Below are 54,695 nucleotides of genomic sequence, written 5' to 3' on the forward strand. Positions count from 1 at the left end.
GACGATGTCGGCGAAGGCGGTCTGCCGGCGCATCAGGTAGTTCTCGTGGGCGCCGTACGACGCGCCCTTGTTGTCGGTGTTGTTCTTGTACAGCTGGATCCGGTGCGCGCCCGGGATGCTGGCCGCCCGGCGGGACGCCTCGGCCATCACCCGCTCGCCGGCCTTGTCCCACTTGACCACGTCGAGCGGGTTGGTGCACTCGGGGGTGCTGTACTCGGGGTGGGCGTGGTCGACGTAGAGCCGCGCGCCGTTGGTGAGTATCACGTTGGCGAGGCCCAGATCCTCGTCGGCCAGGGCCTCGGCCGGGTCGTACGCCGCGCCGGAGTAGGTGAACCCGCGGGCGTCGCGCAGCGGGGACTCCTCTTCGTAGTCCCAGCGCGCGCGGCCGTTGCGGTTGAGTTCGGGGCGGGCGCCGTAGGCGTTGACCACCTGGGAGGACGTGACCATCGGATTGGCACCGGGCTGACCGGGCACCGAGATGCCGTATTCGACCTCGGTCCCCATAATCCGTCGAACGCTCATGCGACCACCCTGTCCGCCACGAAGCCGAGCCTGCTCATGCATCGAGCCTAGACGCTTTCGCGTTGCTTTCCGACGCTGCGCGTGCGCGGCGCGGCACCTTCCGTGGTGCTCTTGCCCACCGACAGGCGCCGTCCGAGGGCCCGGCCGGGCAGTTCGACCCACCGATGGACCACCCAGGCGCAGGTCAGCGAGCCGGCCGTGAAGCCGAGGCCGACGGCGAGCGGGCCGTCGAGGAAGCGCGCGGCCAGGCCGAGTACCACCACATGGAGCAGATAGAGGGGATAACTCACCTCGCCCAGCCAGGTCAGCACCCGGGGGACGGCATGCCGGCGCAGGGCGTTCGCGGCTGCGAAAGTGGTGGCCACGGCGACGCTCACCGCGGTCCACCGCATGAGGTCGAGCTGGCTGCCGCCGCGGACCCAGTCCTGCAGCGACACGCCGGTGAAGACCAGCCCGAGCACGACGACGGCCGCCTCCCGGCGGATCCGGCCGTGCTGCAGGCGATGCACCACAGTCCCGGCGAACATCACCGCGAGGAGCTGGGTGGCCTGGGCCGAGGAGGCACTGACCACCCGGCCACTCGCATGTCCCGCGACCAGGGGGAGGAGGACCATGACGACGCCCAGGGCACCCGCCGGCCGATGCCACCCTTTCGCGTACGCGACCAGGGCCGCCCCGAGCAGGACCGTGAGAAGCACCGCCACCACGCGCAGGTCGGCGCCGCACCACCCGTTCGGCAGGGCCGGCCCGGCGAGCAGGGCGATCAGCGTGAGCCCCGCCGCCCACCAGGCGCTGTCCCGATGGCGGTGCCACGCGAACAGCCCGGCCACGATCAGGTAGAAGACCATCTCGAAGGAGAGCGTCCAGAACGGACGGACCAGTCCACGCTCGCCGAGGAACTCGTGGAGCATCGTGAGATGGGCGAGGGCGCCGGTGCCGCTCAGGTCCGGCGTACGGCCGAAGACGGTGAGGGAGACGCTCAGCGCGACCACGACGGTGGTGAGGTATGCCGGGTAGATCCGGAAGATCCGGCCCGTCCAGAAGCGGCGCAGGTCGCCGTGCCGCTCCAGCGACATCGGGATGACGTATCCGCTGACCAGGAAGAAGAGCAGGACGGCGTACTTGCCGGCGTCGAAGTGGCGATAGATCGCGAGGTGCCGCTCGGTGCCGATCAGAAACGGACTGGCGTGGAAGAGCGCGACGACCACCGCGGCATAACCGCGCAGGGCGTCGAGCCACGCGAGACGAGGGGCCGCCGCAGTGCCGGGCTCGGCCTCACAGACGGGCTCGGCCTCACAGACGGGCTCGGCCTCACAGACGGGCTCGGTCTCGGGACGGGGTGCTGCTGAAGTCACTCAGAGGTAACGAGAGCCGGGGCGAGGGGAAACCCCGCCCCGGCTCCACGCCGTGCTTCTCAGCGCCCCGGAGTGCGGGCGCGCGATGCCTTACAGGTACTGACCGGTGTTGCTGGCGGTCTCGATGGACCGGCCGGCCTCGGTGCCCTTGCCGCCGGAGACGAGCGTGCGGATGTAGACGATCCGCTCGCCCTTCTTGCCGGAGATGCGGGCCCAGTCGTCCGGGTTGGTGGTGTTCGGCAGGTCCTCGTTCTCCCGGAACTCGTCGACGCAGCTGTCCAGCAGGTGCTGGAGTCGCAGGCCCTTCGTACCGGAGGTGAGGAACTCCTTGATCGCCATCTTCTTGCCGCGGTCGACGATGTTCTGGATCATCGCGCCGGAGTTGAAGTCCTTGAAGTACAGGACCTCCTTGTCACCGTTGGCGTAGGTGACCTCGAGGAAGCGGTTCTCCTCGGTCTCCGTGTACATCCGCAGCACGACCGCCTCGATCATCGCGGCGACCGTGGCGGCCCGGTTTCCGTCGTGCTCCTTGAGGTCGTCCTCACTGAGCGGCAGGTCGGAGAGGATGTACTTGGCGAAGATGTCCTTCGCGGCCTCGGCGTCCGGGCGCTCGATCTTGATCTTCACGTCGAGGCGGCCGGGGCGCAGGATGGCCGGGTCGATCATGTCTTCCCGGTTCGAGGCGCCGATCACGATCACGTTCTCCAGGCCCTCGACGCCGTCGATCTCGCTGAGGAGCTGGGGGACGATGGTGTTCTCCACGTCGCTGGAGACGCCGGAGCCACGGGTCCGGAAGATCGAGTCCATCTCGTCGAAGAACACGATCACCGGGGTGCCCTCGCCGGCCTTCTCGCGAGCCCGCTGGAAGACCAGGCGGATGTGCCGCTCGGTCTCACCCACGTACTTGTTCAGGAGCTCGGGGCCCTTGATGTTGAGGAAGTAGCTGGTGTGCTTCTCCTCGCCACGCCGCTCGGCGATCTTCTTGGCCAGCGAGTTGGCCACCGCCTTGGCGATCAGGGTCTTACCGCAGCCGGGCGGGCCGTAGAGCAGGATGCCCTTCGGCGGGCGCAGCTGGTGCTCCCGGAACAGGTCGGCGTGGAGGAAGGGCAGTTCCACGGCGTCACGGATCTGCTCGATCTGCGAGTGGAGGCCGCCGATGTCGGTGTAGTCGACGTCGGGCACCTCCTCCAGGACGAGCTCCTCGACCTCACTCTTCGGGATCCGCTCGTACGCGTACGCCGAACGGGGCTCGATCATGAGCGAGTCGCCGGCGCGCAGCTTGGTGATCTCCAGTGAGTCGGCGAGGAAGACGATCCGCTCCTCGTCGGCGTGCGAGACCACCAGCGCCCTGTCGCGGGGGCCGCCGGACGGGTTGTCCAGCACCTCCTTGAGCAGGACGACCTCGCCGGTGCGCTCGAACCCGAACGCGTCGACGACGTTGAGCGCGTCGTTCAGCAGGACCTCCTGGCCCCGCTGGAGCTCGTCGGCGGCGAGGGACGGCGAGACCGCCACCCGCAGCTTGCGACCGCCGGTGAACACGTCCACCGTGCCGTCCTCGTGTGCCGACAGGAACACGCCGTAGCCGCTGGGCGGCTGGGCTAGCCGGTCAATCTCTTCCTTGAGAGTGACGATCTGGGTCCGGGCTTCCTTGAGGGTCGCCACGAGCCGCTCGTTGTTCTCGGTCACTCGGGCCAGCTGCGCCTGCGTTGCCGCGAGCCGTTCCTCAAGCTGCCGGACGTGTCGGGGGCTCTCGGTCAACTTCCGCCGAACCAGAGCGAGTTCCTCTTGCAGGAACGCGACCTGGCTGGAGAGATCGTTGGCCTCTTTCTCCCATCGTGCGGCGCGGGAGTCCGCTTCGTCGCTACGTGCCACGTCCCACCTCCCCGGGGGGCTCGAACGTCTTGGCTCAACACTAGCCGTTGCGAGGCGGTTTTCGACCCATGCAACACCCTCGTCACTGAGTCTTGATCGATTCGCCCCACCGCACCCGAGCCGGTCGGTCAGGGTTCGGGTACCGTCGGGCCCAATCAGTTGTGGGAGGTAGGAGTGTCAGCAGACACTGATGAGCTGCAGGTCTGGATCGATCAGGACCTCTGCACCGGTGACGGACTCTGCGTTCAATACGCTCCGGAAGTCTTCGAACTGGACATCGACGGACTCGCGTACGTCAAAGACGACTCGGGCGAGTTGCTGCAGGCCCCGGGCGTGCGCGCCGGCGTGCCGCGCCACCTGGTGCTCGAGGTGATCGACTCCGCCAAGGAGTGCCCCGGGGACTGCATCCACGTACTCCGCAGCGAAGACGACGTGCCGGTGGCCGGTCCCCTCGCCGAGGAGTGAACCGGAGTGAACGTCTTCTAGAGCGTGGGCCGTCCCACTAGAGACGCCACAACTCGGGAGAATTCCTCCAAACGGGCGATCTGCCCCGGCCCGCCGTCGTCGAGCGTCTTGCCGAACCGCAGCGCGTCGTGGCGCAGCGGGGCACGGCCCTCCTCCTCGGCCACGCCGGGCGGCGGCACCGCGTCGTCCACCGAGCTGAGCAGCAGGTAGACGTCGATGCTGTCGACCCGGGCCTGGCCGTTCGGCGTCCGCGTCAGGCGCCGCCGGCAGCCCACCTCGGTGACCGTGGAGAGCGGCACCACCCGGAGCGACGAGGTCATCGACCCGGCCGGGCCGTCGCCGGGAGCCACGTCCTCGCCGTGCCAGAGCACCAGCCGGCTGCCGTCGCAGACCACGACCTCCTGCCAGACCCCGTTCACCTCGTTGACGAAGCGCTCCAGAGTGAAACAGAGCACAGAGGCGCCGCGGAGCACTCCGAAGAGTGCCTCCAGAGCCACCTCGGGGTCCCGCAGATAGGCGCGGGCCGCCGAGTCCAGATCCGGGTAGGGCGACCAGTCGGGGAAAACCGCCGGCATCTCGTTGCCACCGCCGAACGGCGGAGAGCTCATCGCGCCCACCCCTTTGTTCCTCCCTCAGCCACCGTCATGGGGCCCTGTCGGAACCTACCGGACTCGGCGATCCCGGTCACTCCCCGGTGGTGTCGTCTCGCTCCGCGTGCCCGTTCCCGGCCGACCCGTTCCGCTCCGCCGCCGACCCGTCCTGCTCCGCCGCCGACCCGTTCTCGACGTGCGCGGCGGTCGCGGCGTTCACGACGGCCTCCGCCTTCGCGTCGGCCAGCGCGCGGCGCGCGGATTTCCCGGCCGGCTCGGCGATCTGCTCCTCGGCCGCCGCGGCGAGCGCCACCTGAGCCGCCTTGCGCAGCGCGTACGCCTCGGCGCCCTTGCTCGGCTTGCGGCGGCGCAGCGGGGCCGTGACGCCCGGGGCCAGCTTCCGCGAGGAGACCAGGAACGCGGTGTGCGCGATCATCCGGTGGTCGGGGCGGACCGCCAGGCCCTCGGCGTGCCAGTCGCGGATCAGCGACTCCCAGGCCCGCGGCTCGGTCCAGCAGCCCCGCTCGCGCAGCGCCTCGACGAGCTCGGAGAGCTGCGGCGTGGTGGCCACGTACCCGACGAAGACGCCACCCGGGATCAGCGAGCGCTCGACCATGTCGAGCGCCTCCCACGGGGTCAGCATGTCCAGCACGATCCGGTCGAACCCGGTGATCTCGTTGCCCGCGACGTCACCGTCGTGCAGGTGCCACGCCGGGTGCGGGCCGCCGAAGAACGCCTCGACGTTCTTGCGGGCCACGGCCGCGAAGTCCGGCCGCAGCTCGTAGCTGTGCACCTCGCCGGACTCGCCGACGGCGCGCAGCAGCGAACAGGTGAGCGCACCGGAACCGGCGCCCGCCTCGAGGACCTTCGCACCGGGGAAGACGTCACCCATCGCGACGATCTGCGCCGCGTCCTTCGGGTAGATCACCTGAGCGCCGCGCGGCATGGAGAGCACGTAGTCGCTCAGCAGCGGGCGGAGGGCGAGGTACTGCGTACCGCTGGTCGCGGTGATCACGCTGCCGTCCGGCAGGCCGATCAGCTGGTCGTGCTCCAGCGCGCCGCGGTGGGTGTGGAACGCCTTGCCGGGTTCCAGGACGATCGTGTGCATCTTCCCCTTGGGGTCGGTGAGCTGAACGCGGTCACCGACCCGGAACGGGCCGTGGTGGGCGGGCACGGAATCGTCGACGGCGGTGGCTGGGGTTGTGGTCACTACTCTTCTCTCAGTCTCAGGTCCGTTGCGGCCGCCGGGGTACGCGCTGAGGTTCCAGCACGGCGGCGACGTCGGCGACCCGCAGGACGCCGATCACATCCTCGCCTGCCGTCACCAGGTACTGCGCACCCGGGTGGGCCTGCAGGGCCCGGACCACCTGCTCACCGGTGAGCCCGACCGGCAGGCTGGTCAGCACGTCCCGCGACCAGGACACGCTCTCCACGCTCACCCAGGGCCGCCGGTCCACCGGCACCCGCTCGGCCGCGACCGGGTCGACCAGTGCGGTCAGGGTGCCCGCCGAGTCGGTCACCGCGAGCACCGCGCCCGGACGGGGGTCCTCGGAGCGGCGGCGCTGCGCCTCACCGAGCGGCGTACCGGCCGGCACGGTCAGCAACGGCCGGGCCAGCTGACTGAGATTGATCAGAGGGAACCGCCCGGTCATCCGGCCCAGCCGGATCGACTGCCCGGCGCCGTGCCAGAGCGTCATCACCACCAGCAGGACGAAGAGCATGCCGAACATGGTCAGCACGCCGACCTGGTAGAGCACGACCACGGTGGCCGCGGTGAGCAGCGCCAGCACCCGCCCGGACCAGCCGGCCACCACGGTCGCCCGGTTCCGGTCCTTGAGCAGCGCCCAGACCGCCGCGCGCAGCGCCCGCCCGCCGTCCAGCGGCAGCCCCGGCAGCACGTTGAAGACCGCCACCAGCAGGTTGCTCGCGGCCAGCTGGAACGCGATCTCGCCGGGGACCGTACGCTCCGGCAGCAGCACGGCGGCGACCGTGGCCACCCCGCCGAGCAGCATCGAGACCAGCGGACCGGCGAGCGACACCAGCGCGTCCACCCGGGGGCTCGGCGCGTCCCGCTCCATCTCGGTCCAGCCGCTCAGCAGCTCCAGCGTGATCCGCCGCACGCCGATCCCGTTCCGGCGGGCCACCACCGCGTGCCCGAGCTCGTGCAGCAGCACCGAGCCGAGCAGACAGGCCACGAAACCCAGGCCCACCAGGTACGCCCATGGCTGCACCAGAGCCAGCTCGGCGGCCGCGTAGTTGCCGTAGACCACCGTCACCAACAGGGCGAGCAGCAGCATCGACCCGTTCGCGTACACGGGGATGCCGAGCACCCGTCCCACCGGCCGTCCACCGGCGACCGGTGCCCGCCCCGGGGCCGCGCCGCTCTCCTCCATCCACTTGATGCTACGGAAACCGTTCCCCCTCCCCCACCCCGGCATTTCGCGTCACACGCAGCATCCACCCCACTCCTCCCCGCACACGCCCACCCCGCCTGCGCACCGCCCGTACCCGCTCGCGAGGCCGTGCCCACACCCGGCCGTAGCGCGCTCCCGGTCCTGGCCGGCGCTGAGGGGTGCATCGAGACCCGCGACGCACCCCTCAGCGCCAGCCGACCGGTGGCGCGCGGTGGCGGGTGGGCGACATTCCGGACCCTCCGCGGCGGATTTCGTCGTACCTCTGCCCTAGCCTGGCTGGCATGACGGCACAGACGGTCTCCCCCTCTCCGCAGCCCGGCCCGGGCGACTCGGCCCAGGCCACGGCGTCCGCCGTGCCCGCCGGCCGGGGACGGCGCTCCGAGACCCCGCCCGGCCCCTCCCTCTCCCCGTCCCGCGCCGCCGACTTCAAGACGTGCCCGCTGCTGTTCCGCTTCCGCACCATCGACAAGCTGCCCGAACAGCCCTCCGCCGACCAGGTCCGCGGCACCCTGGTGCACGCCGTCCTGGAGCGCCTCTTCGACCTGCCGGCCGTGGAGCGCACCCTGGAGGCGGCCGCCGATCTGGTCACCCCGGAGTGGGAGAGGCTGCTCGCCGCCGAACCCGCGCTGTCGTCCCTGTTCAGCGCGCCGCCACCGGTCCGGCAGCCGGCACCCTCGCGGGCGATCCCCCGGCCCGCCGCCCAGAGTCCACTTCCGGACACTGCGGCCTCCCCAGCCGGCGCGGCCGTCCACGACTCCGGCTCCCCCGCCGGCGCGGACCCGTCGCCCGGCGCCGCCGGCGCGGCCGGTGGATCCACCGTGGAGGGTTCCGGGGCCCCTCCGCTGCGGGATCCGGCGGCGGTCGCGGCGGAGGCCGACGCGACCGGGCAGCTCGCGCTCGTGGACGCGCCGGCCGGTGCCGGGGCGGCGGCGCGGCTCGACGCGTTCCTGGGCAGTGCGCGCGACCTACTGAGCGGGTACTTCGCGGTGGAGGACCCGCAGCGGCTGGAGCCGGCCGAGCGGGAGACGCTGATCTCCGCCATGATCGATGACGAGCTGCTGCTCCGGGGCTACATCGACCGTCTCGACGTCTCGCCCGCGGGTGATCTGCGGGTGGTCGACTACAAGACCGGCGGGGCGCCGCGGGAGGCGTTCGAGGGACGGGCCCTGTTCCAGCTGAAGTTCTACGCGCTGGTGCTGTGGCGTACCCGCGGTGTCGTCCCCCGGGCACTGCGACTGCTCTACCTGAAGGATGCCGAGGCGCTCGACTACAGCCCGGACGCGGGCGAGCTGGAGCGGTTCGAGCGCACGCTGGTCGCGCTCTCCCAGGCCGTCGAGCGGGCCAAGCGGGAGCGCGACTTCCGCCCCAAGCCCAGCCGTCTCTGCGGCTGGTGCAACCACCAGGCCCTCTGCCCCGAGTTCGGTGGCACCCCGCCGCCCTTCCCGGAGTCCCCGGCGACCGGCCTCTCCGCCGAGTCCGAGCCCGACCGGCTCTCCCCCACGCTCCGGGACACCCCCGTTGCCTGATCCCCGCGCGAACCGGACGATCCGGTGAGACCCGTCCGCGTGCTGCTCGCCGACGCCTCGGCCCTGCACCGCTCGGGCCTCCGCGCGGTCCTGTCCGGTTCCGATCAGCCGACGACCTCAGCGGCGACGGCCACGGCAGCTCGGACGACGACCACCGGCATGACGGCCTCGCACACCCCCGGCGCCGACGTGACGGCCTCGCACGCCCCGGGCACCGGGATGACCGCGGAACCGGCGGCGGGCGACGGGATGGCCGCGGATCGGGCGGCGGGCGGCGGGATGGCCGCGGACGGGGGCGGCGCCGGGGTGATCGTGGTGGGTGAGACCGGGGACGGTGCGGAGGCCGTCGAGCTGGCGCGGCGGCTGCTGCCGGATGTGCTGATCACCGAGGTCACGCTGGCCCGGATCGACGGGCTCGCCGTGACCAGGGCGGTCGTCGGGGCCCGGCTGCCCGTCCGGGTGCTGGTGCTGACCGCGCACGACTCCGACGACCAGCTCACCGAGGCGCTGGCCGCCGGGGCGACCGGGTACCTCCCGAAGGACGTGGCGCGGGAGGAGCTGATCGCCACCGTCCGGGCGGTCGCCGCCGGGGGCGCGGTGATCAGCCCGCCCGTGCTGGCCCGGGTGCTTCCCCGCTTCGCGGCGATGCTGCCGCCGTCCGCCGACGGGTCCGGGGCGGACGGGACCACCGCGCGGCTGCGCACGCTGACCGGCCGGGAACGCGAGGTCCTGATCCACGTGGCGCGCGGGCACACCAACGCCGAGATCGCCGGCACCCTGCAGGTCAGCGAGACCACCGTGAAGACCCATGTCGGACATGTCCTGGGCAAGCTCCGGCTCCGCGACCGTACCCAGGCGGTGGTGCTGGCCTACGAGTCCGGCCTCATCAAACCGGGCGGGTGACCGGGGAACCGGGGTCTTCCGGCCGACCGGGAGCGGCGGAGAGCGAGACGGAGGCGGCGGAACGCAGCAGGGTGAGCAGGGCCGCGCCGGGGAACGGGGCGGCGCCGGGGAACGGGGCGGCGCTCGTCGCGGCGAACAGGGCCGGGAACCAGGCCAGGCCCAGCTGGATGGCGTCGGGCGTGTCAGGCGGCACCGGACGGCCCCGCGGCTCGGTGGATGCGGATGTCACCGGAAGCGGTCCGTACCCGGATCTCGAGACTCGTGACGGGAACCGCCGGGGTGGCGGGCGCCGCGACGGAGCCGACGGGAGCCGGGGCGGGCGAGCGGGGTGACGGGTCCGCGGCGGTCAGGTCGTTGATCGCGCGGCCGGTCGCCGTGTTCACGTCCAGCCATACGCCGGTTCCCGGTGCGACGCCCACGCTGATGTCGCCCGATGAGGTCTTGAGACGGGCCCGGCCCTGGCACAGGGAGCCGACCTCGATGTCGCCCGACGCCGTCACGGCCGCGAGGGAGCCGCCGCACGAGCGGACCGCGATGTCGCCGGAGGCGGTGCCCACCGTGGCGTCACCGGTGACGTCACCGACACGGATCCGGCCCGACACGGAGCGCACGTGGACGGCGCCGCCGGCCCGGAGCACGGAGAGATCGCCGCTGGACGTGCCCAGGTGGACGTCGCCCAGCACCTCGGCGACGTGCGCGGCCGCGGAGGAGAGCCGCAGGTGCACGTCGCGGTAGACGCCGTCGGCCCGGAGGTTCGCCGCGGAGCTCTCGCCGGTCAGGGTGCTGCCGGACGGCACCCGGATGACGATCCGGAGCGGGGCCGGGCGCCGCATCCGCCACCGCTCGAACGGCGGCGCCTGCACCACCAGGGTGTCGCCGTCCAGCTGGACGCGGGTCAGTTCGACGGCCTGCCGGGCGGCCGCGGACCCGTCGGCCGGGCTGACCTCCACGCTGACACCCGGTACGCCGGCACCGGCGACGGGAGAAGCAGCCTCGGCGGGCGCGGCCGGCGAGGACGGGAAGGCCGGCGAGGACGGGAAGGCCGGCGAGGACGGGAAGGCCGGCGAGGAGAGGGAGGGCGGTGCGGACGGGGCGGAACCGGGAGAGGAGGGTTCGGCTAGCACCTCGACGGTGCCGGTGTGGGCGCGCAGCGCGACGGTGACCGGGCCGCTGTGGTCGAACTCGTACATGAGATGTCCCTTCAGGCGCGGAAGAAGCCGGTCACGCGCCTGGCGGAGCCGGAGGCGGACTCGGTGGACGCGGGCGCCGGGCCCGGGGTGACGGCGCTGGTCACGGCGCGGACCAGCCACGCGTTGACCGAGATGCCCTCGGCGGCGGCGGTCTGCTCGACGTGTGTCTTGAGGGCCTCGGGCATCCGCAGGGTGAGCCGTGCCAGGTCGCCGCCGTCCGGAACGGGTGGGGGCGCGGGCAGCGGCGGTGCGGCGGTGACCGGGGCGACCGGGGTGACGACCAGGTCGGCCTCGCGGCCCCGGAGGCGCAGTTCGACGGTGGCGTCGCTGAGCCGGGTGGTGATCTCGGCGGCGGCGTCGGAGAGCACCTCGAGCAGCGCGAGACGGGCCGACGGCTCCAGCGCGGTGGTCAGCAGCTCCGCGGCCCGGACGGTCTCCGGGCCGCCGGGGGCCGCGGTCGCCGCCAGATCGGCGCGCAACCCTTCCAGGTACGGCGTGAGGTCCATGACCCCACTATGACGTCACTGATGACGTCACGCAATACCGGATGACGTCAGAGTGCGATGGGCGTACCGGAAAAGGGTGTGAAAGCCGGGAAAGATGTGAAGGCGGAAAAAGGGTGTGAAGGCTAGAAAAGGGTGTGCAGGAAGGTGGGGTCGACGCCGACGAGGGTGGTCCGCAGGTGGATGCCGTCGAGAGGGGGCAGCTCCAGCTCGGAGGGGACCGCCAGGACGACGGCTCCGGAGGCGAGGGCGCTGGTGACGCCGCTCGGCGAGTCCTCGATGGCGACGCAGGAGGCGATCGGGACGCCGAGCAGATCGGCGGCGATCAGGTACGGCGAGGGGTCCGGCTTCGGCGACGGCACCTCGTCACCGCAGACCACGACGTCGAAGTTCTCCGCGCCGAGGGTCTTCAGCGCGACCTCGGCGATCCGGCGCTCGGTGGAGGTGACCAGCGCGGTCGGCAGGCCCGCGGCACGGACCGCGTGCAGCAGCTCCATCGCGCCCGGCCGCCAGATCAGGCCGTCGGCGAAGAGCTCGGTGATCCGGTCGTGCAGCCACGCGACGTCCGGGGCCTGCGGGCGGTCCGGCTGGCCCAGGTCCTCGCGGAAGAGCCGCATGCTGACCGGCATGCTGGTGCCGACCATCGCGAGGCGCGCGGCGGCGGAGAGCCGGCCGCCGGCCAGGATCGCCAGCTCCTCGAGGGCGATCCCCCACATCTTCTCGCTGTCGACCAGGGTGCCGTCCATGTCGAAGAGGACCGCGGCGGGTCGGATGACGTTCAGGGCGCACTCCCAAAAAAGCCCATTCTGTCCGGCGGCGGCGTGCCCGGCCGACCGAATGTGAGCAAGCTTTCACAGCTTGCAGGGGGTCAGCGAATCGTTGAAGCCCTGCTCGAACGACTCGGTCCGCTGCTCGGCGCTGCCGTGCGCGCCCTCGGCGAACCACGGCTGCCCGGGATCGTCGCCGACCGACTCCAGGCCGCGCGCCAGCTCCTCGGTGTCGCCCTCCTGCAGGACCAGCGCGCCGGCCCGCTGCTCGTCGCCGATGAACGCCCCGGCCATGCAGTCGGCCTGCAGCTCCTGCTGGATGGTGAACCGCTTCTGGATGCCGAGCCGGGCCTGGATGCCGTGCGCGTACTCGTGGGCGAGCAGGTAGAACAGGAACGAGTCGCCGATCTGGCGGAACACGTCGAAGGCCCAGTTCACGTCGTACGCGATGAAGTCCCCGTCGGAGCAGTAGACCGCGTTGTTGAGCGGCAGCGCCTCGCCGGCGCAGTCCACCTCGCCCTCCCGCTCGTAGGGCACCACCTGGGAGATCGGCTGGAACCGGGTGCCGGCCCGCTCGAAGATCTGGGACCAGTAGTCCTCGGCCACCTCCTGGGCGTCCTTCATGTCGGCGGCGAACTCCTCCGGGCTGTCGGTCCCGTCGGGGTTCAGGGATCCGGTGGCGGTGACCGTGGGCTCCGCGGTGGGCTCCTCACCATCCACCAGGGGCCCGCCACCGCAGGCCACGAGCGTCAACAACAGGATCGAGAGAACGGTGAGACGGCGAGCGGACATCGGCGGCCTCCTCTCCCTCCACCGTAGACATGGGGGTCAACCCCGACACCCCCTCAGTGACGCCCCTCAGGGAAATCTCCGCGTCGCCGTCCACCGCTGGGCTGACGCCGCGGCCGAAACCCATCGACAGACTGAGCTGGCTATCGACAACAGGGGGAGAAGAACGGTGACAGCGACTCAGGCCGGCGGCCCGGTGGCGGCACGCGCGGAGGAGATCTGGAAGGTCTACGGCTCCGGCGAGGCGCGGGTGACCGCGCTGCGCGGGGTGAGCGCCGAGTTCGGGCGCGGACGGTTCACCGCGATCATGGGACCGTCCGGCAGCGGCAAGTCCACGCTCATGCACTGCCTGGCCGGTCTGGACACGGTCGACAAGGGCACCGTGCACGTCGGCGGCACCGAGATCAGCCGGCTCGGCGACAAGGCGCTCACCCGGTTGCGCCGCGACCGGATCGGCTTCATCTTCCAGCAGTTCAACCTGCTGCCGACGCTGAGCGCCGCGGAGAACATCCGGCTGCCGCTGGACATCGCCGGCCGCAAGGCCGATCCGCAGTGGTGGGACGTGGTGATCGACACGGTCGGCCTGCGGGACCGCCTCGGGCACCGGCCCAGCCAGCTCTCCGGCGGCCAGCAGCAGCGGGTGGCGTGCGCGCGGGCGCTGATGGGCCGCCCCGACGTGATCTTCGCGGACGAGCCGACCGGCAACCTGGACTCCAGGTCCGGCGCCGAGGTGCTGTCGTTCCTGCGCGACTCGGTGCGCGAGCACGGGCAGACCATCGTCATGGTCACCCACGATCCGGTGGCCGCGGGCTACGCCGACCGGGTGGTCTTCCTGGCCGACGGCGCGATCGTCGACGAACTGGCGAACCCGACCGCCGAGACCGTTCTCGACACCATGAAGCGCCTCGACGGCCAGCACGACCCGGTGGTGCTCTGATGCTGCGCGCCACCCTGAAGAGCCTGCTCGCCCGCAAGCTGCGCCTGGTCCTCTCCGGACTCGCGGTGGTGCTCGGGGTGATGTTCGTGGCCGGTTCGTTCGTGGTCACCGACACCCTGAACCGCACCTTCGAGTCGATCTTCGCCGACGCCTACTCGGCCACCGACGTCGCGGTCTCGGCCAAGCCGAAGATCGCCGTGTCCGAGATGGACGGCGAGGAGATCGCCGCCCCGGTGCCCGCCTCGACCATTGACAAGATCAAAACCCTTCCCGGGGTACGCTCGGCGACCGGCCGCATCGACGCGGACGGCGCCCGGGTGATCGGCTCCGACGGCAAGGTGCTCACCTCGACCGGAGCGCCCCGGCTCGGTGGCAACTGGACCGGCGCCGACGGCCTGATGGAGCTCCGGGAGGGCCGCGGACCGTCGGCCGACGGCGAGATCGCGGTCAACGCGACCACGGCGAAGCTGGCCGGGCTCACGGTCGGCGACCGGGTCGGCGTGCTCACCCTGCAGCCGAAGAAGCAGTTCACCCTGGTCGGGATCTGGGGCTACACCGGCGGGCGGGACAGCATCGGCGGCGTCCAGGAGGTCGCGTTCACCACGCCGGTCGCCCAGGACCTGATGCTCGGGGTGCCGGACGCGTACACCTCGATCGTGGTGCAGGCCACCGACGGGACCACGCCCGCGCAGCTGCGTGACCGGGTCGCCGCCGGGCTCGGGCCGGACTACGTGGTGAAGACCGGCGAGCAGCTCGCGCAGGAGAGCACGTCGAGCATCCAGGAGGGGCTGGGCTTCTTCAACAACATCCTGCTCGGGTTCGCCGGCGTCGCGCTCTTCGTCGGGATCTTCCTGATCCTGAACACCTTCTCGATCATCGTGGCGCAGCGGACCAAGGAGCTCGCGCTGCTGCGGGCGATGGGGGCCAGCCGCCGTCAGGTGATCGGCTCGGTGCTGGTCGAGGCGATCGTGATCGGGCTGATCGCGTCGGTGCTCGGGCTCGCGGCCGGGATCGGGGTGGGTGCGGGACTGGCGTACCTGTTCGGCTCGCTCAACGGCGACATGGCCCTGGCGCCGATCGGGGTACCGCCGGTCGCGATCATCAGCTCGTTCGTGGTCGGTCTCCTGGTCACCGTGGTCGCGGCGGTGCTGCCCGCACTGCGCGCCTCACGGATCGCCCCGGTCGCGGCGATGCAGGAGGTCGCGCTCACCGACCGGCCGCTCACGAGGCTCAGCGTGGCGGGCGGGATCGTCACGGCGGCCGGGGGCGTGGCGCTCGGCGTGGGGCTCTTCGGGGACACCGGTGACGCCACGCTCTGGCTGATCCTCGCCGGGGTGCTGGTGTCGTTCGTCGGGATCGCGCTGCTCACGCCGTTGATCAGCAAGCCGGTGATCGGACTGCTCGGCCGGCTCTTCGCGTGGTCGGTGCCGGGCCGCCTGGGCCGGCTCAACTCGGGGCGCAACCCACGGCGGACCGCGATCACCGCGGCGGCGCTGATGGTCGGGATCGCGCTGGTCACCGGTGTCACGGTGATCATGGACTCGGCGAAGAGCAGCCTCAGGGCCGAGGCGGCGAGCATCCTCAAGGCCCAGATCATGATCAGCGGCGATCAGACCGGGGCGCGGCCGCCGACGTACGACCCCACGGTGATCACCCGGACCGCCGCGCTTCCCGGGGTACGGGCCGCGGCCGCGCTCTACGACGACATGGTCCAGATCGACGGCGACAACCAGTACGTGGTGGCGGCCGACGACCTCTCGGTGCTCGCCGAGTCGTACGGGACGACCGCGGCGCCGCTGCGGGACGACCAGATCGCGGTCAGCCGGCCGGAGGCCACCGAGCGGAACTGGCAGGTCGGGTCGACCACCACCGTGCAGGGCGCACGGGGTGACCCGCACACGTACACGGTCGCGCTGATCTACACCGACGACACGCTGCCCGGCCGGATCATCCTGCCCGCCGTCGCGATCAAGGACTTCGGGATCAACCAGCCGGTGCTCGGCTTCGTCCGGCTCGACGACGGCGTGCCGGTCTCCTCGGTGCTCCCGCAGGTCAAGCAGTTCCTCGCGGACAGCCCGGAGGTCACCGCCACCGACGCGGCCACCTTCGTCGACCAGCAGGCCGCCCAGTTCGACCAGATCATCACGATGATCCAGATCCTGCTCGGGCTGGCCATCCTGATCGCGGTCCTCGGCGTGATCAACACCCTGGCCCTGTCGGTCCTGGAACGCACCCGCGAACTGGGCCTGCTCCGCGCCGTCGGCCTGGGCCGCGCACAGACCATGCGCATGATCACCGTCGAGGCCGTGGTGATCTCGGTCTTCGGCGCCCTGCTCGGCGTCGCGGTCGGGGCGGGGATGGGCGCCGCGGTCACCCGCGCCCTGAAGGACGACGGCATCACCCAGATCGTCCTCCCGTGGGGCCGGATGGGCACGTACCTCCTACTGGCGGCCCTGGTCGGCGTGGTGGCCGCGGTCGTCCCGGCGATCCGGGCCGCGCGCCTGAACGTCCTGGGCGCCATCGCCCACGACTGACGCCCGGCTCCCCTGGCTGTACCGGTTCGGGGCGGTACAGCCGGGGACCCGGGCACAGGAGCGCAGGCGCCGAGTTCCGGCCGCTCTCATGGGGGACGTCGTGTCGGCCCGGGTACGGAGCGCGGTGGATCTTTCCGGCTGGCGCTCGGGGCGGCGGCCGCCTCTTGAGCGCGGTGGGGGAGGCGACGGCGTACGAGAGGAAGGGGTTGATCTAGACCTTGCTGGGGATGCGGCGGTGCAGTTCGGCCAGGAGGACCTCGGGGCCGGGGGACATCAGGCCGATGTCGACCAGGTAGGAGACCTCCTCGCCGCGGTGGCGGGTGCGTGGGGGGAGGCCGCGGCTCTGCAGGATCTGGACGTACTCCGGGGAGACCGGGGTCACCACCAGCTCGGTGAAGGGGCCCCAGCCGTGCAGGCCCACCGCGGCGATGCCGGACCAGGGGATGTGCACGGCCTTGCGGCCCGTCGCGGCGAAGTCGAGGCCGTGGACCGAGCTGTGCAGCCAGCCGAGGCGGCGGTAGAGCGCCACCAGGACCACCGCGGCGGAGATCATCGGGGCGAGCAGCGCGAGTTCGAGGTACGTCACGATGTCGGCCGGGGCGAAACGGACGCCGAAGAGGAACGAGAAGCCGGCGTAGAGGGCCAGGATCGCGGTCCACGCGGCGGCGACGACCCAGAGAACGGTCACGAAGAACATGCCGCGGGGCTGGACGAAGCTGACGGTGTCGTCGGCCGGGCCGAGCACCTGATCGACGTGGCTGGTCATACCGAGAAGTATGCGGGGATTCGCCCGGCTTCACGCCCGGAACGGGCGCTCCCGCGGCCCGCAGACCCGGCGCGGCCGTCGGGTGCGTTTCCCGGCCCGCACGTAGGCTGTCTCCCATGACTGAGTTCGACGGCCTTCCGCTGCTCCGCTCCCCCGTGGCCATCGCCGCCTTCGAGGGCTGGAACGATGCCGCGGACGCTTCGACCGCGGCCGTGGAACACCTCGAGCAGGTGTGGGAGGCCAAGGAGATCACCAGCATCGACCCGGAGGACTTCTACGACTTCCAGGTGAGCCGGCCCACCATCACCATGGCCGAGGGCGAGACTCGCAAGATCGAGTGGCCGACCACCCGGTTCATGGTGGCCAGCCCGCCCGGCGCGGACCGGGACGTGGTGCTGATCCGGGGCATCGAGCCGAGCATGCGCTGGCGGACGTTCTGCGAGTCGGTGCTGGAGATCTGCCACAGCCTGGAGGTCAACCGCATCGTGCTGCTCGGCGCGCTGCTGGCCGACGTGCCGTACACCCGTCCGCTACCGATCAGTGGCAGCGCCTCCGACCGGGAGACGGCCGAGAAGTACAACGTGGTGCCGACCCGCTACGACGGCCCGACGGGCATCGTGGGCGTTCTGCAGGAGGCCGGCACGCGGGCCGAGCTGGACGCGCTGTCGTTCTGGGTGCACGTGCCGCACTACGCGAACAATCCCCCCTGCCCGAAGGCGACCCTGTCCCTGCTGTCCCGGATCGAGGACGTGCTGGACCTGCCGGTGCCGATGGCGAACCTGGCCGAGGAGGCCGACGAGTGGGAGAAGCGGGTCCGCGCGGCCGCCGAGCAGGACGCGGAGCTGGGTGAGTACGTCCGGGAGCTCGAGGAGCGGGTGGGTGACGCGGGGATCCAGCCGTTGACCGGGGACGAGATCGCCAGCGAGTTCGAGAAGTACCTCCGGCGCCGGGGTGGGTCGGCCGGGCCCACCGCCGGCAGCTGGTGAGGTTCCCCCTGACTTCCGGCCGTCAGGGCGTGACGTGGTCACCCGCCTTGACGGCCGCGATGAAGTCGGCCCAGGAGTCGCGGGAGAACCGCAGGATCGGACTGTCCGGGAGTTTCCCGTCCCGGACGTCGATACCGTCGCCGTTGACGGCAACCTCGACGCATGCGTTGTCGGCGCAGTAGCTGCTGCGCCTCCACTGGGGATGATGCCGGCCGGCGTGGGAAGAAGTCACCATGACCCCCTTCTCGGACCTGTGTCTACGAGCGTACGTGGGTCATGCGCATTCGCCACCGTCATTTGACGTGATCCGGCGACGCCGTGCCCGACATACGGAAACGGCGCACGACCCGTGGGGGTCGTACGCCGTCGCGAAGCCGGGGTTTCAGATGTCCGAGTACCGTCCCGCGGTTATGGAGTCGAGGAACCCATGCCAGTCCGCACGGCTGATGCGCAGGACGGGCTGACCGGGATCCTTGGAGTCCCGCAGGGCGACGCCGTGGTCGCCGATCGGGGCAGCCTCCACACATGCGCTGTCAGCGCAGTAGGAGCTCCGAGTCCACATCAGCGTGGGCTCCACCATCCGCCGTTTCCTTCCAGAAGTCGGGTAGCGCGCAGGGCCCTCATCAGGCGCCTGTCGCTAGGCGCAACGAAGGTATCGGGTCCGAGGGTCCGTCCACAATCGGGTGATCGTGAAAAAACGATGACGTTCGCGACTTCATGATAGGCGGGCTGATGGCGATATTTCGTATTTTTCGGAGTTAGCGCGTAAGGTCTACCGACCGGAGTGGCAGATCTCCGACAGAGGCCCCGTTTCAGTCGTCCAGGGCACGTCGCAGGTCGGCGTACTCGGCGTGGATGGCCCGGCGGCTGGCCTCCTCGTCACGCGCCTGGTTCCAGAGCTCCTCGAAGATGTGCCGGTGGAACGCGATCTCGTCCGGCCGGGTGCTGACCGCGTCCCGGTCGTAGAACTCCTTGTAGAGAACCGAGTCCTCGTCGTCGTCGACGTCGCCGAGGTGCAGCACCTGGAAGGGGCCGAGGATGCCGGCCTGGGCGCCCTTCTCGAGCGGCACCACCCGCACGTGGACGTTCGGGCGCAGGGTGTACGCCTCCAGCGCCTCGAGTTGCTCGGCCATTATCTTCGGCCCGCCGACCTTGCGGAGCAGCACGGACTCGTCGAGGGCCAGGTAGTAGTCGGGACCGTCCGGGCGGTCCAGGATCTGCTCCGCGCGCTTGCGCCGCACGTCGTAGCGGACCTGCCGGGCATCGTCCGAGAGCTCGGTCCGCCACCAGTTGAGCACGTGGTCGGTGAGGGCCGGGGTCTGCAGCACTCCGGGCACGAGGAACGGCTGGTAGACCCGGATCGCGGTGGCCTCCGCCTCGAACTGCACGAGCTGCCGGAGGCTCTTCGTCAGGTGGCTGCGGTACTCCGGTTTCTCGTACCAGCGCTGGCGGCGGGAGACCTTGGCGTCCTCGACCAGCCGGGCGATCTCCTCGGCGTCGTCCACGTCCAGGGTCTGCAGCAGCGCGCGCAGGTCGGTGACCGAGACACCGACCTCGCCGCCCTCGATCCGCTGCACCTTGCTCAGTGACCAGCCCAGACGTTCCGAGACCTCGGTCTGACTCAGGCCCAAGGACTGGCGGTGGCCTCGAATGGCGAGGCGGACTCGCCGTCGCGCGACGGCGGGCGGTTCTCCGTGCATGGCGTCCATGCCATCCCGTTTCCCGGCCGTTTGCGGCTCAACAGCCGTGCTTCAAACAGCTACATGTCAGCTAGAAAGTTAGCACCGTCCCTGTGTGGATTAAAGCCCGGGCCGCGGCCCGGCGGCCCGGCGCCGACACACCCCCTCGATATGCCGGAAGCCGGGCCGCCGTCTCAGAAGCCGAGGCTGCGGCGGTGCTCGATGCACCGGCGCAGGCCACGGCAGACCTGGTCGAACTCGCGCTGGTCGTAGGAGCTGAACAGGATCGCCGGGCGGTAGTGGTAGACCGCGACCAGATCCCAGCGGACCAGGCGCGGGCGCAGGCACCAGCCCGCCTGGACCAGCAGGGCACTGACCACCACGCCGGCCAGGGCCCGGGAGACCGGGCCGATCAGCGGGACCGTCGCCACCGCGACGGCCAGGGCGGAGACGCCCAGCACCGGGCGGTTCCCGTCGCCCTCCGGATGCTGCCGGACGATCCGTACGGTGTGGAGATCGCCGACGGCGAAGCGGCGACGGCCGCCACCGACGTCCTCGAAGAAGTCGAGAGTGATCAGGGCCCGTGGGCCCTCGTAGTACACGAACATACGACCCCCTCCCCCGGGTCTCGGGGCTTGCCGACGGAGGGGAGAGTGGGCCAGGATGAGCATGAGTGAGTCCCCCCTCCACAGCGAGGCTGGACCTGGGGCGGTGACCAGTTGCAGCTGGTCGCCGCCTTTCTCGTCGCGGCGAAAGCTCTTGCCGGGGAGCACCCGCCGCGACGGTCGGCCCACTCGCTGTACGGCCAGTATGCGTGCCACCGAGCATGATCGCTATACGTCTGTTTGCTGTACCGCAGATAGACCCCGGCACGTCATGCACCGGCGTGTCTCCGTTGGACCGCCGGCACGGTGCCGCATCCTAGGAACCTAGTGAGAAGCCCGCCGCCGGCCGAAGGGGTGCGCATGACGATCAACCCGGGCAATGCCGAGTTCCCGCACCGTCAGATCGCCGCTCAGCTGCGCGAACGCATCCGGCGCGGCGACTGGCAGCCGGGCGAGCGCCTCCCCTCGATCCCCGCGATGGCCGAGATGTTCGGTGTCGCCAAACAGACCGTGCAGCGCACCGTGGACCAGCTGCGCGTCGAGGGCATCCTGATCACCAAGCCGGGCTCCGGGACGTACGTGCGTGGCACCCGCCGGCGGCTCAACCGGCTCTCCCGGGGCCGCTACGGCGCACACCGCGGCTATCACGCGGACCTGGCGGCCCGCTACCGGCAGCAGCTCACCGGGGTACGCCGGGAGGCCGCCCCGCCCGAGGTCGCGGACGCCTTCGGGGTACGCGACGGCACGGAACTGCTGGTCCGGCGGCATGTGGTGCGTACCGACGACGCCACCGTGGAGCTGGGCGCCTCGTGGTTCCGGATCACCGACGCGAGCGGGACGACCCTGGAGCGGCCGGAGGCGTTCGGACGGCCGCTGTACCAGGAGGCCGAGGAGGTCCTGGGCCGCCGGTACGCCTCGGCCACCGACACGATCACGGCACGGCAGCCGAGCCGCGACGAGGCGGAGATCCTGCAGATCCGGCCGGACACGCCGGTGCTCCATCTGCTGCACGTCGCCTTCGACGAGACGCGTAAGCCGATCGAGGTGGCGCAGGCGACCTGGCCGGGTCCGATGACGACGCTGACCGAGGAGTACCGGATCCCGGCGCCGGCCGCGGAGCCCGATCCGGATCCGGGCCTCGCGCTGGCCTGACCTATCCCAGAGAGAGCGAGTCCAGGGCCGCCACGAAACGGTCCGGGGACTCGAACATCGCCCGGTGACCGCCCGGGATCACGATCAGTCGCTTGGCCGGCGCGGTCAGTCCCGGGTACCACCGCGCGAACACCTCGGACAGGCCGCGCATCTCCCCCTCACCCTGGATGAAGTAGGCCGGCACGTCGAGCCGCGTCACCGACTCGCGCAGGTCGACGTCCTGCATCCGCGGGTACAGCGCCGCCCAGGTGTCCATGATCGCGTTCAGCGTGTGCACCCGCTGCAGCGGCGAATACTCGCTCACCCCGACGTCGAACGCCGCCGACCGCTGCCCGTACGCGGCACCCTCGTTCAGCATCAGCGGCTCGTAGGACCAGAAGTCCGGGTACGGCGGCGGCCCCTGCTCCCTCAGCTCCCCGGCGAGGTCCGCTCGCCCGGTCCGCTCCGCCCACGCCAGCACGTCCTGATAAAAGATCAGATCGCTTTCCCGTACGTCGACCGCCTGGCCCGTTCCCACATAGGCCGAGTACTTCTCCGGATGCCGTTGCACCACGAGCACGCCCAGCACCGAGCCGCCGGAGTGGGCCAGCAGCACGATTCTCTCCCGGCCGAACCGTCTCCGCAGGTAGTCGGTGACCGCGACGATGTCGTCCACCGACCGGCCGACCGTGACCGTGTCGCCCAGCGCCGCGTAGGAGCCCCCGCCGCCACGGCGGTCCAGCGTGGCCACGACGAAGCGCGACTCCAGCGCCGCCAGGTGGCGCCGCATCGCGCCCAGCTCCGAACCGCCCGGCGCGCCCGGGACGAAGAGCAGCACCGGCCTGGACAGGTCGCGGCCGCGGATCATCACACGCAGGTCGTTCACCCGGGCCAGCTCGGCCACGCCACCGGGGATGCCCGGCGTGCGCGCGGGCACCGCCGCCAGCGTGACGAGGACGAGCAGGACGGGCAGGAGCACGATCCCCCTGCGGGCCAGGAGCATCGGCACCAGCGTGACGAGGTACTGCACCCCGCGGCCGGCGAGCAGGGCGACCAGGCCGAACGCGGTCGGGTGGGGGATGTCCGCGGTGGGTGCGCGGGAGAGGGAGCGAAGGACTTCCAGGGCTACGGCGTACGCGAGAAGGGGGAGAAGCCGGCGGGACCGCGGCAGCCGGGCGAGGTGGAGGCCGACCGCGGCGCTGCCCACGATCGAGATCAGGGCCTGTGTGGCGGTCAGCGGACCACGGGGTGTCCACCAGCCGAGGAGAGCGCCCCAGAGGACGGCCGTGAGCAGACGGTAGGTCATGCCGATGAGGATCTTCCGCCCCCGGTACGACTCACATCGGCCGATGGATACCCGGGTGGTCATACCTTGGTATCTGGTGGCGGGAATCGACCGCGCCCTAGCCGTGCTTCGGATCCCGGCCGAGTGCCAGGCGCGCTCTGGGCCACGCCGCAGCCCCGGTCGGGATCCGAAACACGGCTAGGCTTCCGCCATGCTCTTCGCGCTGCTGGTGCCCGATCCGGCGAGCCCGGGTGCCCGTCTGCGGGACCGGCTCGCCGATCTCGTCGCGGTCGTGCTGGCGTGTGCGTACGGGACGTTCATGATGCGGATCGGCGACGCGCCCAACCCGGGTGCGGCGATCCCCTGGCGGGCCGACCTGCTGCTCGGGGTGGTGTGCGCGGCGGCTCTGCCGTTCCGGCGCCGGCATCCGCTCGCCGTGGCGGTCGCGCTGCTGCCGTTCGGCGCGATCTCGGTGACCGCGACCGGGGCGATCACGGTGGCGCTCTTCAGCGCGGCGATCCGGCTGCGGCTGCCGGTCCTGCTGGCGCTCGGCGCGGTCAACGTCGGCACCGGCGGGGTGTATTACCTGCTGCAGAGCACGCACCACTTCGGCGTCTGGGTGGACTTCGTGATGCGCGGGGTGGCCACCTCGGCGGTCGTGGGGTGGGGGCTGTTCGTGCAGGCGTACCGGCGTCTCACCACCTCGCTGCGGGAGCACGCGGCGCGGTTGGAGGCCGAGCAGCAGCTCCGGGTCGAGCAGGCGCGGCTGACCGAGCGGGCCCGGATCGCCCGCGAGATGCACGACGTGGTGGCGCACCGGATGTCGCTGATCACGTTGCATGCCGGTGCCCTCGAGGTGCGCGACGCGGTCCGGCCGGAGGAGTTGCGGATCGCGGCCGGGGCGATCCGGAGCAGCGCGCACGAGGCCCTGGAGGAGCTGCGGGCGGTGGTTGCGCCGTCCCGGGGGCGGCCGGAGCCACCGCAGCCGGGTCTCGCCGATCTCCCCGACCTGGTGGACGGGGTGCGGGCGGCCGGGATGACGGTCGGGTTCGACAGTGCGGTGCCGGCCGGCGGGCCGCCCGTGGTGCTCGGGCGGACGGCGTACCGGATCGTGCAGGAGGGGCTCACCAACGCGCGCAAGCACGGTTCGGCGCGGTCCGCGTCGGTCCGGGTGGCGGGCGCCGCGGGCCGGGGCCTGCGCATCTCGGTCACCAACCCCGTCTCGGGTACACCGGCGGGCGGCACACCCGACGACGGCGAGCCCCGCGACGGCGGACCAGACAGCGGCGCGCTCAGCGGCGGCGGACCAGACAGCGGCGCGCTCAGCGGCGGCGGGCCAGACAGCGGCGCGCTCAGCGGCGGCGGGCCAGACAGCGGCGCGCTCAGCGGCGGCGGGCCAGACAGCGGCGGGCTCAGCGGCGGGCTCAGCGGCGGGCTGGGACTGGTCGGCATCGGCGAGCGCGTGGAGCTCGCGGGTGGCCGGGTCCGATACGGCCCACGGGACGGCGAGTTCGTCCTGGAGGCGGAGCTGCCATGGCCGGCGTGACCGGCGACGGGCCCTCTGCGGGCGGGGTGATCCGGCTCGCCATCGTGGACGACGATCCGCTGGTGCGGGCCGGGCTGCGCATCCTGGTCGGCGGCTCGCCCGAGATCGAGGTGGTGGCCGAGGCGGGCGACGGCGCCGAGGCGGTCACCGTCGCCCAGGCGCACCGGCTGGACGTGATGCTGATGGACATCCGGATGCCGCGCGTCGACGGGCTGGCCGCCACCCGCCGGATCCGCAGTCGTCCCGGTGCGCCGCAGATCATCGTGCTGACCACGTTCGACGTGGACGAGTACGTGCTGGAGGCGCTGCGCGGCGGGGCCGGCGGGTTCCTGCTCAAGGACACGCCGCCACGGGAGATCCTGACCGCGGTACGCACCGTCGCGGCCGGCGCGGCGAGCCTCTCCCCCACGGTGATCCGCCGCCTGATCGACCACGTCGCCGACCCGGCGGCGGGCACCCGGCGGGCACGGTCCCGGCAGCGGCTGGCCACCCTGACCGAGCGCGAGTCCGAGGTGGCGCTGCTCGTCGGCGAGGGCCGTTCGAACGCCGAGATCGGCACCCACCTCGGCATGAGCCTGCCCACGGTGAAGGGCCACGTCTCCCGTCTGCTCACCAAGCTCGACCTGAACAACCGCGTCCAGATCGCCCTCCTGGTCCACGACGCCGAACTGCTCTGACCGAGAGGAAGCCACCGCCCCGCCCCGCCCCCCACCGCCACCGCCACGGCACCGCCGCCGCACCCTTCAGCCACGTCGTCCACAGCCCTCCCCCGCCGCCGAGCTCCACATCGATTCGCGGTCTTCGGTCGCCGCTCACGCGGATCGCGGGCGGTCCGGGTTCACGATCACGGCCTGCGGGGGGCGGTGAGGATCCACGATCGCCGCCCGTGTCCTTCCTGCGCCCCTCTGACGGCTGCACGCGCACACGATCACGGATCGAGTGCGCCCGCCGCCCCGTTCCGGGCTGCTCGTGTGCGCCCACGGCCCGGCCGGCGCCGTCGGTGTGCACGCGCCGCCCCACCCGCGCCGCTCGTGTGCACGCGCCGCCCCGCCTACGCCGCTCGTGTGCACCCGCCGCCCCGCCTACGCCGCTCGTGTGCACCCGCCGCCCCACCCACGCCGCCTGTGTGCACCCGCCGCCCCACCCACGCCGCCTGTGTGCATGCGCCGCCTCGCCTACGCCGTTCTGGTCAGGCGGTGACAGGAGTCAGGCGGCGGCGTGGTGGGGGATGACGTGGAGGGAGGTGTGGAGGGCGGCCGTGGTGCGCGGTAGGTCGCCGGTGGCGAGGAGGTCGAGCAGGGTGCCGCGGAGGAGGGCCAGGACGGCGGTGCGGCGGGCCTCGCCCTCGGGGGTGTCGCGTTCGGGGGCGGGCTGGGCGGCGGCGAGCACGGCGAGCCAGTCGGTGACGGTGTCGCGGGCGAAACCGGCCCAGGGGCCGGCCGGGTCGATCAGGGAGCGGCCGTAGGCCTCCACCCAGAGGATGAGCAGGCCGCGGTGCGCGGGGTCGCTGAGCCAGCCCCAGATCCGGAGGGCGACCGCCTCGATCCCACCGGACGGCCCGTGACCGGCCGGCACCGGACCGGGAGTCTCGGGTGAGGCGGCAGGTGCGGGGAGGGGGGCTGTGATGGGGAGGGGGGCTGCGGTGGGGGTGGCGGCGGCGCCCGCGTGGTGGAGGAGGCGGAGTTCGTCGGTGCGGGCGCGGGCGAGGAGGGCCTGGACCAAGCCGTCCTTGCTGCCGAAGAGGAAGAGGAGGACGCGGGGGCTGGAGCCGATCGCGGCGGCGAGCGGGCGCAGGGACAGGGCGGTGAGGCCGTGGGTGCTGACGTAGGCGTACGCCCGCTCCAGAAGCTCGTCGCGCCGTGAGTCCGCCATCACGCTAGTATGCCGACTGAAACGACTGTTTCAGTGAGGCGGAGGCCGGGAGGTGACCATGGGGATCGGGATTCGGCCGCTGGGGCAGCCGGGGGATCTGGGATGGGTGGTGCTGGCGCACGGGGAGCTCTACGCGAGCGAGTACGACTGGGACGGGGACTTCGAGGCGCTCGTCGCGCGGATCGTGGCGGACTACGCGAACGGGCGGGATCCGGAGCGGGAGGACGCGTGGATCGCCGAGCTGGACGGGCGGCGCGTGGGGTGTGTGTTCTGCGTGAGCGCGCCGGACGAGGAGGGGACCGCGGTGCTGCGGACGCTGCTCGTCCATCCGGACGCCCGGGGGTTCGGGCTCGGCGGGCGGCTCGTGGACACCTGTCTCGCGTACGCGGAACGGGTCGGCTATTCGCGGATGCGGCTATGGACGAACGACATCCTGACGGCGGCCCGGCACCTCTATCTGGCGCGGGGATTCCGGTTGACCGCGGAGGAGGCGCACCGCAGTTTCGGCGCGGATCTCGTGGGGCAGACGTACGTCAAAGAATTCTGACAGCAGAAAACGCCACAGACCCGGGGAGCCGGATGGCGCCCCCGGGCCTGTTGGCATTGATCACATGAGCCGCACGAAGGGCTCAGAAGAGGCCGACGCCGATGCCGGCGCTGGCGCTGGCGCTGAGCCCCAGCGAACCGAGGCCGTAGCCGTAGCCGCCGTAGCCGCCGTTGTAGCCGCCGCCGTCGAAGAAGCCACCGTTGTAGTCACTGTCGTTGTAGCCGGTGTTGCCACCCTTGTTGACGTTGATGAGGCCGTTCTGGGCGACGTTGTCGCTGTTGTGCTTCTGCTGGTAGAAGCTGGTGTCGTTGTCGGAGGCGGCGTAGCTGTCACCGCCGAACGGGAAGCCGGTGTCGGACGCCATGGCCGGGCTCGCGAGCGCGAGGCTCGCACCGGTGGCCAGGAACAGACCGGCGAGGTACAGAGCCGGACGACGCATGATGATTCCTTTCGGACGTTGGTTTGACCTCCGAAAGTCTGTCGCGAGCGCACCCGAAATGCACGTTTTTCCGGTAAATAACGTCATTGAGCGCATAATTTAGCCAAAATGGTCACGTAGCCGACAGGGCCGGTCTAAGGTCCTGTGCGGGGAGCCGTGATCCGGGCGGAATGACGGTATAGAGAACCCGACAAGCGCGGGCAGGAATGCGGAAATGCCCTCACCCGTGACAGGGCGAGGGCATCCCTCGAAAGACTGCAAAAACTACAGGCGTACGCCGAGAAGCGCATCCACCGTCGTCGCCAGCAGCGCCGGGCCCTCGGCGTCGGCACCGGTGCCGGCCAGTGCGGCGTCCACCCACGCGTCCACCACGGCGAGCGCGGCCGGGGCGTCGATGTCGTTGCTCAGCGCCTCGCGGACCGCGGCGACGAGCCCGGCGCCGGACGGGCCGGACGGCGCCGCGGCGGCCTCGCGCCACCGGGCCAGCCGCTGCTCCCCCGCCTTGCGGATCTCGTCGGTCCACTCCCGGTCGGCCCGGTAGTGCCCGGAGAGCAGGCCCAGCCGGACCGCCATCGGGTCGATGCCGTCGCCGCGCAGCCGGGAGACGAAGACCAGGTTGCCCTTGGACTTCGACATCTTCTCGCCGTCCAGGCCGATCATGCCGGCGTGCACGTAGTGGCCGGCGAACGGCGCGGCGCCGGTGAGCACCTCGGCGTGCGCGGCCGAGCACTCGTGGTGCGGGTAGAGCAGGTCGCTGCCGCCGCCCTGCACGTCGATGGTGTCGCCGAGCAGGCCGAGGGCGATCGTCGCGCACTCGATGTGCCAGCCGGGACGGCCCGGGCCGAGGTCGCCGCCGTCCCAGACCGGCTCGCCCTCACGGGCGCCGCGCCAGAGCAGTGGGTCGAGCGGGTCGCGCTTGCCGGGCCGCTCCGGGTCGCCACCGCGCTCGGCGGAGAGCGTGGTCATCTCCTCGCGGGAGAGGTTCGACTCGTAGCCCCAGCGCGGGGCGGCGGTGATGTCGAAGTAGACGTCCCCGGTGCCGTCCTCGAGCCGGTACGCGGCCCCCTTGCCGACCAGCTCGGCGACGTGCTCGGCGATCTTCGGGATCGACTCGACCGCGCCCACGTAGTGCGCCGGTGGGATGATCCGCAGCGCCTCCATGTCCTCACGGAACAGGGCGGTCTCCCGCATCGCCAGCACGATCCAGTCCTCGCCGTCGCGCTGCGCACGCTCCAGCAGCGGATCGTCGATATCGGTCACGTTCTGCACGTAGGTCACCTCGTGCCCGGCGTCCCGCCACGCCCGGTTGACCAGGTCGAACGCGATCATCGTGGCCGCGTGGCCGAGGTGGGTGGCGTCGTAGGGCGTGATGCCGCAGACGTACATCGTCGCGGTTCCGTCCGGCGTGACCGGCTGCACCGACCGGCGGGCCGAGTCGTAGAGCCGCAGCGCAGGGGCGTTTCCCGGCAGGGAGGGTACGTCGTGCCCGGTCCAAGCGTCCATGAGACGGAGCCTATCCACCCCTTACCCCGGTGGCCCTCCCCCGTGACCTAAACCTCTGTTCAGACCGGGGGCCAGGGGATGGCCGGCCAGTCCGTCGGGGGCTTGGGGAAGCGGGCGGCGCGGAGCAGGCGCTTGATCCGGAGCCGGACGTGCTGGACCTCGGAGACGGTCAGGTGCTCCTCCAGCTCGCCGGTGAGCGGGCCGTCCAGACAGGCCGTCAGGGCGTGCAGGGTGCTGACCGCCTCGTCGGGGAGGGGACGGCCGGTCCAGCCCCAGAGGACCGTGCGCAGCTTGTTCTCCACGTGGAAGCTGACGCCGTGGTCGACGCCGTGGATGGCGCCGGTCGCCGCGTAGAGCACGTGGGCGCCCTTGCGGTCGGCGTTGTTGATCACCGCGTCGAAGACGGCGAGCCGGGCCAGGCGGGGGTCGTCGGCGTGGGCCAGGGAGTACGCGTCGCCGTCGTCGTCCCGGGCCGCGGCGATCGGGAACCAGCCCTGGGGGACGTCGTAGGCCGGGACGAAACCGATCAGGCCCTCGGCGGCCTCGGGCTCGTCGATCCAGAGCTGGAGCGCGCCCGGGCCGAGCGGGCCGTCACGCAGGATGGTCGGCGGGACCAGGCCCCAGCCGGTGGCCCGGGAGACCAGGTACGCCGAGACCTCGCGGCCGGCGAGCGTGCCGTCCGGGAAGTCCCAGAGCGGGCGCTCGCCGCGGACCGGTTTGTAGACGCAGCGGCGGGTCAGGCCGTGCAGGGTGATCTCGGCGCGCAGCGTGGTGTTCGACGCGTCGGCCAGCCGGCCCTCGATCTCGATCCGGCCGTGGTGAAGCAGCTCGAGGGCGTCCGCCTCGGCCAGCACCTCGGTCGGCTCGGCTGTCACCGGTGGTAGCCGTTGTGCCGGGGACAGAGGTGACCGGCCGGGTCGAGCGGCTGGCCGCAGAGCGGGCAGGGCGGGCGCCCGGCGGCGACCACGCGGCGGGCGCGGTCGATGAACGCGCGGGTGGCCTCCGGCGTCAGGCGGACCCGGAGCCGGTCGAGGTCGTCGTCCGGTTCGTCGTCGTCCTCGTCCTCGTCGTCATCGTCGCCGTCGTCCTCGTCGTCGTCGAGCGGGTCGCTGGAGAGCTCGACCTCGGGCTCACCGGCCTCGATCGCCTCGATCACGACGGTGCCGGTGTCGACGTCGAAGGCGAGGCCGAGGGTGCCGACCCGGAACTCCTCGTCGACCGGGGTGTCGAGGGGCTCGTTGTCGTGCCCGGACAGGACCGGCGCGTCGGGCATGGTCACGCCGAACCGCTTGTTCGCCTCGAGCAGCAGCTCTTCCAGCTTCTCGGCGAGCAGCGACACCTGGACCTTCTCCAGGGCGACGCTGATGACCCTGCCACCACCGCGTGCCTGGAGGAAGAACGTCCGGTCCCCGGGCTCGCCCACCGTCCCGGCGACGAACCGCTCAGGCGGCTCGAAGGCATGCACTTGGTGGGTCATGCGCCAACCCTATCCACCCCGGGCCCGGACCGCGCGGGCCGTGAAGCCGGGTTCGCCTAGGGCGCAATGGCGCCTACGCTGGGGTAACGCGCCGATCACGGAGAGTCGTCAGACGCCGCCACCGGACCCTCCGCCGACCGCCGCGTCGCTCTCCGCGGCCGGGTCGCCGGCCTCCCGATCGGGCGGTACGAGCGAACCCAGCTCACCGGTCTCGTTCACCCTGACCAGGAACGGCCGGGTCGGCGTGAACCGGATCACCGTGATGGACGCCGGGTCCGCGACGATCCTCTGGAACTGGTCCAGATGCAGCCCGAGCGCGTCCGCGACGATGGCCTTGATCACATCGCCGTGGCTGCAGGCCAGCCAGATCGCGTGCGCGCCGTGCTCGGCGGTGACCTTGGCGTCCCAGGCCCGGACCGCAGCGACCGCCCGCGCCGACATGGCCGCCATCGCCTCGCCGTTCGGGAAGGTGACCGCGCTCGGGTGCTGCTGGACGACCGGCCAGAGCGGGTCCTTGGCCAGCTCCCGGAGCGGGCGGCCCTCCCAGTCGCCGTAGCCGCACTCGATCAGGCCCTCGTCCAGCTCCGGCTTCGTGTCCGGGAGGGCGAGCTCCAGGGTCTGCCGGCAGCGGACCAGCGGACTGGAGACGACCTCGGCCAGGGGCAGGTCACGCAGCCGCTCCCCCACCCGGGCGGCCTGGGCACGGCCGGTCTCGTCGAGCTCCACGGGCTGGCGGCCGGCCAGCCCACCGGAGGCGTTCGCGGTGGTACGGCCGTGGCGCAGCAGCAGGACGGTGGCCACTAGCTCGCCACGCCGGACTCTTCGAACGCCTCGGCGACCGTACGCAACGTGGCCAGGCCGGACTCGAGATCGCCCACGTACGGGCTGACCGAGAGCGTGCCGACGCCCGCCGCGGCGTACTCGGAAAGCCTCTTGATGATCTGTGCCTTGTTCCCGATGATCGAGGTGCGCTCGATGAACTCCTGCGGGACGGCGGCCGCGGCCTCGGCGACCTGGCGGCTCAGGTAGAGGTCCTGGACCTCCTTCGCCTGCTTCTCGTAGCCCATCCGGACCGCGAGACGGTTGTAGAAGTTCTGCTCCCGGCTGCCCATCCCGCCGATGTAGAGCGACGCGTACCCGCGCAGCACGTCGGCGCAGGCGGCCAGGTCGTCGCCGACCACCACCGGAACGGTCGGCGCCACGTCGAACCCGTCCATCCCGAGACCCTGCTTCGCCCGGCCGGCCGCGATGTGCCGCAGATGGTCGGCGGCCGCGTCCGGGGCGAAGAAGATCGCCAGCCAGCCGTCGGCGATCTCGCCGGCCAGCTCCAGGTTCTTCGGGCCGACGGCGGCCAGGTAGATCGGGATGTGCGCGCGCGGCGGGTGGAAGCCCAGCTTGATCGCCTTGCCGGCGCCGCCGGGCAGCGGCAGCGTGTAGTGCTCGCCCTGGTACGCCACCCTCTCCCGGGAGAGCGCGAGCTTGACGATGTCCACGTACTCCCGGGTCCGCGCGAGGGGCTTGGCGAACGGGACACCGTGCCAGCCCTCGGAGACCTGCGGGCCGGAGACCCCGAGCCCGAGACGGAACCGGCTGCCGGAGAGCGTGTCCAGGGTCGCGGCGGTCATCGCGGTCATCGCCGGGGTGCGCGCCGGGATCTGCAGCACCGCCGAGCCGATGTCGATCCGCTCCGTCTGACCGGCGATCCAGGCGAGCATGCTCACCGTGTCCGAGCCGTACGCCTCCGCGGCCCAGACCACCGCATAGCCCAGACGATCCGCCTCCCGGGCCATCGCCAGGTGATCGGCGGGCGTGCTCCACGCCGTCTGGTAGCCGAGGTTGAGTCCGAGCCGCACGTTCCCTCCCGAGATCACCGAATGCTCCGCCCGCAAGCGTACTGATAGAACCCGCCAGCGTTTCGGTCCGGTAACCGACGGACCTTGACGAGCCGGAGGATTTCGCCGAAGACCCACTCTGAATAAGGTTCACTCATGCACCAGCGACCGCTCGGCCGAAGCGGGCTAGCGGTCTCGCGGCTCGCCCTCGGCACCATGACCTGGGGACGGGACACCGACCCCGACGACGCCGCCGAACAGCTCAAGCTCTTCCTGGAGGCCGGCGGCACCCTGCTCGACACCGCGGACGTGTACGGCGGCGGGGACGCCGAGGCGGTGATCGGCTCGCTCCTCGACCACCTCGTCCCGCGCGACGAGGTGGTGATCGCCACCAAGGCCGGACTCACTCCGCACGGCTGGCGGCACCGCGACGGCTCCCGGGGCAACCTGCTGCGTTCCCTGGACGCCTCGCTGCGCCGGCTCGGCACCGACTACGTCGACCTCTGGCAGGTGCACGGGTACGACGGGCAGACCCCGTTCGAGGAGACGCTGTCCGCTCTGGATCACGCGGTGGACAGCGGCCGGGTGCGGTACGTGGGCGTCTCCAACTTCGCGGCGTGGCAGACGGCGCGGGCGGCGACCTGGCAGAGCGCGTACCCCGGACGGGCCCCGATCGTGGCCGCGCAGATGGAGTACTCGCTGGTCGAGCGGGGCATCGAGCGCGAGGTGCTGCCCGCCGCGGCGGCGCTCGGCTTCGGCGTGCTGGCCTGGTCGCCGCTGGGACGCGGGGTGCTGACCGGCAAGTACCGCAACGGGCGGCCGCTGGACTCGCGGGCGGCCTCCGAGCATCTGGCGCCGTTCGTGCAGACGTACCTGGAACCACGCAGTTCCAGCATCGTCGAGGCGGTGGTGACGGCGGCGTCCGGGCTCGGGGTGTCCCCGCTGGAGGTCGCGCTCGCCTGGATCCGCGACCGGCCGGGCGTGGCGGCCCCGATCCTGGGGGCGCGGACCGCCGGGCAGTTGCAGGGCGCGCTCCGCAGCGAGCAGCTGACACTGCCCGCCGAGATAGCATTCGCGCTCGACGACGTCTCGGCGATCGAGGTGGGTTACCCCGAACGGGAGGGCGCGGGGTTCCTCACAGGCTGAGGTCTGGTGCGCGGACTCGGCACGGGCGCATATTAGATCGCATGGACTACGAATACGCGCCGCTCAGGTTGCCCTCGAATGTCGATCGGTTGACCGCGGCGGCGCAGCTCGCCATACAGGCGGAGTTCTCCGGGTGGGAGCTGGCCCGGGTCCAGCTCTTCGCCGACGGCACCCGGAAGGTGATGCTCCGCCGCCGGGTCCAGCCGACGCCGCAGCCCGGCCTCAGCTACTGAGAAGGCCCGTCCGAGTGGACGGGCCTTCGTCGTTGCGCGACCCGAGTCGCATGGCGCCTGTCGTTGTCGAGGGTGCCGAAGACGGCAAGCGCAGCGGGGCCGATTTCGGTGCCCTCGACAACGGCTCACAGAGGCGCCATGCCGCCGAGCGGAGCGCGGCAATCAGGGATGATTGTGGCCCGCGTGGTCGTCTTCCTCGTCGGGGAGGAAGGGGTGCTCGTCCAGGCGGCCGACCAGGGTGTCGGTCTCGACCGGGGCGAACGGGCCGGAGCCGTCGGCGTCGTCGAAGGCCTCCAGGTCCAGGGGCTTCTCGACCTCGGTGACGGTGAGCAGGCCGTCGAGCGGCTCCAGCTCGGGCACGTCCAGCGACGCCAGCGAGCCGTCGCCGGCCTGGAGCAGCTCCAGCACGGCCTCGCCGACCGACTCGACCGGGCCGGCGTCCTCGTCGTCCGGGACCGAGCTGCGGCGCGCGGTCTCGGCGACCCGCAGCAGCGCGGAGACGCTGGGCACGCGGTAGTCACGGCGCTGCCGCACCGAGATCACCTTGGGGTACGGGTCCCCCGCCGCGGCGCTCGCGCCCTCGGCCGCCAGGAAGCGCTGGTCCGCCTCGTCCGGGTCGATCGACTCGACGTCCCACGGAGTCACCTCGCCGTACGCGTCGAGCAGCTTCTCGTCGTACGCGAAAGAGGCGTTGTTGAGGTCGACGTACGCCTGCCAGACGTCGTCGTCGTCGATGCGGCCGGCGGCCGCCTTGACGGCCTCCAGATGCGCCCGCGCCGCTTCGACTACCCGCTCGAGGGCGGCGTCGAGTTCAGCGTTCTGGTCGCTCATCAGTATGGGGGTCCTTCCGAGATCTAGCTGTTGCGGAGCAGTCGGTCTAGCACACGCACGCCGAACTCTAGCCCCTCCACGGGGACGCGCTCGTCAATGCCGTGGAACAGGGCCGCGAAGTTCAGGTCCGGGGGCAACCGCAGCGGGGCGAACCCGAAGCAGCGGATGCCCAGGGTGGAGAACGCCTTGGCGTCGGTACCCCCGGACATCAGGTACGGCACAGTACGCGCACCGGGGTCCTCGGCCCGCAGCGCGGCGGCCATCGCGTCGACCAGTTCGCCGCCGAACTCGGTCTCCACGGCCGGCTGCTGGTGGACGTGCTCGATCTCGACGTCCGGGCCGATCACCTCGCGCAGCTCGCGCAGGAACGCGTCGGCCTGGCCGGGCAGCGTCCGGCAGTCGATGGTCGCGGACGCCTTGCCGGGGATCACGTTGTCCTTGTAGCCGGCCTCGAGGCGCGTCGGGTTCGCGGTGTTGCGGATGGTGGCGCCGATCAGGTTCGCGATCGGGCCGAGCTTGGAGATCGCGAGCTCCGGGTCGTCCGGGTTCAGATCGATCTGCAGGGCGTCCGAGACCTGCTCCAGGAACGCCCGTACGGTGGGAGTGAGAACCACCGGGAAGCGGTGGCGCCCCACCCGGGCGACCGCCTCGGCGAGCGCGGTCACCGCGTTGTCGTCGTGGATGAACGAACCGTGGCCGGGACGGCCGTGCGCGTGCAGGCGGAGCCAGTCGAGGCCCTTCTCGGCGGTCTGCACGAGGTAGAGGCGCAGGTCGTCGTTGACGGTGTAGGAGTACCCGCCGACCTCGCCGATCGCCTCGGTGACACCCTCGAAGTGGCCGGGGTGGTTCTGCACCAGCCACTGGGAGCCGTACTCCATGCCGGCTTCCTCGTCGGCGGTGTACGCCAGCACGATGTCGCGGGGCGGCACGTACCCGGTGCGCCGCCACTCGCGGACCACCGAGAGCACCATCGCGTCGAAGTCCTTCATGTCGACGGCGCCGCGGCCCCAGAGGTAGCCGTCCTTGACCTCACCGCTGAACGGGTGCACCGACCACTCGCTCGCGTCGGCCGGCACCACGTCCAGGTGGCCGTGGACCAGCAGGGCGCCGCGGGACCGGTCGGCGCCGGGGATCCGGGCGACCAGGTTCGCGCGCTTCGGCGCCGATTCGAGCAGTGTCGTCTCGATGCCCACCTCGGACAGGCTCTCGGCCACGTACTCCGCGGCGGCCCGTTCGCCCACGGTGGTCCGCGGGTCCCCGGTGTTGGTGGTATCGATGCGCAGCAGATCGCGGCAGATGCCGACGACCTCGTCCACGGCGGAGGTGGGAGTACTCATCGCCCCTTCTTACCAGCTCAGTGTTGCCGGCCTTCAGTCCGATCCATGGGCGGCGGGCGGGGCGGCCGGATGGGGGGGTTTGGGGGGAGAGCCGCGCAGGGTAACCCCGCGCACATGTCGGATGTGAATCTCCCCCCGCTGCCCCCGGTGGGCGGCCAGATCTCCGGGCGCAGTGTCGTCGACGTCCTCACCGAGCAGCACAGCGAGCTGCTCTCCCTGACCGAGCGACTGGCCGACCCCAGAGTGCGGTCGGTCCTGGTCGCGACCGTCTCCCGGCACCTCTCCGCCGAGGAGCAGTACCTCCATCCCGCGATCCGCCAGGCGGTGCCGGACGGCGACCGGATCGCCGACCGCGAGCTGGCCGAGGACCGCGAGCTGCTGAAGCTGCTGGTCGCCGAGGACTGGGAGCAGATCGTCGAGGGGGTCCGGCGGCACGTCGCGGCGGACGCCGGCGAGCTCTTCCCGCTGCTGGAGCAGATGGTGCCGGCCGACGACATGATCCGCCTGGGCAACCGGGTGGAGACGGCCGCCGAGTCGGCGCCGACCCGCCCGCATCCGGGCACTCCGGTCACACCGCCGTGGAACAAGGTCGTCGACCCGTTGGTGGGTGCGGTCGACAAGGTCCGGGACGTGGTCACTGCGCGTACGACGTACGCTCGCGATCTGTAAGCAAAGCTTCCATAACGGGCGTTTAGTTACGCTCGTCCCATTGTTTTACTGCTTTGTCACAACCCATCGATCTTTCCACGGGTTGTAGGTCTAGCGTTCGATCCCTTTCAAGTCCTAACGTCACGCTATGAACCTGGAGCTGCGGCATCTGAAGGTGGTCTGCGCCATCGCGGAGACCGGCAGCGTGACCAAGGCCGCGTCACAACTCGGCTTGGCCCAACCCGCGCTCACCGCACAGCTGCAACGCATCGAACGCACCCTCGGCGGTCCCCTCTTCGACCGGGACCGCCGGGGCGCCCGACCCACCGCGCTCGGCGAGCTGGTGCTCTCCCGGGCCCGGGTCCTGCTGCCCGCCATGAAGGGACTGCAGGACGAGGCCGCCCGGCTGGCCGCCGGCGGCTTCAGCACGTTGAGCCGCTATCGCATCGGCGCCATCGGCGGCCCGGTCTTCGCGCACCTGCTGCACCGGATCTCCGCCGACCAGCCCGAGGCGCAGATCTCCACATACGCGTCCTACTACGTCGACGAGCTGGCCACCATGGTGCTCAACGGCAAGCTGGACTACGCGCAGGTCGGCGTCTGCGGCGACGCCCTGCCCTCGGCCGAGTACGGCCTGGTCTGGGACACCATCGCGGTCGACGCGGTCTGCGTGCTGATGCGCGAGGACCACCCCCAGGCGAAGGGCCTGGAGGTCGACCTGGCCGAGCTGGCGTCCGAGCAGTGGTCCGCGGCGGCCGGCGACGGCTGCTTCGAGGACTGCTTCGCGGCGGCCTGCGCCCGGGCCGGCTTCGCGCCACGGCGGGTCCTGGAGACCGACGTGCGCGCCTGCATCGACATGGTCGAGCTCGGCGTGGCGATCGGGCTCTGCCAGCCCACGTTCCGCCCACCGGCCGGGCTGACCACGCGGCCGCTCAAGGGCGCGCCGCTGCGCTGGCGGCTGCTGCTCGGCTGGCACCCCGAGTCACCGGCCTCCCGCTCCTCGGCGAAGACCCTGGAACTGGCGCGGGAGTCGTACCGGGACGTGATCGCCCGGAACGAGGACTACGTCGAGTGGACCCGCGACCACCCGCACCTGGGAGGCAGCAGCGGCACACAACTGGCCGCGGCCTGAGAGGACCGCGGCCAGCACGAGGGCTATCGCGCGGAGACCGGCCGCGAGGTCGACTCCACATCGAAGGTGAGCTGCCCGTCCCGGGCGTCCACCCGGACCGTCTGCCCCGGCGCCAGGTCCGCGGCGAGCAGCATCTTCGACAGCCGGTTGTCGAGTTCACGCTGGATCGTCCGGCGCAGCGGGCGGGCGCCGAACTCGGGCTGGAAGCCCCGCTCGGCGAGCCAGTCCACGGCCCCGTCGGTGATCTCCAGGCTGACGTCCTGGGCGTGCAGCCGGCGGCGGGTCGCCTCCAGCATCATCTCGGTGATCCGGTGCAGCTGGACGTCCTCCAGTTGCCGGAAGACGATGATCTCGTCGATCCGGTTGATGAACTCCGGCCGCAGCTGCTCCTTGAGCCGCCGGTCCAGCCGGACCCGCAGCTCCTCGTCGGCCTTCTCGCCACCGCCGAACCCGACGGCGCGGGTGCTGCCGGTGATCAGGTCCGAGCCGAGGTTGCTCGTCATGATCAGAACGGTGTTCTTGAAGCTCACCACCCGGCCCTGACTGTCGGTGAGCCGGCCGTCGTCCAGCACCTGCAGCAGGATGTTGAAGACGTCCGGGTGCGCCTTCTCGATCTCGTCCAGCAGCACCACGCTGTACGGGCGGCGCCGCACCGCCTCGGTCAGCTGGCCGGCCTCGTCGTAACCGACGTACCCGGGCGGGGCGCCGACCAGCCGGGACACGGTGTGCCGCTCCTGGAACTCGCTCATGTCCAGCCGGATCATCCGGTCCGGCTCGCCGAACAGCGCCTCCGCCAGCGAACGCGCCAGCTCGGTCTTGCCGACACCGGTCGGCCCGAGGAACAGGAAACTGCCCACCGGACGGTCCGGGTCGCCCAGGCCGGCCCGTGACCGGCGGACCGCCTCGGCGACCGCCTCGACCGCGTCCTCCTGGCCGATCACGTGCTCGTGAAGGTGCTGCTCCAGCCGGAGCAGACGGTCCCGCTCGGCCTCGGTCAGCTGTGCCACCGGGATGCCGGTCGCCCGCGAGACCACCTCGGCCACGTCGTCCTCGGTCACCTGCGGCACCCCGTCCGGGCCCGCGCCGACCCCGGCGATCTGCGCCTTCAGGTCGTTGATCTGGTCCCGGAGCTGCGAGGCGAGCTCGTAGCGCTCGGCGGCCACCGCCTGGTCCCGGTCCCGGCTCAGCTGCTCCAGCCGGCGCTCCCGCTCGCGCAGGTTCGCGTCCGGCGTCTTCACCCGCAGCCGCACCCGGGCACCCGCCTGGTCGACCAGGTCGATCGCCTTGTCCGGCAGGAACCGGTCGGTGATGTAGCGGTCCGAGAGCACCGCGGCGGCGTCCAGCGCCTCGTCGGTGATGCGTACCTGATGGTGGGCCTCGTAGTTGTCCCGCAGCCCGCGCAGGATCGCCACGGTGTCCTCCACCGTCGGCTCCCCCACCAGCACCGGCTGGAAGCGCCGGGCCAGCGCCGCGTCCTTCTCGATGTGCTTGCGGTACTCGTCCAGCGTGGTCGCACCGATCACCCGCAGCTGACCACGGGCCAGCGCCGGCTTCAGCATGTTGCTGGCGTCCATCCCGCCACCCTCGCCGCCACCGCCGGCACCGACCAGGGTGTGGATCTCGTCGAGGAAGACGATCAGGTTGTCCCCGGACGCCTTGATCTCGTCGATCACCTTGCGCAGGCGCTCCTCGAAGTCGCCGCGGTAGCGCGTACCGGCGACCAGCCCGGCCAGATCGAGCTGCACCACCCGCTTGTCCTGCAGCGTCAGCGGCACCTCACCGTCCACGATCCGCTGTGCCAGGCCCTCGACGATCGCCGTCTTACCCACGCCTGCTTCGCCGATCAGGACGGGATTGTTCTTGGTACGCCGTGACAGGATCTCCACGGCCTGCTCGATCTCGTCGGCGCGCCCGATCACCGGGTCGATCTCGCCGCGCCGGGCCGACTCGGTCAGGTCCACGCCGAACTGCTCCAGCGTCGGCGTCTTGGTCGCACCGCGCACCGCGCTCGGCCCCGTGCCGTGGTGCCCGTGCCCGGACGGCACCCCGACGGCCGCCTCCGCGTTCGGGATCGCCCGCGGGTCGAGCCGCCCGGCGAGCAGCCGCCCCGCGACCGAGTCGGTGTTCAGCCCCAGCGCCATCAGGATGTGCTCGGGCCCGATGTACGACGCGGCCACCGCACGGGAGATCTGCAGGCTGTCCAGCAGTGCCCGCTTGGCGGCCGGGGTCAGCGCGACCTGCTCGGGGACGTCCCGGTCGGCGGCGCTCATGTCCGCCGCGAGATTCGCCGCCGCGGTACGGGTGGCCTCGTCACCGGCCCGCGCGTCCAGCTCGTGCAGCAGGGTCTCCGGGTCGGCACCGGCACGGCGTACCGTCTGCTTCATCGGCTCCTGCTGGAGCACGGCCCAGAGCAGGTGGTCGGTGTCGAGGTCGGCCATCGCCCGGTCGCTCGCGGCACCGAGGTCGGCGGCGTGGCGGGCGGCGTCGGCCAGCACCTGCCGCGCGTCGTTGCTCATGTAGCGTGCGATGTCGATGCGCGGCGCCGTCCGGCGCGGCTCGGCCGCACCGAAGAAGCGCGCGAACAGGTCGTCCCACTGACCGGGTCCACCCGGTCCGATCGGTCCGATGCTCATCAGTCTCTCTTCTCCTGGTACCTCGCGGACGATGAAGCGCCAGCCGGACCAACCGGCGAACGCCACCATCCAGACTGTTGGAACCGCGTAGGGCAGGAGGCTGATTCCCGTTCTTCGCCGAAAGTTGATAGGAGTGTGCTCAACTTCATGACCGCACCAGATGAGTCCGACTGTCCGGAAATGACACCTTTGGTCATCGTCGACGGGGCGAACGTGGTCGGTTCCGTCCCGGACGGCTGGTGGCGCGACCGGGCCGGCGCGGCCGCCCGGCTCCGCGACGCCCTCTCCCCGGTGCTCGCCGCGGGCCTGCCCGGCCTCGCCGCCCCGGTCGAGGTGATCCTGGTCGTCGAGGGGCGCGCCCGGGACGTTCCGCCGGTGCCGGGCGGCGTCCGCGTCGAGCGCGCGCCCGGCTCCGGCGACGACCGGATCATCGATCTGGTGCGCACGGAGCCGGCCGGCCGTCGCGTCGTGGTGGTCACCGCCGACCGTGGCCTCCGCGACCGCGCCACGGCCCTGGGCGCCGAGATCCGCGGCCCGTCGGCGGTGCCGCGCGGCACCCGGGCGGAGCGCGGCGGGAGTGAAAGGGGAGGCGGACGGGGAAGAAAGGAGGAAGGCTGGGTAGTGGAAGAGGAGGGGCCGGTGCGGGGACCGGGAGGAGAGTGATCCACAATGGAGCATTGCTGGTGAGACGGGCCGGCGGGGGCGTCACCGGTGTCGATGCCGGGGTGTCGCGGTGCTCGGGGACTGCCAAATTAGGGCATCCGAGGACGGCGAGGCGGGAACCGGGCGGTAATGTGGCAGTAGCAAGTGGAACCAGGGTTTCAGGAGGCTGCACGGGTGGCCAGTGTCGCCGAGCTCAGAGCGGCCGTGGACGCCGCGCTCCAGCAGGTTTCCGAGGGGCAGGCGGCGATACAGGCGGCCCGGGAGAAACTCGGGGAGGCGCAGCAGAGTCTGGCCGCGGCGCTCGACGGCAGCAGTCACGACGCCGTGGGCGCGGCGCACGCCTCGCTCTCCCAGGCTGATCAGCAGCTGGAGGAGTGCCTGAGCGCGACGCTGGTGGCGGTCGAGCAGGCGCAGACCTACACGGCGACCCTCTGACGCGATGTCACTGTTGCAGGAACTCGGCGCCCAGCTCCGGGCCGCCTCAGACGAACTCCCCGTCGGTCAGGTGAGCGTCGCGCTGGAGAAGCTGCGGAGCGCCACGGAGATCCTCGCCTGGCTTCGCGAGGAGTCGCAGGACCCGATGGGCGTACCCCAACTGGGAAATGCGACCGAACACGCGGAACGCGCGGCAGCGGCCCTGCGCATCGCTCAGGATGCGATCGCCACCTACCTGGCCGCGGCCGGGCTGGCCGGTGAGACGGGCGCGCAGCCACGCCAGGAATGGCGCGAGGCGCTGCGGCCCGAGCCGGAGCAGCACGGCGGCGGTGAGCAGCAACGACAGCCCACCGGTGAGGCGCTCGGGCCCTGGTGGCAGCAGCGCGTCGCCGAGCTGACCGGCGAGCCCGCCCCGGCCGAGGGCGAGACCGCGGAACCGACCGGGAAGGAGTCCGGGGACAGTGCCGAGCTGCTGCGCCGGGTGGCCGCGGGGGTGCGGGCGGGTGACCGGTCGCGTCTCGGGCGGGAACTGCACGCGGTGAACGCGTCGACCGGGCTCGGCCTGGCCGCGGTCACGCCGCCGGTGCTGCACCGGCTCGCCGGCGACCTCCTCGGGCACGAGCCCCGGCCGGAGGACGTGGCCCGGTTGCGGACCGCTGCGCAGGGACGGGTCCGGGCGCTGCTGCCGGGCACGTCGCCGGCGGTCCTGGAGACCCTGATCGACCGGATCTGCCGGGTTCCGGTACGCCAGGAGGGCCGCGCCCCCGGCCATCCGGCGGACAACGCGGTGACCGCCAGCGTGCTCACCGGCGTACTGCTGGCCCGGCTGGGACGAGACGCCGGGTCGCTCGACCCGGACGCGCCCGAACCGGTCCGCCGGGACGCCGAGCCCGGGGAGAAGCACCGATGATCCACCCCACCCGATTCCCTGCGACGATGCCGGCGGGTCATGGCTGAATCCACCAAGCACCAGGTCATGGAGATCCGGGCCGGGCTGTCCCATGCTCTCGGCGCCGCGCAGACCGCCCTCGACCAGGCGCGCCGGGACGAGGCCGAGGCCATCGCCGCGAACGAGCGGGTGGCCGCCGCCGCGCTGGGCCGCAAGCGGAAGCTCGCCGCGTCCCATGAGGAACGGCTCCGGGAGATCGACGCGTGGCACCGGACCGAGCTGACCAAGCTGTCCGGTGCTGCGGCCGGCGCCGCCGACCGGGCCGCGCCGGGCGCCGCCGGGGAGGCCTGGCACAGCTGGGAGCCGACGCCGCTGAACCGGGCCGCCGAGCTGCGGGTGGGCCGGCTGCTGCTGCCCGAGGCGCCGGCGCCGCAGCCGTCCCGCAGCGAGCGGCCCTGGCAGTGGGACGAGGAGGAGACCCCGCCGGAGGAGCCGCCGGGCGAGGTGCCGGCGCTGGTCCAGCTGCTGGACCGCGGGCACGTGGTGGTCCGGGGCGACCGGCGGCTCGGCGACGACGTGGTGGCCGGGCTGCTGCTGCGGGCGCTGGGCACGAGCGTTCCGGGTGCGGTCCGCCTGATCGGGTACGACCCCGAGCACCTGGGCGGCGGGCTGGCCGGCTTCGCCCCGCTGGCCCCGGCCGGAGTGCTCACCTTCGTCGGGCCGGGCGGCCTGCCGGGGCTGCTCGACGAACTGGTCGACCAGGTCCGCCGGATCAACGAGACCGTGCTGGCCGGGGAGTATTCGTCCCTCCGGGAGCTGCACGCGGCCACCCGGCGCCGCCCGGAGCCGTGGCGGGTGGCGGTGCTGCTCGGCGCCGGGGAGTTGTCCCGGCACGAGCGCTCCCAGCTGGACCGGCTGCTCCGGACCGGCGCGGCCTGCGGGGTGCACCTGGTCATCCACGGCCTGGCGGTCGAGCCCGGTCCGGGGATCGAGGTGATCACGGCGGCCGAGGGTGCGGCGGCGCGGATCAGCGGGGCGGGGGCTCTGCCCGTACTCCTGGATCCCGGTCCTCCGCCCGCGGTGCTGACCTCGACCTGCCGGCAGATCGCCGAGGCCGTGGCGGCGGGCCCGGCACCGGTCGCGCTGGACAGCCTGCTGCCGGAGCAGGGCGCCGAGTGGCGGGAGAGCTCGGCCACCGGCCTGACCGCGCCGCTCGGGGACAGTCCACAGGGGCCCCGGGTGATGGTGACGCTGAGCGACTACCCGCCGCACGCGCTGATCGCAGGGCCCTCCGGTACCGGCAAGACGAACTTCATCTACGCCTGGATGGGCGCGCTCGCCGCCCGCTACTCCCCCGCCGAACTGGCGTTCTACCTGCTCGACTTCAAAGAGGGGGTGTCGTTCGCCCGGTTCGCGCCGGGGCGGCGGGACCCGAGCTGGCTGCCGCACGTCCGGCTGGTCGGGGTGAACGTCAACACGGACCGTGAGTTCGGGCTGGCGCTGCTCCGGTTCCTCGGCACCGAGCTGCGACGGCGGGCGGACGCGGCCAAGCGGTACGAGGTGACCAACCTGGCCGAGCTGCGCACCGAGGACCCGGAGGGCTCGTGGCCGCGGATCGTCGCGGTGGTGGACGAGTTCCAGGTGCTGCTCTCCGGCCGGGACGCGGTCGAGCGGGAGGCCGTCGACCTGCTGGAGGACCTGGCCCGGCGCGGCCGCTCGCAGGGCATCCACCTGGTCCTGGCCAGTCAGGACGTCTCCGGTATCGAGGCGCTCTGGGGCCGCCCGGCGCTGGTCGCCCAGTTCTCGCTACGGATCGCGCTGCCCCGGGCCCGCCGGGTGCTGGCCGAGACGAACGGCGCGGCCGACTCGCTGCCCCGGTACCACGCGGTGGTCAACGCGGACTCCGGTGCCACCGAGGCCAACCGGATCGTCCGGGTACCGGCCGCCGGCGACCGCGAGCAGTGGAGCGACCTGCAGCACCGGTTGTGGCGGCGGCGACCGGCGGAGGCCGGTGCGCCCCGGCTCTTCGACGGCGACGTGATCCCGAAGCTGACCGAGAGCCCGGACTTCCGGGCGATCGAGCCGGCCGAGCGGGTGGCCGCCCCGGTGGCGATGCTCGGCGAGACGATCGACGTGCTGGCCCGGTCGGCGCGGACCGTGCTGCGGCGGGCGCCGGGGCGCAACCTCGCGGTGCTCGGCACCCGGGTGGACGAGGCCTGCGCGGTGCTCGCCACGGCGGGCCGCTCACTCGCCGCGCAGTTCACCCCGGAGGGCGCCCGCTTCTCGATCGTCTGCCTCGACCCGGACGCCGGTGCCGCCGCGCGGTCGCTGCACGAGCGGATCCCGGGCTCCGGCCTCTTCGACGCCGACAGCGTCGACTGGCTGCTGGAGGACGCCGTCGCCGATGCGACCAGCGCCTACCCCGGGGATCGTCCGCACTTCATTCTCCTGTACGCCGCGGACGCGCTCCCCGGTGACAGGGAGACGGCGGAGCAGCTGCGGACCGTGCTGCGCCAGGGTCCGGAACGGCGGCTGCACGTGCTGGGCTGGTGGCGCGGCGCCGGGCTGCTGCGGGACTCGCTGGGCGGCACCGGGTCGCGGACCGACGCGATCGGCTCCTGGGTGGCCCTGGACGTGCACGGCAGCGAGCTCGCGCCGTTCTATCCGGGTGCCGGCGCGCCGAACTGGTATCCGCGGCCCTGGCGGGCGCTGCACTTCGACCGCTCGGTGCACCGTGGCGCCGAGGTGATCATTCCGTACGGGACGTCATGAGCGAACTGCAACCGGCCGACCCGAGCGCGGCCGACTACCGGACCCTCCTGCTGCGGCTGACCTCGCTGGACCGCCGGGCCGCGGGGCTGCGCAGCGAGGCCGAGAAGTGGCACGGGGAGCAGACCACGGCCGCCGACGACGCGGTCCACGAGGCGGAGAACGAGGTGGGCGCGGCCCGGCACGCCGTCCGCCTGGCCCGGCGGGACAAGGAGAAGGTGGACGCCGACGCGGCCCTCCTCTGGTCGGACTACGTGCACAAGGTCGGCCCGGCGGCGGAGCGCTTCGGGCGGAACCTGCCCCCGGCCAGCATCCCCCGGCAGCGCGACGACCGGCACGCCCGGGACTACCTGGACGAGGTGGAGAACCGGGTCAAGTACACGCCGAAGGCCCGGCCGATCACGTTCCTCACCAAGGTGCTCTTCGGGGTCCTCGGGTTCGCCGGCGGGTTCCTCGGTTTCCTCGGCAACCAGCTGCTGCGGACGACCGGGGCGGCCGCGGCGGGCGACTGGCACCAGGCGGCGCCGGTGGTGGCCCTGCTGGTGTTGCTGGCCTGCCCGGTGCTGGCGGTGGTCACCGCGAAGAAGCTGGCCGACCGCCGGGGCGCGAGCATGGACATCGCGGCGGTGGTGACGGTGCTGGCCACCGGGCTGGTGACGGCGCTGCTGCTCTACACCGCCGTGCGCTATTCGGCGGGCTGAACAGGGATCAGGACGGCACCCGGGGCGGGAAGAGAGCGCGACGGGCGCGTGCCTCGGCCTCCAGCGCGGGCGGCACGTCGAGGTGGGCGCCCACGCCGTGTGCCTCGTCGCACTCCAGGTCGCCGGCGGGATCGTATTCGGGACCCTCGGCGGCCGGCGGGCGGACGTCCTCGGTCTCGTCGTGCGGCTCGGTCGTGCGGTCCGGCTCGGTCATACGGTCCGTTGTACCCGGCCGGGGGCCGCGGAATCGCGCGTTCGCGAAGTTCGCCCGGCGCTCGCCCCGGATCGGGTCCGGGTGATGGAGATGGCGCGTACCCGGAAAGGGTCTGAAAAACCATCCGGATCGACGAACGCCGACCTCAATTGTCGACAGGAATATCACCGATGCATTCCGGGGCCCGCCGGACGGGCCCCGGAGCGTCTCTCAGCTGGCGCGGCGCTCGCGGACCTGCTTGCAGTTCACGCACGTGGTCGCGGACGGGAAGACCTCCAGCCGCTCCACCGGGATCGGGTTGGAGCACCCCTCACAGTTGCCGTACGTCCCGGCGTCGAGCCGCGCGATGGCGTGCTCGGCCTGGGTCCGCCGGTCGTGCAGTGTGCGCAGCAGCGACGTGGCCGCGTCCCGCTCGGCCGTCTTCGAGCCGCTGTCGGCCTGGTCGTCGCCGGCCGCGTCGCCGATCTCGACCAGCCGCAGCCGCTGGTTCTGCGCGACGGCCTCCTCGTACTCCGTATCGAGCTCCGTGTACCGGCTCCGCAGGAGCACCCGGATCTGCTCGATCTCCTCGGCCGAGCGCACCTTCGCGGTGCTCGAGCCCTTACCCGCAACAACCGCTCCGTTGACGAGCATGCAGTCCCCCTGCCCTTCCCTCAGCCCCAGCCGGTGGCCATCAGCCCGGGTCACCTCGCCCCGGTCCGGCTCGACATGGAGCCGGTCGATACCCACCGCCGAAGATCCCAAACGAGACCTCCGCGAAAAAAGTAACCGGAGCATAACTGTCAGTGGTCGAATCCGCCACGGACTCGGCATGCGGGTCTTGTGCCGGAGGTCACCCCACGCCCGTGACCAGGGCCGGGTGCTTCGGATCGTCCACCCGTACGACCACGTCCGCGAAGGATGCCGGGGCCACCTCGGCCTCGTAGCGCCGGAACGCGGGCAGGGTCCACTGCCGGTCCGGGGCGGTCCGGCGGGCGAGCGCGGGCGGGCTCACCGCAAGGTGGACGGTGAACTCGAACGGCAGCCCCGAACCGAGCAGCAGAGGCCCGTTGACCAGCACGATCGCGTTCTCCGGAAGGGCTTGGTACGGCTCCCGCGCGGCCCGGTCCGTCGTCGCGTTCCAGAGACGCGTGACGATCCGGCCGGTGCCGTCCGGGGCCGCCGGGGCGAGCGCCTCACGGATCAGCCCGGCCTCGTCGAACCAGCCGGTGTAGAACGAGTCCGGATTGGTCCGGCCGTGCTCCAGACGCAGTGAGGCCGGCCGGAGGAAGTCGGCAGTATCGATGCGAACGGCCGGACGGCCCCGCACTCGCAACGGACTGACCAGGGCATCCGCGAGACGGCCCGGTTCGGCGGCATCAGCACCGTCGATGGCGACCCGGAGCCGGCTGTCGGATTCCCGACTCGTCAACCGGTCCACGAGATCATCGACCAGGGCCTCGAAGGAGACGGGGCGAACGCGCATGGCCCCATGATCCCCGGTCGCGGTGAGCACGATCGGGGACCGTACCGGCGTGAGTGATTCGAAGTACAGTGCCGGATTTGCGGCCGTCCCACCCAGTGGACGGCGGCCGTCGTCAGTCGAGCGGGACGATCGCCACCCGGGCGTCGTCGGCGAGCCGGTAGCCCACCCCGTACACCGTGGTGATCGCCGGGACGTGGGCGCCCAGCTTGAGCCGCAGCCGCCGGACGTGGACGTCCACGGTGCGCTCGCCGGCCCGCTCGTAGCCCCAGACCCCGGAGAGCAGCTGCGCCCGGCTGAACACCCGGCGGGGCCGCTCGGCGAGGTAGAGCAGCAGGTCGAACTCCAGGCGGGTGAGCGGCAGCTCCCGGCCCTCCAGCAGGGCCTGGCGCGGACCGGCCAGGAGACGGACCTCCGGGCCGGTGGCGACCGGTTCCGGCTCGACCTCCGGCTCCGGCTCCGGCTCGGAGAGCGTCTCGGCCGCCTCCACGGTGACCGTGCCCCGGCTCAGCTCGACCAGCTCACGGACCGCGGCGAGCAGGCGGTGTGCCTGCGGCGAGACCGCGTCGCCGGTGAGCGGAATGGCGAGCGTCACGGTCAGCGCAGGTTCGGCTCGACGGTTTCCCGGGCCACGGCCCGGTCCGGCGGAACGACGATCGGCACGCGGCGACAATGCGCTGACCGGCATTGATTGATCCCCCAAGGTTTTTGCTGCGGCAAGCGAATGCTATTGATCACTGTGCGTAAAAGCGGGGACGATATTTCCGGGCTGCCGTCGCGCGGGTCAAGTCACCAACCACAGTGTGGGAAAGATGTTCCACATTCTTCCGGGTGACGCAAATGCATTCCGCTAACGTTTTCTGTCAGCCTCATTAAACATTGCCGAACGCGCGGGCAGTCCGGCACGCGTCCGACCTGGAGCAAGAGATGAATCACCTGTTCGATCTGGCGCGACGTGGCGGCGCCGCCGAGCTCGCCGGAAATGTGACCGCGGGCACGCCCGTCGACCTGGCCACCGAGAAGGGCGACACGCTGCTGATCCTGGCGGCATATCACAATCACACGCGTACGGTCACCACGCTCCTGGGGCTGGGAGCGGACCCGGACCGGATCAACGCGCAGGGCCGGACGGCGTTGGCCGCGGCGGTCTTCCGGCAGAATCAGGAAGCCGTGGAGGCGCTTTTGGAAGCCGGTGCGGACCCGCGCCGGGGACAGCCGTCCGCTGTGGAGACCGCGGAATTCTTCGCGCTACCGGAGATGACCGCGCTGCTTTCCGGCGGGAATGCGCTTTCCGAGGGGGACGCCGCCGACGGCGGCGTCCCCGGAAGACTCAGCCCCCCGACGTGAGGCGGCGGCCGACGGCCGCGATCAGCCGGTCCAGCTCCGAGCCGAACGGGTTGTCGTGCACCAGGTACGTCCAGGTCGCGCTCGGCCGGACGATCTCGGCCCGCTCCGGCTCCCAGCCGTCGGTGAGGTCGACCTCCTCGAACGCCTCGATGGTGCGCGTCTCGACCTGGGTCAGCATCTCCTGGAACGCCGGCACGGCCGCCCGGTGGAACTCGTCCAGCGGGTCCAGCTTGCCCAGCGCCCGCAGGTGCACGCCCTCGCGTACCTCGGAGAGGAAGGCGAGGTGGTCCACCCAGAGCCGGTCCAGGTGGAAGAGCGCGATCGCCCGGGCCGAGTCGGAGAGGACGTCCTCGTCGGTCTCCTTCGCCTTCTCCGGCACCCGCTCGAGCAGCATGATCGCGGCGACCTCGGAGGTGAGCAGCCGCTCCCGGCGCTCGGCCAGCAGGAGACGCTGCTGCTCGATGACGACGCTGTACCGCCAGGTGTTGCGGTGGATCTCGTGGTTCACGCCCTCGGCGACCCGCTGGGCGTGCTCCACGGCGTACTCCACCTGGGGGTCGTGCACGACGCCGTCCATGTCCATCCGCGGCGAGGCCGGCAGGATCTCACCGGCGTGCCGGGTGACCAGCTCGTCCTCGAGGGAGACGAAGAAGACCGAGGCGCCCGGGTCGCCCTGCCGGCCGGCCCGGCCGCGGAGCTGGTCGTCGACCCGGCGGGAGTCGTGCCGGCCGGCGCCGATCACGTAGAGGCCGCCGAGCTCGACCACCCGGTCGCGGTCCTTCTCGTCGCTGCCACCGAGGCGGATGTCGACGCCGCGGCCGGCCATCTGGGTGGAGACGGTGACCGCGCCGGCCGCACCCGCCTCCGCGATGATCGCGGCCTCCTCGGCGTCGTTCTTCGCGTTCAGCACGCTGCAGGGCACGCCGGCCTCGGCCAGCTGCGCGGCGAGGGTCTCGGAGGCCTGCACGTCCAGGGTGCCGATCAGGACCGGGCGGCCCTTCTCGTGCGCGATCTTGATCTCCTCGACCAGCGCCTCGTCCCGGGTGTCGTGCGCCGAGTAGATCCGGTCCGGGTCGTCCTCGCGGATGTTCGGCGTGTTCGACGGGACCACCGCGACCTCGAGCTTGAAGTACTCGCGGAGCTGCTCGCCGACGTGCACCGCGGTCGCGGTCATGCCGCACACGGTCGCGTAGAGCGCGATGTACGCCTGCACCGTGATGGTGTTCAGCACCTCGCCCTCGGCGGTGGCGGCGAGGCCCTCCTTCGCCTCCACGGCGGCCTGCAGCCCGTCCGGCCAGCGGCGGCGCTGGGCGACCCGGCCGCGCATCTCGTCGATCAGCTCGACCGAGCCGTTGCGGACGATGTAGTCCACGTCCCGGCGGAGCAGAGCGTGCGCGTGCAGTGCCACGTTCACCGCGGAGAGGCGCTCGACCTCCTCGTCGGAGTACAGGTCGATGCCGCCGAGCTGCTCCTCGATGTTCTTCAGGCCCGCCTCGGTGTACGCGACGCTGCGGCCGTCCTCGGCCACCTCGTAGTCCTTGCCCTTGCGCAGGCCGCGGACCAGCTCGGCGGCGTCGTGCACCGGGTCGGACTCGTCGGCGGTCGAGCCGGCCAGCACCATCGGCACCCGGGCCTCGTCGATCAGGATCGAGTCGGCCTCGTCGACGATCGCGGTGGCGAGGTCGCGCTGCACCCGGTCGGCCACGTCGGTGACGAGCTGGTCGCGGAGGTAGTCGAAGCCCGCCTCGGAGACCGACACGTAGGTGACGTCGGCGGCGTACGCCTCCCGGCGCTCCTCCGGGGTCATCGCCTCGGTCACCGAGCCGACGGTGAGCCCGAGGAGCGTGTAGACCGGCTCCATCCACTCGGCGTCGCGCTTGGCGAGGTAGTCGTTGACGGTCAGCACGTGCACCGGGCCGTTGCCCAGGCGGGTGTGACCGTACGCCGCGACGGTGGCGGTGAGCGTCTTGCCCTCACCGGTGGCCATCTCGGCGACCCGGCCGGAGAGCAGCGCCATCGCGCCGAGCAGCTGGACGTCGTACGGCCGCTGGCCGATCGCCCGGCGGGCGGCCTCGCGGCCCACCGCACAGATCTCGGTGAAATCGGACGCCTCACGCGCCGCCTCGGTCAGCGCGGCATCGTCCAGCTCCTTCAGCGCCTCCTCGCGCGCCTCGATCGGGTCCAGGCGCTTCGCCAGCGGCCCGAGGTCCACCGTCGTGCCCGGACGCTGCAGAAACTTGCGGAACCGGTTCTTCAACCGCTGCGACACACCCATGGCGCGCAACGGTACTTTATTTCGCTGCGTCTGCGGCGCCGGACTCCCTGTGCATCGCCCGAATCCGCTCCGGAAGGACGTTTGCCCCGCCCCGGCGCCGGGCACCCCACTCCACGACCACGCGGAAGGGAGGCTCATGCCCAGCCAGCTCGTCTGCCGGCCGGAACGGGACCTCCCCGTGGCGGTACTGACGGTCAGCGGCACCCTGGACCGGATCACCGCCGACGCGCTGGGCGCCGCGGTCCGCCGCAGCCTCGCGGTCCAGCCGGAACGGCTGCTGCTGGACGTGACCCGGATGCGGGTGGCCGACCCGGGCGCGCTCGCCGGTCTCGGCGCGGTCGCCACCCAGGCGGTGGAGTTCCCCGCCGTGCCGATCGTCGTCTGCGGTGCCGGCCCGGAGACCGCCGCCGCGTTCGCCGCCACCCCGCAGTGCCGGGGCCTCGACGCGGCCGGGGACTGCGCGGCGGCGCTCGCCGAGGCGGGCACCCGGCCCCGCCCGGACCTGATCCGGGTCCGGCTGCGCCCGGTGCCGGAGGCCTGCCGCCAGGTACGCCACCTGGTCGACCAGGCGTGCGCCCGGTGGCAGCGCTCCGACGTCAGCGCCACCGCCGCGCTGATCGCCACCGAGCTGGTCGCCAACGTGGTCCGGCACGCGCACACCACGATGGAGTTCACCCTCGGGCGGGGGGACGGGCGGCTGCTGATGGCCGTACGGGACGGCAGCCGGCGGATGCCCCGCACCCTGAATCCCGGCCTGACCGACGCCGGCGGCCGCGGGCTCCGGCTGGTCGGCGACCTGGCCGACGCCTGGGGCGTGCTGCCGGTGGCCGACGGCAAAGTGGTCTGGACCCGGTTGCTGGGCGCACGGCTGAGTAATCTGTGACTGTTTACCCGGCAGGAGCACGGGTACCCGCCGGGGACGGTCGGAGGGCGTGGGCATGACTATCGGGTGCGAGGTGACGGCGGGCACGGGCGGGCTGACCGTCTCCCTGGCCGGGCGCCTGGGACTACGGGATGTGCCCCCGCTGCGGGAACGGCTGCTGATGTGCCTCGCCGAGCAGCCCGAGGCGCTGCTGCTGGACCTCTCCGCCCTGCACGTCGAACAGCCACCCGCGCTGACCGTCTTCACCGCGCTGGCCAGTCAGGCCGCCCGCTGGCCGGGCACCCCGGTGCTGCTCTGCACCGGGTCCGAGGAGATGTGGACCCTGATCGCGGGGCTGGAGCAGCAGATCCGCCTCTTCACCGGGCTGGAACACGCCCGCGAGCACCTCCGCGGCGAGGGGAGGGCCATGCCGTCGCACAGTGAGGAACTGCTCCCCGTCGCCGGCGCCACCCGGCACGCCCGGGACGTCGCCACCGAGGCCTGCCTGCGCTGGGGCCTGCCCGACCTGACCGCCCCGGCCAGCCTGATCGTCAACGAGCTGGTGGCGAACGCGATCGACCACGCGGGCACGATGATGACGCTGCGCCTCTCCCTGCGCGACCGTTTCCTCGACATCGGCGTACGCGACGGATCGCCCGCGCGACCGCCGGCCCCGAAGCCGGTGCCCCCGGAGGCGGCCGGCGGCCGCGGTCTGCTGCTGGTCGACGCCCTCGCCTACGCCTGGGGTTGTCTCCCGTCCGCGGACGGCAAGGTCATGTGGGCCGCGCTGCACCGATGACCGGCGTCAGCCCGGAGACCGCGAGAACCCGCGCCACGTAGGGCTGGGCGCCGGTCAGCCGGACCGCGACACCGCGGCCCGTCGCCTCGGTCACCATCCCGCAGAACACGCCCGCGCCGGCCGCGTCGACCAGCGGCACCCCGGAGAGGTCCACCTCGACCACCCGGCCGCGCGCGTTGATCACCGCGTGCCGCAGCCCGGTGCCGAGCCGCTCGGCGGTGTCCCGGTCCACCTCGCCACGGACCCGGATCAGCAGCCGGTCCCGCTCCCCGGTGATCGTGGCACGGGCCTCGTGCCCGGCCTCGGCGTCCTCCCAGCGCGGCGGCGCGTCGCTCAGCATCGCCTCACGCAGCCAGGTCAGCGCCCGGCCGAGCAGCCGGGACACGTGCATCTGGGAGATGCCCAGCTCGGCGGCGATCTCCGCCTGGGTCCTGTTGCCGTAGAAGCGCATCGCCAGCATCCGGCGCTCCCGGGCGGGCAGGCGCAGCAGCAGGTCGGTGACGGTCAGCTTGTCGGTGACCGACTCCAGCTCCTCGTCGAGGTCGCCGAGCAGGTCACCGAACTCCATCGTCCCGTCGCCGGCCACCGGCGCGTTCAGCGAGGCGGGCGAGTACCCTGCCGCCGACTCGATCGCCTCGTGCACCGCCTGCTCGGTCACCCCGAGCCGCTCGGCGAGCTCGGTGCTGGTCGGCGTCCGGGCGAGCGCGGCGGTCAGCACGGTCACCGCGTGCCCCACCTCGAGGCTGAGGTCCTGCACCCGCCGGGGCACGTGGACACCCCAGGTCCGGTCCCGGAAGTGCCGCTTCAGCTCGCCGAAGATCGTGATGACCGCGTACGCCGTGAAGGAGCCGCGCTCCGGATCGTACCGGTCGACCGCCTTGACCAGGCCGAGCCGGGCGACCTGCTCCAGGTCCTCCAGCTGCTCGCCGCGTCCCCGGTAATGCCGGGCCAGCCGGGCGGCGAAGGGCAGGCAGTAGTGCACCAGTTCCGCCCGCAGGGAGTCCCGTACGCCCGGTGCCGCGCCCTCCCGCCGGGCCGCGTAGGAGAGCGCCGCCTCGTCGAGATCCTCAAGCTGGTTGTCGGCCGTTTCCCCGGCCGGGTGTCGCGCGGGCATGTCGCCCCCTTCCGCGGCGGGTAACCGCCCGTCAACGGAAAGCTACTGCCCCGGGCCGCCGATGCGAAACCACGCCACCCGGTCTGACCCTTCCGGTACCCGTTTTCATCGGTTCCCCCGCCTCAGCCGGCCCGCCGGGGCAGCCCACTCGGCGCCGACTCCGGGTCGTCCATCCCGCCGGCTCCCGCCTCGGCCGGTTTCCCCTCCGGCCGCGCGCCCCCGAATCCGAACAGTCCGGAGGGGGTCTCGGTCTCGTCCACCGGCGCACCGCCCGGCGGATTGTGCTGTCCCATATCCGGCGGCGTCAGCGGCGACCGCCCCACCCCGGCATCCGGCTGCCCCATCCCGGCCTGCGCCATCCCGAGGTTCTGCTGACCCGGCCCGGGCATCCCCATCCCGGCGTTCTGCTGACCCGGCCCGGGATTCGGCTGGCCCATCCCCGGCTGGCCCATTCCCGGCTGGCCCATTCCCGGCTGGCCCGCTCCCGGCTGGCCCGCTCCCGGCTGGCCCGCTCCCGGCTGGCCCGCTCCCGGCTGGCCCATTCCCGGGTTCTGCTGGCCCATGTCCGGCGGTTGCAGCGCGGCATTCTCCGCACGAGCCATTCCCGCGGGCAGCGCGGAAGGCATCCCCATCCCGGGTGGAGGAACCAGGCCACTCATCGCCGTCGGTGCGGCGGGTGGTCGCGCCGACCGGGTGAATCGAGGTGCGTCCAGCGGGCTGTTCTGCTGACTATAGCTCGACGCCTGCCCCCCATTTTCAAACCCCTTCTCCGGTACGCCCGGAGCCCCGCCCGGTTGCGGCCAGCCCACTCCGGCAGCGGGGCCGGCTGCGGCGAGCCCCGGCTGTGGCCAGGCGCTCTCCGCCGCCCCCTGCGGTGGCCCCGTCACTTCGCTCTGCGGCGCTCCCGGTTGGGCCGCTGCCTGTTGGGGTGTTCCCGGCTGGGGCCACATCCCCTCGGCTGCCGCCGCGCCCTGTTGCTGCGCCCACGCGGGTCCACCGGCGCTCTCCACGCCCGTGGCACCCGGTTGCGCCCGGAGCACTCCCCCGGCCAGGTCGGCTGCCGACGGGGTCTGCACGGGAGCGTCCTGCTGCGGCGCGTTCCCTGCCTGCGGCCAGGTCGCCTCTGCGGTATGACCGGTCGTGGGCGCACTCTGCTGAGGGCTCGACGCC

At 72.1% G+C, this 54,695-nt stretch carries 54 protein-coding genes and 2 pseudogenes (1 of these 56 only partly in view); 22 read left to right on the forward strand and 34 right to left on the reverse strand.

From position 1 onward, the window contains the following. From dop to arc, 3 genes are all read right to left on the reverse strand, one after another. Window positions 1-522, reverse strand: the 5' portion of a protein-coding gene (gene dop / locus AB0M08_RS23590; RefSeq protein WP_364496941.1) for a depupylase/deamidase Dop. 996 nt of this gene lie to the left of the window's left edge; the window shows 522 of its 1,518 coding nt (coding positions 1-522); it begins with the start codon at window positions 520-522; its stop codon lies beyond the left edge, outside the window. 47 nt (window positions 523-569) lie between these two features. After that, the gene (locus AB0M08_RS23595) at window positions 570-1,877 is read right to left on the reverse strand and encodes an acyltransferase (RefSeq protein WP_364496943.1); all 1,308 of its coding nucleotides are present in this window, start codon (window positions 1,875-1,877) and stop codon (window positions 570-572) included. A 90-nt stretch (window positions 1,878-1,967) separates the two neighbouring features. Further along, a complete protein-coding gene (gene arc / locus AB0M08_RS23600; protein ID WP_364496946.1) occupies window positions 1,968-3,749 on the reverse strand; it encodes a proteasome ATPase in 1,782 nt (593 codons plus the stop codon). A gap of 174 nt (window positions 3,750-3,923) precedes the next feature. Here arc and AB0M08_RS23605 point away from each other — a divergent pair, with 174 nt between their 5' ends. Continuing rightward, window positions 3,924-4,214: a ferredoxin gene (locus AB0M08_RS23605; RefSeq protein WP_364496949.1), complete on the forward strand. Its 291-nt coding sequence runs from the start codon at window positions 3,924-3,926 to the stop codon at window positions 4,212-4,214. A gap of 17 nt (window positions 4,215-4,231) precedes the next feature. Here the strand turns inward: AB0M08_RS23605 and AB0M08_RS23610 are convergent, their stop codons facing one another. The 3 genes and pseudogenes from AB0M08_RS23610 to AB0M08_RS23620 all read right to left on the reverse strand — a co-directional run bounded on the left by AB0M08_RS23610 (window position 4,232) and on the right by AB0M08_RS23620 (window position 7,101). Next, window positions 4,232-4,822, reverse strand: a complete 591-nt coding sequence (locus AB0M08_RS23610; RefSeq protein ID WP_364496952.1) for a hypothetical protein — start codon at window positions 4,820-4,822, stop codon at window positions 4,232-4,234. A 283-nt stretch (window positions 4,823-5,105) separates the two neighbouring features. Beyond that, window positions 5,106-6,014: pseudogene (locus AB0M08_RS23615) on the reverse strand (tRNA (adenine-N1)-methyltransferase); the annotation flags it as partial. A 16-nt stretch (window positions 6,015-6,030) separates the two neighbouring features. Further along, window positions 6,031-7,101 carry a M50 family metallopeptidase gene (locus AB0M08_RS23620; protein WP_364497105.1) on the reverse strand — a complete coding sequence of 357 codons (1,071 nt, stop codon included), beginning with the start codon at window positions 7,099-7,101 and terminating at the stop codon, window positions 6,031-6,033. Window positions 7,102-7,571: 470 nt separating this feature from the next. Between AB0M08_RS23620 and AB0M08_RS23625 the strand changes: the two genes are divergently transcribed. Both AB0M08_RS23625 and AB0M08_RS23630 read left to right on the forward strand, forming a co-directional pair. Further along, on the forward strand, window positions 7,572-8,744 hold the full coding sequence (locus AB0M08_RS23625; RefSeq protein ID WP_364497107.1) for a PD-(D/E)XK nuclease family protein: 1,173 nt from the start codon (window positions 7,572-7,574) through the stop codon (window positions 8,742-8,744). A gap of 249 nt (window positions 8,745-8,993) precedes the next feature. Then, window positions 8,994-9,647, forward strand: coding sequence for a response regulator transcription factor (locus tag AB0M08_RS23630; RefSeq protein ID WP_364497110.1), 654 nt, complete (start codon window positions 8,994-8,996; stop codon window positions 9,645-9,647). Here AB0M08_RS23630 and AB0M08_RS23635 read toward each other — a convergent pair. The 5 genes from AB0M08_RS23635 to AB0M08_RS23655 form a co-directional block, all read right to left on the reverse strand. Next, window positions 9,631-9,840, reverse strand: coding sequence for a hypothetical protein (locus AB0M08_RS23635; protein ID WP_364496954.1), 210 nt, complete (start codon window positions 9,838-9,840; stop codon window positions 9,631-9,633). The two genes, AB0M08_RS23630 and AB0M08_RS23635, sit on opposite strands and share 17 nt — an antisense overlap. Next, window positions 9,830-10,837, reverse strand: coding sequence for a DUF4097 family beta strand repeat-containing protein (locus tag AB0M08_RS23640; protein ID WP_364496957.1), 1,008 nt, complete (start codon window positions 10,835-10,837; stop codon window positions 9,830-9,832). The genes AB0M08_RS23635 and AB0M08_RS23640 overlap by 11 nt, the downstream gene beginning before the upstream one ends. Window positions 10,838-10,848: 11 nt before the next feature. Then, window positions 10,849-11,343 (reverse strand): hypothetical protein, encoded by a 495-nt coding sequence (locus AB0M08_RS23645; protein WP_364496960.1) that lies wholly within the window; start codon window positions 11,341-11,343, stop codon window positions 10,849-10,851. Between the two features lie 122 nt (window positions 11,344-11,465). Continuing rightward, on the reverse strand, window positions 11,466-12,122 hold the full coding sequence (locus AB0M08_RS23650) for an HAD family phosphatase (protein ID WP_364497113.1): 657 nt from the start codon (window positions 12,120-12,122) through the stop codon (window positions 11,466-11,468). A 69-nt stretch (window positions 12,123-12,191) separates the two neighbouring features. Continuing rightward, window positions 12,192-12,899 carry a neutral zinc metallopeptidase gene (locus AB0M08_RS23655; RefSeq protein WP_364496963.1) on the reverse strand — a complete coding sequence of 236 codons (708 nt, stop codon included), beginning with the start codon at window positions 12,897-12,899 and terminating at the stop codon, window positions 12,192-12,194. Window positions 12,900-13,065: 166 nt separating this feature from the next. On the opposite strand from AB0M08_RS23655, the gene AB0M08_RS23660 reads away from it, so the two are divergent. After that, complete coding sequence (locus AB0M08_RS23660) at window positions 13,066-13,833, forward strand: ABC transporter ATP-binding protein (RefSeq protein ID WP_364496966.1); 768 nt, start codon at window positions 13,066-13,068, stop codon at window positions 13,831-13,833. Further along, the gene (locus AB0M08_RS23665; protein ID WP_364496969.1) at window positions 13,833-16,367 is read left to right on the forward strand and encodes an FtsX-like permease family protein; all 2,535 of its coding nucleotides are present in this window, start codon (window positions 13,833-13,835) and stop codon (window positions 16,365-16,367) included. The genes AB0M08_RS23660 and AB0M08_RS23665 overlap by 1 nt, the downstream gene beginning before the upstream one ends. A gap of 211 nt (window positions 16,368-16,578) precedes the next feature. On the opposite strand, the gene AB0M08_RS23670 is transcribed toward AB0M08_RS23665, so the two are convergent. Then, on the reverse strand, window positions 16,579-17,133 hold the full coding sequence (locus AB0M08_RS23670) for a hypothetical protein (RefSeq protein WP_364496972.1): 555 nt from the start codon (window positions 17,131-17,133) through the stop codon (window positions 16,579-16,581). 116 nt (window positions 17,134-17,249) lie between these two features. On the opposite strand from AB0M08_RS23670, the gene AB0M08_RS23675 reads away from it, so the two are divergent. Then, complete coding sequence (locus AB0M08_RS23675) at window positions 17,250-18,119, forward strand: PAC2 family protein (RefSeq protein WP_364496975.1); 870 nt, start codon at window positions 17,250-17,252, stop codon at window positions 18,117-18,119. Window positions 18,120-18,141: 22 nt separating this feature from the next. Here AB0M08_RS23675 and AB0M08_RS23680 read toward each other — a convergent pair whose 3' ends face one another. From AB0M08_RS23680 to AB0M08_RS23695, 4 genes are all read right to left on the reverse strand, one after another. Next, a complete protein-coding gene (locus AB0M08_RS23680) occupies window positions 18,142-18,354 on the reverse strand; it encodes a DUF397 domain-containing protein (RefSeq protein ID WP_364496977.1) in 213 nt (70 codons plus the stop codon). A 147-nt stretch (window positions 18,355-18,501) separates the two neighbouring features. Then, window positions 18,502-18,699: a DUF397 domain-containing protein gene (locus AB0M08_RS23685; RefSeq protein WP_364496979.1), complete on the reverse strand. Its 198-nt coding sequence runs from the start codon at window positions 18,697-18,699 to the stop codon at window positions 18,502-18,504. Between the two features lie 232 nt (window positions 18,700-18,931). Beyond that, window positions 18,932-19,828: a helix-turn-helix transcriptional regulator gene (locus tag AB0M08_RS23690; RefSeq protein WP_364496982.1), complete on the reverse strand. Its 897-nt coding sequence runs from the start codon at window positions 19,826-19,828 to the stop codon at window positions 18,932-18,934. Between the two features lie 164 nt (window positions 19,829-19,992). Further along, complete coding sequence (locus AB0M08_RS23695) at window positions 19,993-20,406, reverse strand: DUF6232 family protein (RefSeq protein ID WP_364496985.1); 414 nt, start codon at window positions 20,404-20,406, stop codon at window positions 19,993-19,995. Between the two features lie 357 nt (window positions 20,407-20,763). Here AB0M08_RS23695 and AB0M08_RS23700 point away from each other — a divergent pair, with 357 nt between their 5' ends. Continuing rightward, on the forward strand, window positions 20,764-21,555 hold the full coding sequence (locus AB0M08_RS23700; protein ID WP_364496988.1) for a GntR family transcriptional regulator: 792 nt from the start codon (window positions 20,764-20,766) through the stop codon (window positions 21,553-21,555). A 1-nt stretch (window position 21,556) separates the two neighbouring features. Here AB0M08_RS23700 and AB0M08_RS23705 read toward each other — a convergent pair whose 3' ends face one another. After that, window positions 21,557-22,840 (reverse strand): alpha/beta hydrolase, encoded by a 1,284-nt coding sequence (locus AB0M08_RS23705; RefSeq protein ID WP_364496991.1) that lies wholly within the window; start codon window positions 22,838-22,840, stop codon window positions 21,557-21,559. A 190-nt stretch (window positions 22,841-23,030) separates the two neighbouring features. On the opposite strand from AB0M08_RS23705, the gene AB0M08_RS23710 reads away from it, so the two are divergent. Together AB0M08_RS23710 and AB0M08_RS23715 are read left to right on the forward strand one after the other, a co-directional pair. After that, complete coding sequence (locus tag AB0M08_RS23710) at window positions 23,031-24,365, forward strand: histidine kinase (protein ID WP_364496994.1); 1,335 nt, start codon at window positions 23,031-23,033, stop codon at window positions 24,363-24,365. Continuing rightward, window positions 24,353-25,042, forward strand: coding sequence for a response regulator transcription factor (locus AB0M08_RS23715; protein ID WP_364496997.1), 690 nt, complete (start codon window positions 24,353-24,355; stop codon window positions 25,040-25,042). Before AB0M08_RS23710 ends, AB0M08_RS23715 begins: the two co-directional genes overlap by 13 nt. A gap of 529 nt (window positions 25,043-25,571) precedes the next feature. On the opposite strand, the gene AB0M08_RS23720 is transcribed toward AB0M08_RS23715, so the two are convergent. Next, window positions 25,572-26,237: a TetR family transcriptional regulator gene (locus tag AB0M08_RS23720; protein ID WP_364497000.1), complete on the reverse strand. Its 666-nt coding sequence runs from the start codon at window positions 26,235-26,237 to the stop codon at window positions 25,572-25,574. Between the two features lie 58 nt (window positions 26,238-26,295). On the opposite strand from AB0M08_RS23720, the gene AB0M08_RS23725 reads away from it, so the two are divergent. Beyond that, window positions 26,296-26,784 (forward strand): GNAT family N-acetyltransferase, encoded by a 489-nt coding sequence (locus AB0M08_RS23725; protein ID WP_364497003.1) that lies wholly within the window; start codon window positions 26,296-26,298, stop codon window positions 26,782-26,784. An 82-nt stretch (window positions 26,785-26,866) separates the two neighbouring features. Here the strand turns inward: AB0M08_RS23725 and AB0M08_RS23730 are convergent, their stop codons facing one another. The 6 genes from AB0M08_RS23730 to AB0M08_RS23755 all read right to left on the reverse strand — a co-directional run bounded on the left by AB0M08_RS23730 (window position 26,867) and on the right by AB0M08_RS23755 (window position 32,056). Then, window positions 26,867-27,223, reverse strand: a complete 357-nt coding sequence (locus AB0M08_RS23730; protein WP_364497005.1) for a hypothetical protein — start codon at window positions 27,221-27,223, stop codon at window positions 26,867-26,869. Between the two features lie 264 nt (window positions 27,224-27,487). After that, complete coding sequence (gene mshC, locus AB0M08_RS23735) at window positions 27,488-28,726, reverse strand: cysteine--1-D-myo-inosityl 2-amino-2-deoxy-alpha-D-glucopyranoside ligase (protein WP_364497008.1); 1,239 nt, start codon at window positions 28,724-28,726, stop codon at window positions 27,488-27,490. 59 nt (window positions 28,727-28,785) lie between these two features. Beyond that, on the reverse strand, window positions 28,786-29,601 hold the full coding sequence (locus AB0M08_RS23740) for an SCO1664 family protein (protein WP_364497009.1): 816 nt from the start codon (window positions 29,599-29,601) through the stop codon (window positions 28,786-28,788). Then, window positions 29,598-30,203 carry a DUF3090 domain-containing protein gene (locus AB0M08_RS23745; RefSeq protein WP_364497012.1) on the reverse strand — a complete coding sequence of 202 codons (606 nt, stop codon included), beginning with the start codon at window positions 30,201-30,203 and terminating at the stop codon, window positions 29,598-29,600. The genes AB0M08_RS23740 and AB0M08_RS23745 overlap by 4 nt, the downstream gene beginning before the upstream one ends. Window positions 30,204-30,311: 108 nt before the next feature. Further along, window positions 30,312-31,004 carry an MSMEG_4193 family putative phosphomutase gene (locus AB0M08_RS23750; protein WP_364497015.1) on the reverse strand — a complete coding sequence of 231 codons (693 nt, stop codon included), beginning with the start codon at window positions 31,002-31,004 and terminating at the stop codon, window positions 30,312-30,314. Continuing rightward, window positions 31,004-32,056, reverse strand: coding sequence for an LLM class F420-dependent oxidoreductase (locus tag AB0M08_RS23755; protein ID WP_364497018.1), 1,053 nt, complete (start codon window positions 32,054-32,056; stop codon window positions 31,004-31,006). Before AB0M08_RS23755 ends, AB0M08_RS23750 begins: the two co-directional genes overlap by 1 nt. A 135-nt stretch (window positions 32,057-32,191) precedes the next feature. Here AB0M08_RS23755 and AB0M08_RS23760 point away from each other — a divergent pair, with 135 nt between their 5' ends. Continuing rightward, window positions 32,192-33,181: an aldo/keto reductase gene (locus AB0M08_RS23760; protein ID WP_364497021.1), complete on the forward strand. Its 990-nt coding sequence runs from the start codon at window positions 32,192-32,194 to the stop codon at window positions 33,179-33,181. A 41-nt stretch (window positions 33,182-33,222) separates the two neighbouring features. Then, window positions 33,223-33,414 (forward strand): DUF5703 family protein, encoded by a 192-nt coding sequence (locus AB0M08_RS23765; RefSeq protein ID WP_284915033.1) that lies wholly within the window; start codon window positions 33,223-33,225, stop codon window positions 33,412-33,414. Between the two features lie 162 nt (window positions 33,415-33,576). Here AB0M08_RS23765 and AB0M08_RS23770 read toward each other — a convergent pair whose 3' ends face one another. Further along, a complete protein-coding gene (locus AB0M08_RS23770) occupies window positions 33,577-34,245 on the reverse strand; it encodes a hypothetical protein (protein ID WP_364497024.1) in 669 nt (222 codons plus the stop codon). A 23-nt stretch (window positions 34,246-34,268) separates the two neighbouring features. After that, on the reverse strand, window positions 34,269-35,582 hold the full coding sequence (locus AB0M08_RS23775; protein WP_364497027.1) for a M20/M25/M40 family metallo-hydrolase: 1,314 nt from the start codon (window positions 35,580-35,582) through the stop codon (window positions 34,269-34,271). 114 nt (window positions 35,583-35,696) lie between these two features. On the opposite strand from AB0M08_RS23775, the gene AB0M08_RS23780 reads away from it, so the two are divergent. Beyond that, window positions 35,697-36,251, forward strand: a complete 555-nt coding sequence (locus AB0M08_RS23780) for a hemerythrin domain-containing protein (protein WP_364497030.1) — start codon at window positions 35,697-35,699, stop codon at window positions 36,249-36,251. 127 nt (window positions 36,252-36,378) lie between these two features. Continuing rightward, window positions 36,379-37,362, forward strand: a complete 984-nt coding sequence (locus AB0M08_RS23785; protein WP_364497033.1) for a LysR family transcriptional regulator — start codon at window positions 36,379-36,381, stop codon at window positions 37,360-37,362. Between the two features lie 23 nt (window positions 37,363-37,385). Here the strand turns inward: AB0M08_RS23785 and AB0M08_RS23790 are convergent, their stop codons facing one another. Beyond that, window positions 37,386-39,980: an ATP-dependent Clp protease ATP-binding subunit gene (locus AB0M08_RS23790; protein WP_364497116.1), complete on the reverse strand. Its 2,595-nt coding sequence runs from the start codon at window positions 39,978-39,980 to the stop codon at window positions 37,386-37,388. Between the two features lie 195 nt (window positions 39,981-40,175). Between AB0M08_RS23790 and AB0M08_RS23795 the strand changes: the two are divergent. The 5 genes and pseudogenes from AB0M08_RS23795 to AB0M08_RS23815 all read left to right on the forward strand — a co-directional run. After that, window positions 40,176-40,532 (forward strand): annotated as a pseudogene (locus AB0M08_RS23795) (hypothetical protein); the annotation flags it as partial. A 300-nt stretch (window positions 40,533-40,832) separates the two neighbouring features. Continuing rightward, window positions 40,833-41,093 carry a hypothetical protein gene (locus AB0M08_RS23800; RefSeq protein ID WP_364497035.1) on the forward strand — a complete coding sequence of 87 codons (261 nt, stop codon included), beginning with the start codon at window positions 40,833-40,835 and terminating at the stop codon, window positions 41,091-41,093. Window positions 41,094-41,097: 4 nt separating this feature from the next. Next, on the forward strand, window positions 41,098-42,003 hold the full coding sequence (locus AB0M08_RS23805; RefSeq protein ID WP_364497038.1) for a hypothetical protein: 906 nt from the start codon (window positions 41,098-41,100) through the stop codon (window positions 42,001-42,003). 39 nt (window positions 42,004-42,042) lie between these two features. Next, complete coding sequence (locus AB0M08_RS23810; protein ID WP_364497041.1) at window positions 42,043-44,754, forward strand: FtsK/SpoIIIE domain-containing protein; 2,712 nt, start codon at window positions 42,043-42,045, stop codon at window positions 44,752-44,754. Further along, window positions 44,751-45,452, forward strand: coding sequence for a hypothetical protein (locus AB0M08_RS23815; protein ID WP_364497044.1), 702 nt, complete (start codon window positions 44,751-44,753; stop codon window positions 45,450-45,452). Before AB0M08_RS23810 ends, AB0M08_RS23815 begins: the two co-directional genes overlap by 4 nt. Before the next feature lie 7 nt (window positions 45,453-45,459). On the opposite strand, the gene AB0M08_RS23820 is transcribed toward AB0M08_RS23815, so the two are convergent. From AB0M08_RS23820 to AB0M08_RS23835, 4 genes are all read right to left on the reverse strand, one after another. Further along, entirely contained in the window at window positions 45,460-45,666 is a 207-nt protein-coding gene (locus AB0M08_RS23820; protein ID WP_364497047.1) for a hypothetical protein, read from the reverse strand. Between the two features lie 210 nt (window positions 45,667-45,876). Then, on the reverse strand, window positions 45,877-46,299 hold the full coding sequence (locus AB0M08_RS23825) for a TraR/DksA C4-type zinc finger protein (protein ID WP_364497050.1): 423 nt from the start codon (window positions 46,297-46,299) through the stop codon (window positions 45,877-45,879). Window positions 46,300-46,498: 199 nt separating this feature from the next. Beyond that, a complete protein-coding gene (locus AB0M08_RS23830; RefSeq protein WP_364497053.1) occupies window positions 46,499-47,131 on the reverse strand; it encodes a uridine kinase in 633 nt (210 codons plus the stop codon). A 112-nt stretch (window positions 47,132-47,243) separates the two neighbouring features. After that, on the reverse strand, window positions 47,244-47,723 hold the full coding sequence (locus AB0M08_RS23835; RefSeq protein ID WP_364497056.1) for a winged helix-turn-helix domain-containing protein: 480 nt from the start codon (window positions 47,721-47,723) through the stop codon (window positions 47,244-47,246). Window positions 47,724-48,055: 332 nt separating this feature from the next. Between AB0M08_RS23835 and AB0M08_RS23840 the strand changes: the two genes are divergently transcribed. After that, window positions 48,056-48,475 carry an ankyrin repeat domain-containing protein gene (locus AB0M08_RS23840; protein WP_364497058.1) on the forward strand — a complete coding sequence of 140 codons (420 nt, stop codon included), beginning with the start codon at window positions 48,056-48,058 and terminating at the stop codon, window positions 48,473-48,475. On the opposite strand, the gene secA2 is transcribed toward AB0M08_RS23840, so the two are convergent. Then, on the reverse strand, window positions 48,459-50,750 hold the full coding sequence (gene secA2, locus AB0M08_RS23845; protein ID WP_364497061.1) for an accessory Sec system translocase SecA2: 2,292 nt from the start codon (window positions 50,748-50,750) through the stop codon (window positions 48,459-48,461). The genes AB0M08_RS23840 and secA2 overlap by 17 nt on opposite strands. Before the next feature lie 136 nt (window positions 50,751-50,886). Between secA2 and AB0M08_RS23850 the strand changes: the two genes are divergently transcribed. Together AB0M08_RS23850 and AB0M08_RS23855 are read left to right on the forward strand one after the other, a co-directional pair. Next, on the forward strand, window positions 50,887-51,633 hold the full coding sequence (locus tag AB0M08_RS23850) for an ATP-binding protein (RefSeq protein WP_364497064.1): 747 nt from the start codon (window positions 50,887-50,889) through the stop codon (window positions 51,631-51,633). Window positions 51,634-51,688: 55 nt separating this feature from the next. Next, window positions 51,689-52,411 carry an ATP-binding protein gene (locus AB0M08_RS23855; RefSeq protein WP_364497066.1) on the forward strand — a complete coding sequence of 241 codons (723 nt, stop codon included), beginning with the start codon at window positions 51,689-51,691 and terminating at the stop codon, window positions 52,409-52,411. Here AB0M08_RS23855 and AB0M08_RS23860 read toward each other — a convergent pair. Both AB0M08_RS23860 and AB0M08_RS23865 read right to left on the reverse strand, forming a co-directional pair. Beyond that, the gene (locus tag AB0M08_RS23860; RefSeq protein ID WP_364497069.1) at window positions 52,386-53,525 is read right to left on the reverse strand and encodes a SigB/SigF/SigG family RNA polymerase sigma factor; all 1,140 of its coding nucleotides are present in this window, start codon (window positions 53,523-53,525) and stop codon (window positions 52,386-52,388) included. The genes AB0M08_RS23855 and AB0M08_RS23860 overlap by 26 nt on opposite strands. A 122-nt stretch (window positions 53,526-53,647) precedes the next feature. After that, window positions 53,648-54,151 (reverse strand): hypothetical protein, encoded by a 504-nt coding sequence (locus AB0M08_RS23865; RefSeq protein ID WP_364497072.1) that lies wholly within the window; start codon window positions 54,149-54,151, stop codon window positions 53,648-53,650. Window positions 54,152-54,695: the final 544 nt, after the last annotated feature.

Source organism: Actinoplanes sp. NPDC051851 (assembly GCF_040681165.1).
Classification (GTDB): Bacteria; Actinomycetota; Actinomycetes; order Mycobacteriales; family Micromonosporaceae; genus Actinoplanes.

Bases quoted from the DNA above. Each gene is read 5' to 3' on its own strand.
- AB0M08_RS23685 (WP_364496979.1), bottom strand. From the start codon at position 18,699: ATGGTGGAGCCCACGCTGATGTGGACTCGGAGCTCCTACTGCGCTGAC.
- AB0M08_RS23690 (WP_364496982.1), bottom strand. From the start codon at position 19,828: ATGGACGCCATGCACGGAGAACCGCCCGCCGTCGCGCGACGGCGAGTC.
- AB0M08_RS23720 (WP_364497000.1), bottom strand. From the start codon at position 26,237: ATGGCGGACTCACGGCGCGACGAGCTTCTGGAGCGGGCGTACGCCTAC.
- AB0M08_RS23815 (WP_364497044.1), top strand. From the start codon at position 44,751: ATGAGCGAACTGCAACCGGCCGACCCGAGCGCGGCCGACTACCGGACC.
- AB0M08_RS23665 (WP_364496969.1), top strand. From the start codon at position 13,833: ATGCTGCGCGCCACCCTGAAGAGCCTGCTCGCCCGCAAGCTGCGCCTG.
- AB0M08_RS23760 (WP_364497021.1), top strand. From the start codon at position 32,192: ATGCACCAGCGACCGCTCGGCCGAAGCGGGCTAGCGGTCTCGCGGCTC.
- AB0M08_RS23675 (WP_364496975.1), top strand. From the start codon at position 17,250: ATGACTGAGTTCGACGGCCTTCCGCTGCTCCGCTCCCCCGTGGCCATC.
- AB0M08_RS23860 (WP_364497069.1), bottom strand. From the start codon at position 53,525: ATGCCCGCGCGACACCCGGCCGGGGAAACGGCCGACAACCAGCTTGAG.
- AB0M08_RS23695 (WP_364496985.1), bottom strand. From the start codon at position 20,406: ATGTTCGTGTACTACGAGGGCCCACGGGCCCTGATCACTCTCGACTTC.
- AB0M08_RS23705 (WP_364496991.1), bottom strand. From the start codon at position 22,840: ATGACCTACCGTCTGCTCACGGCCGTCCTCTGGGGCGCTCTCCTCGGC.
- AB0M08_RS23645 (WP_364496960.1), bottom strand. From the start codon at position 11,343: ATGGACCTCACGCCGTACCTGGAAGGGTTGCGCGCCGATCTGGCGGCG.
- AB0M08_RS23805 (WP_364497038.1), top strand. From the start codon at position 41,098: ATGTCACTGTTGCAGGAACTCGGCGCCCAGCTCCGGGCCGCCTCAGAC.
- AB0M08_RS23810 (WP_364497041.1), top strand. From the start codon at position 42,043: ATGGCTGAATCCACCAAGCACCAGGTCATGGAGATCCGGGCCGGGCTG.
- AB0M08_RS23785 (WP_364497033.1), top strand. From the start codon at position 36,379: ATGAACCTGGAGCTGCGGCATCTGAAGGTGGTCTGCGCCATCGCGGAG.
- AB0M08_RS23765 (WP_284915033.1), top strand. From the start codon at position 33,223: ATGGACTACGAATACGCGCCGCTCAGGTTGCCCTCGAATGTCGATCGG.
- AB0M08_RS23700 (WP_364496988.1), top strand. From the start codon at position 20,764: ATGACGATCAACCCGGGCAATGCCGAGTTCCCGCACCGTCAGATCGCC.
- AB0M08_RS23820 (WP_364497047.1), bottom strand. From the start codon at position 45,666: ATGACCGAGCCGGACCGCACGACCGAGCCGCACGACGAGACCGAGGAC.
- AB0M08_RS23830 (WP_364497053.1), bottom strand. From the start codon at position 47,131: ATGCGCGTTCGCCCCGTCTCCTTCGAGGCCCTGGTCGATGATCTCGTG.
- AB0M08_RS23715 (WP_364496997.1), top strand. From the start codon at position 24,353: ATGGCCGGCGTGACCGGCGACGGGCCCTCTGCGGGCGGGGTGATCCGG.
- AB0M08_RS23775 (WP_364497027.1), bottom strand. From the start codon at position 35,582: ATGAGTACTCCCACCTCCGCCGTGGACGAGGTCGTCGGCATCTGCCGC.
- AB0M08_RS23770 (WP_364497024.1), bottom strand. From the start codon at position 34,245: ATGAGCGACCAGAACGCTGAACTCGACGCCGCCCTCGAGCGGGTAGTC.
- AB0M08_RS23825 (WP_364497050.1), bottom strand. From the start codon at position 46,299: ATGCTCGTCAACGGAGCGGTTGTTGCGGGTAAGGGCTCGAGCACCGCG.
- AB0M08_RS23865 (WP_364497072.1), bottom strand. From the start codon at position 54,151: ATGCCTTCCGCGCTGCCCGCGGGAATGGCTCGTGCGGAGAATGCCGCG.
- AB0M08_RS23730 (WP_364497005.1), bottom strand. From the start codon at position 27,223: ATGCGTCGTCCGGCTCTGTACCTCGCCGGTCTGTTCCTGGCCACCGGT.
- AB0M08_RS23745 (WP_364497012.1), bottom strand. From the start codon at position 30,203: ATGACCCACCAAGTGCATGCCTTCGAGCCGCCTGAGCGGTTCGTCGCC.
- AB0M08_RS23620 (WP_364497105.1), bottom strand. From the start codon at position 7,101: ATGCTGCTGCTCGCCCTGTTGGTGACGGTGGTCTACGGCAACTACGCG.
- AB0M08_RS23610 (WP_364496952.1), bottom strand. From the start codon at position 4,822: ATGAGCTCTCCGCCGTTCGGCGGTGGCAACGAGATGCCGGCGGTTTTC.
- AB0M08_RS23640 (WP_364496957.1), bottom strand. From the start codon at position 10,837: ATGTACGAGTTCGACCACAGCGGCCCGGTCACCGTCGCGCTGCGCGCC.
- AB0M08_RS23850 (WP_364497064.1), top strand. From the start codon at position 50,887: ATGCCCAGCCAGCTCGTCTGCCGGCCGGAACGGGACCTCCCCGTGGCG.
- mshC (WP_364497008.1), bottom strand. From the start codon at position 28,726: ATGGACGCTTGGACCGGGCACGACGTACCCTCCCTGCCGGGAAACGCC.
- AB0M08_RS23840 (WP_364497058.1), top strand. From the start codon at position 48,056: ATGAATCACCTGTTCGATCTGGCGCGACGTGGCGGCGCCGCCGAGCTC.
- AB0M08_RS23630 (WP_364497110.1), top strand. From the start codon at position 8,994: ATGGCCGCGGATCGGGCGGCGGGCGGCGGGATGGCCGCGGACGGGGGC.
- AB0M08_RS23710 (WP_364496994.1), top strand. From the start codon at position 23,031: ATGCTCTTCGCGCTGCTGGTGCCCGATCCGGCGAGCCCGGGTGCCCGT.
- AB0M08_RS23855 (WP_364497066.1), top strand. From the start codon at position 51,689: ATGACTATCGGGTGCGAGGTGACGGCGGGCACGGGCGGGCTGACCGTC.
- AB0M08_RS23670 (WP_364496972.1), bottom strand. From the start codon at position 17,133: ATGACCAGCCACGTCGATCAGGTGCTCGGCCCGGCCGACGACACCGTC.
- AB0M08_RS23655 (WP_364496963.1), bottom strand. From the start codon at position 12,899: ATGTCCGCTCGCCGTCTCACCGTTCTCTCGATCCTGTTGTTGACGCTC.
- secA2 (WP_364497061.1), bottom strand. From the start codon at position 50,750: ATGGGTGTGTCGCAGCGGTTGAAGAACCGGTTCCGCAAGTTTCTGCAG.
- AB0M08_RS23680 (WP_364496977.1), bottom strand. From the start codon at position 18,354: ATGGTGACTTCTTCCCACGCCGGCCGGCATCATCCCCAGTGGAGGCGC.
- AB0M08_RS23780 (WP_364497030.1), top strand. From the start codon at position 35,697: ATGTCGGATGTGAATCTCCCCCCGCTGCCCCCGGTGGGCGGCCAGATC.
- AB0M08_RS23725 (WP_364497003.1), top strand. From the start codon at position 26,296: ATGGGGATCGGGATTCGGCCGCTGGGGCAGCCGGGGGATCTGGGATGG.